This is a genomic window from Sphingobacterium pedocola, from assembly GCF_015209965.1.
GTDB lineage: Bacteria > Bacteroidota > Bacteroidia > Sphingobacteriales > Sphingobacteriaceae > Sphingobacterium > Sphingobacterium pedocola.
The window spans coordinates 17,140-74,810 of the sequence record NZ_MU158691.1 but is presented as its reverse complement, the minus strand read 5'-3'; the positions used below and the strand labels follow the sequence as shown (position 1 = coordinate 74,810).

Genomic DNA, 57,671 nt, shown 5'->3' with positions numbered 1-57,671 from the left:
CACAACAGGTTTTCGGCGCCAAATTTATCCCTGGGCAAAGCGAATCTGTACCTATCCCGCAAACGCAGATAGATGCCAATTCGAATTTTAGATAACATTGGATGGGAAGCACGGTTAAACCTTGCCTCCTATTCATTTTTTTTATGCAAAAAACGATTTGAAATGAATCTACCAAAAATCCTGGTCCTAATTATTCTGAATACCCTGCTCCTTGTCCATCCTAACTTCGCGTATGCGCAAGGTCCTATCCCAGTCGAAATCGTAAAAACGGCAACAGGATATGAACTGCTGCGTGGGGGCAAACCCTATTTTATCAAAGGTGCTGGTGGATCCAATTACATGGATAAGCTGAAAAACTATGGAGGAAACTCCATACGTACCTGGAGTACAAACGATGCCCAGCGCATCTTGGACGAGGCCCACCGATTGGGACTTACGGTGACCATGGGCTTAGCCGTAGCCACCGAACGGCACGGTTTTGATTACAACGACAAAGCAGCAATCGCCAAACAGCTAGACCGTTTACGTAAAGAGATCCAACAGTTTAAAGACCATCCCGCGTTACTAGCTTGGGGCATTGGCAATGAGCTGAACCTCCACTATAGCAACCCAAAGGTGTGGGACGCTGTGGAAGAGATCGCCAGTATGATCCAAGAACTCGATCCCAATCATTTGGTGACGACGATGCTAGCGGGTATCAATCAAAAAGAAGTTGATCTCATCAAAGCAAAGTGTCCATCGCTGGACTTAATCGCCGTACAGGTTTACGGCGGCTTGGCCAGCGTACCCGAACAGATACGATCTACGGGATGGGATAAGGCTTATATCGTAACCGAATGGGGCCCTACGGGACATTGGGAAGGCCCACAAACACCTTGGCATGCATCTATCGAGGAAACGAGTAAGGAGAAAGCAGCAGTGTACAAAAGCCGATATGAGGCTTCGATAGGTCTAGACAAAAGCTGCCTAGGTTCTTACGTCTTCCTATGGGGGCAAAAACAGGAACGAACCCCTACCTGGTATGGTCTTTTTACGGAAGCGGGCGAAGAGAACGAAGTGGTCGATGTAATGCACTACCTCTGGAAAGGTAAATGGCCAAAAAATAGAGCTCCACGTTTGGATTCCTTATTGCTGAACGGGAAAAAAGCCCTTGATTTTGTCTACCTGAAGCCTGCTCAGCGTTATGATGTGGCTGTATTTGTTACAGATCCCGACAAGGATAAATTAAGCGTCCGTTGGGAGATCCTTCACGAAAGCACCGACCTGAAGGAAGGAGGTGACCGGGAAAGCCGACCGAGGGCAATCGACGGACTTTTAACCGCTGAATCTCTTGAGAAAGCGTTACTGGTCGCTCCGGAACAAGAAGGCGCTTACCGACTTTTTGTGTACGTTACCGACGGATACAACCACGTGGCTACCGCCAACATTCCGTTTTTCGTTTCCGTAACGGAAAAACCTTCTCATAAAGCACTGCAGCCTGCGCACGCGCACAAATCATATCAGTTTTCAGAAAAAGTTTCCTGGTCGGATGAATTCGATTACAATGGTTTGCCCGATAGTACCAAATGGTCCTATGATGTCGGTTCCAAACACAATGGCTGGGGCAATAATGAGTTGCAATACTATACCGAGGCAGATCTTAAAAATGTCTCGGTTAACAATAGCACCCTGAAGATTACAGCTCTTAAGGAGAAAAAGCAAGGTATGGATTACACCTCAGCCCGCCTAATCAGTAAGCATAAGGGCGATTTTCTATACGGCAGATTTGAAGCGCGGGCGAAGGTTCCGCGCGGAAGAGGTACCTGGCCTGCTATATGGATGTTACCCACCGAATGGAAATACGGTGGGTGGCCGAATTCGGGCGAAATAGATATCTTAGAGCACGTCGGTTATGACCAGGATGTCGTACACATTTCGGTACACACCAAAGCCTATCACCACTCTATTCATACCCAGAAAACGGCAACAAAAAAAATCGATGCTGCCTCGGACGATTTTCATCTCTACCGAATTGACTGGACTCCGGATTATATCAAAGGATTTGTAGACGATATCGAAATATTTCATTTTTCAAATGAAAATAAAACCTACGAAGAATGGCCTTTTGACCAAAAGTTCCATTGGCTCCTGAATCTTGCCGTTGGTGGTTTCTGGGGAGGACAAAAAGGTATTGACGACAGCGCCTTCCCTGCCGTAATGGAAATAGATTACGTGAGGGTATACGATTTGGCAGATTTGGATTAATCTTCCGGGACGACATTTTGACCGCTTTATACAACTTGAACAAATTAAGTTTAGATTTGTGTAAAAGCATCTATAAAATGAAGATCCGTATATCAGCTATTTATTGCTTATTCTTTTGTCTTCTTTTCCCCTTGACTGTTGTCCACGCGCAAATACCATTTAGAGTAAAGGAATACACTTACTTTGATGGCCTTCCCTCGGATAAAGTATTGGGAACAGCCTTCAACGCTAAAAAATTTCTCTATTTGTTTACAGGAAAGGGCATCTCAGTTTTTGACGGTTATCGATTTATATCGTTTCCGAATTTTAACAATGATATAAACGCCTATTTCTTCGCCGAAGACACCTTATACTTTGAAGATCAAGAAGGACTCAAATACCTGGATACCCGAACCTTTACCAACACCCCCAAAACAATAAAATCTAAAAACTACTCGGATACAGACCCAAACAATGATCATTTTAATTCAATATATGTAGACCGTAAAAACAGGATTTGGTGTAACGATTTCAACCACATTAAATACATCAATGCAGAAAAAAACGCTATTTCTTTTTTAGTTTTTCCGACACAGACAGAACTGTTTGATAACATCCGCTTTTTTGAAATAAATGCGAACGAAATTTGGATCGCAACCCCAAGGGGTTGGTTTATATGGGAGGAAAAGACAAATAAGGTTAAAAAACATTTTGATCCAAAGTTAGCCAATGCGGACGTCGCATCAGCCTTTCAAATAGATGCTCATACGCTTGCGTATTCCTCTGTATCGAATGAAATTATTTTATGGGATCTAGAGACCGCGACTACATTAACTACCCTAAAAACACCTAGAGATCAAGCTATTGTGGGATTCTCTAAGAGTGCGCGTACCGTTTTTATGCACTCGAATAAAACCATATGGACGATTGATGTTAAAGATTTTACGACTGAACTCATTTTTTCAACAGATAAAAGAATCAGAAATGTAAACCATGATCAGGAGACAAATATCAGTTGGGTTTCTACAGACCATGGTGTACAACAGCTTATATCGCCTCATCAAGGCTTAAAATCCTATTTTACCAACCAGAAAACTGAAAAGCCAAATCCTTTTATTTCCCTCATTGAACATAATGGTGCGGTAGTTGCACTCAATGAAAGCGGTGAAATATGGGTGCTAGAACGAGAAAAATTTAAAAAGGTCTATGCGAATAACGAGAACCGCAAGATATACAGTCTCGGGTTGATTGAAAATACAGTCGTTATTAATGCAAGTGATGGTATTTTCTGGTTCAAGAGTAACAAATTAATCCGTATCCCCGTTGATCTTCCGGAAGGTACCGCAGCTAAAAAAATTGTAAAAACGCTCATTACACCGCAAGGCGAATTGTGGATTTTATTCTCCAAAGGTAAAATAAGCCGTTACGACTGGAAATCCCTAAAGCCGATAAACTCGTCTTTTGCGAATGATGCGGAATTTTGGGACGGTAATATTTGGAATGACATAGCCGTGGACAAAGACGGCGTGGTTTGGTTGGCCGGATGGATGCCCAGTGCATTCGGGATTTCTTATTTTGATAAAAAACAACAAAAATTTATTGAAATTTCGGAAAACCACATCAATCCGGTACACGAAAAGTTTGTAGGCGATTATTATAATCGTATCGGGATTGGTGAAAAAGGGAATCTTTATTTTTCGGCATTTGGTGGATGGAACCAAGTGGATTATACGGGTAAAATCACCAAACAGGTAGACCCATTTCAGTATAAAATTATCGGCAACCATATTGTAGGCATATCTGAAGATAAGGATAATAATGTATTTTTTGCGACAGAAGAGGGTTTGCATATCTATTTAAGGGAAAAGGATCAAGTCGTCAGAATTACAACCATAGATGGATTACCTATCAACGATTTAACGTACGGCTACCTTCAATTGCAAAGTGGAAAACTGGCATTGGGAATACAAGGAGCATTGATTTTAGTATCCCCGGAAGAGCTACTAAAGTCCTCGCTGATCAACCGCATGGAGCTATCCCAGATCATGGTCAACGGCGAATTGAGATTTATAGACAACAACAAAATTACACTCGGCAAAACGGAAAATAATATAACGTTGTATTTTAGTAGCCTGGCGTATCTTGATATGGGACAGGTGAACTACAAATATAGATTGGATGCTGCCCACGAATGGACGGAAATCGGACATAATCCCGAAATTTCTTTTAACACGCTTTCTCCTGGTGACTATAAACTGACGGTAGCGTGCTATGATAATTTTGGTAATATTCAGCAAAAAACAGTAGATATCGATCTAATTGCACAGCCACCTTTTACCAAATCATTCCCGTTCTATATTATACTTTCAATTCTAGTATTTGCGATAGCATTCGGTGTTCATCGGTATATTTTAAATAAGCAACGTAGCGAGGATCATTACAAAAGAAAGATTAAAGATGGCGAGATGCAAACATTGAGGGCACAGATGAATCCGCATTTCATGTTTAACACACTTAACTCCATTAACAGCTATATCGTTAACAATCAAACAACTGACGCAAGCAAATACTTAATTTCCTTCTCTAAGCTGATGCGGAATATCCTAGAGAACTCAAGGCAACAACTCATACCCCTGACAAAAGAAATCCAAACTTTAACGTTATATCTTGAATTAGAGTCTGCCCGTCTCGACCATATTTTTGACTATACCATCACTATCGCAGAAGGAATCGATCAGGATAACCTCTATGTTCCACCCACACTCGTACAGCCCTTTGCAGAGAATGCGCTGTGGCACGGCCTTCTGTGTAAAAACGGAAATGGAAAAATTGAAATTTATTTCAGTCTTATAGATGGGAATACATTAGAAATAATAATACAGGATAATGGGATAGGACGTCGAAAAAGCACCGAACTAAATAAGCAGCGGAGTCCAAAGCACAAATCATACGGCACGCAGATTACATGCGATAGATTAAACTTAGCCAATCCGCGGAATAAAGTTATCATAGAAGATTTATACGATAGCCACCAAGAAGCCAAAGGAACAAAAGTTACCCTAATTATAATATTATGAGAAACACGATGAATGACCTAATTTCTATTCGGATTAGAGAGGCTTTTAAATAAAAAAACGGGCTACCGATATTACATATTGAAAATTGGAGTTGGCAGCCCGCTATGCTATTAATAGTAGGTATATCGTCTCACTCCGGCCATATGCCGTGCCAAGCGCATAACCTGATGCATATAACCATATTCATTGTCGTACCAGATATACAGAACAATACTTTTACCATCGTTGGAAACAATTGTAGCCGGCGCATCTACTATCGAAGAAAAAGTAGTACCTATACAATCCGACGACACGAGTTCGCAGTTATTCGAATAGTTGATCTGCTCTACGAGATTCCCATGTAAGGAGGCTTTCTGCAATAAACCGTTAAGCTGCTCTACAGAAGTCGCGTTTTCAATTTCCAGATTAAGGATGGCGAGCGATCCATTAGGTACGGGTACGCGGATTGCATTTGAGGTTAGCTTTCCCGTCAAAGAAGGAATCGATTTTGCAACGGCTGTGCCGGCACCGGTTTCTGTTATTACCATATTCACGGCCGCCGCACGACCACGCCTTGATTTCTTATGCATGTTATCCACCAGATTCTGGTCATTGGTATATGCGTGAATGGTTTCTATATGACCTTTGATCACATCTAATTCCTTTTCTATCAACTGAAGTACCGGTGCTATTGCATTTGTCGTACAGGACGCTGCCGAAACAATGTGCTGTGATCGTACATCGATGCATTGTTCATTGACACCAAATACAATGTTCGGGATACCCTTTCCCGGCGCGGTCAGTAACACCTGCGCTACTCCCCTGGCAATCAAATGCCTTGATAGCTGCTTTTCATCCCTAAATGCTCCCGTATTATCGATCAACAAAGCATCTTGAATTCCATATGCACAATAGTCAATATGCTCCGGTTCCTGTGCAGAGATAACGTGTACTGTAATTCCGTTAATGATCAAAGCGTTACGTGATGGGTCTGCTTGTACCTCTCCATCAAACCGACCATGTATGGAGTCGTTGCGCAGCAATGCTGCCCTCTTTTCCAATGTCTCGGCATCCAAATTATCCCGCGTTACAATCGCCCGCAATCTTAACTGCTTGCCCGCTCCGGCTTTGGCTATAAGTTCACGGGCAAGCAAGCGCCCGATCCGACCGAAACCGTATAAAACCACATCGCGGGGCACGATAGGGTTATGCACGTCAGCAAGTTTTAACTCCCCTATTAGAAAATGCTGTATCGCGGTATCTTCCACCGATTTCTCGCGCAACTGCAACGCCAGCTTGCCAATATCTATCCGAGCAGGACAAAGATGCAATTGCGTCAAGGCTTCTGTGATCTTCATGGTTTCAAATACGGAGATCGGTTTCTCGGTCAATTCCTGTGAGGCGCTATGTACATTCAGAATATGGCTGACCCTGCGATCAACAAGCTGGTTCCGAAATAAAACCAATTCGACGGCATGGTTATACCATAGATTGCTGACCATCTCCATTAGTTTGGTCGCGGCATTTTGTTTCGTGGTGTATGTTTTGATTTCTTGCTCAAAAACGGCGTTGTTCGACATCTTAGATTACAATTGATAATTCGGATGCAAACATATATATTTATTTCAACAAACAGCTTAAAAATTATCAAAATAATAATTTATTCAACACATAAAGGTATTAAATTATTATTTTTAAAATAAAACAAACTATTATTGAAAAATATGTAAAAACAAATATACCTACCCTTCTTTGGTGGATATTTTTTCTTTTTTCTCTTTGGTAGGTACTTCTTCTTTTTTCGGCTTTTCGTTTTTGGCGCCTGGTCTACTATTGCCATACGTACCCATTACAATTTTACCTTTCCGTGTCTTTTTATCGCCTTTTCCCATTATGTTATGTATTTGTAAATTAAAGATTAATTGTTATCATCTCTTTAACAAAAAAAGAAGAACAATGTTTGATATTATATTTACCATCGCACCGACCACCGTCCTCCTGCCCCACCTCTGCCCGAAGAACCGTTGCCATCTCAAAACAGCATTAAGTAACAGCAGGAAAACGGACTGGCGTTTTTTGACCACGCATTTAGATCGGATAATTTCAAAAAAAGATTTCTGTGCTTGTGAACGAACAGCAAGTTAACTAAGTTTGTAGAAAAACAGCGCCTTTCAGAAAAAATAGATGTGGAATTTTAAAGCTCTTTCTCGGCGTATTTTCCATTTTATTTCAGGAGAAAATAGTGGAGATGCCTTACGTAACGTTTTAACCAGTATTGTACCGAGTATTGTAATCTTTTATTGGGGCCATCTCGATATCGCAATAACTGTAGGTGTAGGCGCATTGTTATCGTCATTGACAGATCTACCAGGTAATCGCAAAGACAAATGGAAGTCTGCCCTATGGTGTATTCCGTTGTTTTTTATATCGTCGGTTGCTGCTGCTTACGCACTATCCTCTCCCTGGCTCCTTCTACCCTTGCTTGTCGTAGCAGCTTTTACCTGCACGATGTTGTCGATATTTGGCGCCCGGATCGGAATCATAGGCACGTTAATGCTGATTTTGATCAGTTTTGTTATCGGATTGTGGCCCTCCGATCCCGTATCGTTTAGTCTAGAAATCACAGCAGGATCCATATGGTACTACTTAGTGAGCATCGTTCAGGTCTACATTTCTCCTTATCGTTCTTTACGTCATGCTTTGCTTGATGGTTTTCGGAGTATGTCGGCATTACTTCGGGCGAAAGCGCTCTGCTACGACGAACAGATTCCGATAGAAACAGCATACAGAGAGCTGGGCAGGCTGCACATTCTGGTTAGCGAGCAACAGGAGGCTATTCGGTTTCTACTCTTACGGGAAAAGAAACTTATGCATGCTGAAGACAGAAAGTTTTGGCTCAATCAGACCTATGGATTAATCGACTTATACGAGCTGTTAACAGCACTAGACCACGACTACGAATCCATCCGAAAAACCTTAGGCCCCATTAACGGATTGGAAGATATCCAAAAAATAATTGGACTCATCGCCGATGCAATAGAAACGCTTGCTAAAAATCACAGAAACTACAGGTCTAATAGCAGCTCAACCGATCCAGCTGTTAACGCGGCACTAAATCGACTGATTACCCTTCGAAATCAACATGTTGGAGAAACGGCTTCTATTCTAAGTGCGATAATCGGTAATATTCAGTCCATTCTTGATTTCATCCTTCAGATCCGCAATGGCTTTCATATTGATATAAAGTTTCACAATGTGGTCAAACAGCACGAATATAAACACTTCATATCTTTACCTCCCAAAGGTTGGACGGCAGTAAAAGACCAACTTACCCTCCGTTCGACTCTTTTTCCTTTTGCATTACGGTTGGCTATTTTATTTGGCCTGGGTGGACTTGTTGGCTTAGCGTTGCCCGAATACAGATACACTTACTGGATCCTTTTAACGATTGCTATTGTAGCTAGGCCGGGGTTTGCAACTACTCAAAAACGAAATTATCAACGTATCATAGGCACGCTGACTGGCCTTTTATTGGGTTTGCTCTTATCACATATCATATCTGACGTATCTGTATTACTTATTGTTGCGGCGATTTGTCTTTATGGTTTTTTCTTATTTAATAAACCCAACTACCTTATTAGCGTATTATTTATTACTGTAGCTGTTGTAACAGCGTTGAATATTTACGACGGAAACATAGACGATATTTTGGGGAGTCGGATCGTGTTTACGCTTATCGGATCTTTATTAGCGGCGATTGGCTATTTTTTTATCCCAACCCAGCAAACTAAGGACATGCTGAAATTGGCCGAATCAGTGGTACATAACAACGGTATATACTTTCAACTTGTAACAGCGCAATTAAAAGCGTATAACATTGACATATATGCAGTTCGCCTTGCGCGAAAAGAGGCACAACTGGTTTTAGCTGCGTTTTCCGATGCGATTAACCAGTTACAAAAGGAACCTGGAAACAAAAAGAAGGATTGGTCGAATATAAACAAATTTCATGCGCTGGCATATCGGATTAATTCGTTAATAGTAGGTCTTGCTATGCATATTACACCCCAGAATCAATCCGTTCCGGCATCAATACAACTTGAAGATCGTTCGATAGTGCTCGATAAACTGCTAACACAACTGGATCAGCTGTCCGATTCTATACAGAAGTCATCCTAAAAACATTCCATATCTTTGTTGAACAGCAAATACGAAAGTCCAAAAATAACCATGAAAGATCTAACATTCAAGGATGCTACATTTAGCGATTTAAAAAGAATCGTTGAGATATATAATACGACCATTACTTCTCGAATGGTCACGGCGGATACAGAACAGGTGACTGTAGACAGTCGCCAAAAATGGTTTGATGAACACAATCCTTCGAAAAGACCCTTATGGATTGTACAAGGTAGCCATGACCAAACCATTGGTTGGGTGAGTTTTCAGTCTTTTTACGGGCGTCCGGCTTACGATGCTACCGTCGAAATAAGTATATATCTGGATACCAACGTTAGGGGCAAAGGTTTGGGAAAGCAAATACTACAATATAGTATAGACCATGCACCAAACTTCGGAATAAAAACACTGCTTGCATTCATTTTTGCACATAACGAGCCGAGTTTGAAACTGTTCGAATATTTCGGTTTTGAAGACTGGGCCACGTTACCCCATATAGCAGAACTGGATGGTCAAGAACGAAGTTTAAAGATTTTAGGAAAAAGGATTGCTTGAAGTTTTTAAAGGGCTATTGATGTTTAGAACAAATGCTTTTTTATTATTAAATTTTAACGAAGGTTTATTTTAGACAATTCGAAATGTCCCCTTCACCACCTTTTCGCCACTGGTTGTGGTATGGCTTCTTCATTTTTTCTTGATAAAAAACGAAGCAAAAAATCAAGACTTGGTCAATATTACGCTAAAAGCTGTTGGATTTACTAAACAGCTCCGAGCCGTTGCACTTCGGGGATCTGTTCTTAACGCAAATCCAAAAGCTTTCTTAACGCTACATCGACCTAGGTCGTCCTTTTAAATTCAGCTGAAATACAAAAATAGAAGTATAATAATGCACTATCCTTACAACTTCGACAAATGTCGCCTCAGCCATTTGCCAATAGCAGGAGGAAGCACGAACCATGGTGGCAAATGGGTACAGCGACGAGTTTTGCCTACTTTTGCGGTCAAACCCTCGAAGAGGTCTCTTGAATGCAATTGAATACTAATGTTAATGAAAAAAGTAGGATGGCTCTCGCCGGCATAGAGGCGAAAAGAATATGAATGAAAAATAGGTTCATTAAAACTGACCGTAAAAAACATCTATTGTGGTACATTTCTTCTTGATATTGCAATTAAACAAAAAAATAGCTAGTTTTGTTCCTCCAAAACCCTTTTTGTATGTAAGAGCAGATTTCTTTCAAATTATATCAGACACAAACGATACCTCGGTATAGTTGCATGTATTTTTATTACCGCTGAAAGAAACAATATGCTTATTTTACAAAACATTTCCTACACACATCCGAATAAAGATCTATTGTTTGAACACATCGATCTCACCGTCAATAATCACGAAAAAGCTGCGCTAATTGGAAACAATGGCGTCGGAAAGTCTACTTTATTGCGCCTAATCGCAGGCGAACTGGAAGCTTCTGCTGGTACAGTAATCAAATCCGATTCCGCTTACCACATTCCGCAAGTCTTCGGACAATTTAACCACCTGTCGGTTGGTGAAGCGCTACAAGTAGCGGATAAGCTACGGGCTTTTTATGCTATTTTAGAAGGCGACGCAACAGACGAGAATTTATCCATACTGGATGATGACTGGACAATTGAAGACCGTTGTCAAGATGCACTACGGGTTTGGCAACTCGATGATATTAACTTATCAGATTCGTTGGCCGATCTGAGTGGCGGCCAAAAAACCAAGGTTTTCTTGGCCGGGATAACTATACACCGGCCCAAATTCGTTGTAATGGATGAACCAAGCAACCATCTAGATGAAAATAGCCGGCAGCTGCTCTATGATTTTATAACGCAGCAGACCGCTACGATGATTATAGTAAGTCACGACAGAAGGCTTCTGAATTTATTGGACAAAATTCATGAACTAAACCCCAAAAACCTCGCCACCTATGGTGGCAACTATGAATTCTATACTGCACAGAAGAAGTCCGAACAGGAAGCGCTCCAACATGACATCAAAAGTCATGAAAAATCGTTAAAGAAAGCGAAGGAGAAAGAACGCGAAACGCTGGAGAGACAACAAAAGCTCGATGCAAGGGGTAAAAAGAAACAAGAAAAAGCGGGTCTTCCGACGATTGTAATGAATACCCTTAAAAACAATGCCGAACGGAGTACATCGAAGATAAAAGGTATTCATACTGGAAAAATAAACAGCATATCGCTAGAACTGTCCAATCTTAGGGCGGAACAAGCCGATATAGATAAAATGAAATTCAATTTCAGCTCCTCTAATTTACATAACGGAAAAATTTTGTTTGAAGCCTCGAAAATTAATTTTGATTACGGCAAGGGGTCTATTTGGCATTCCCCGCTCTCTTTCCGAATTGTAAGTGGCGAACGTATTAGCTTATACGGTGCGAATGGTTCAGGTAAGACAACGCTGATAAACATCCTATTGAATAAACTTAGTCCAACAATAGGCGTATTATCTCGCACAGCTAAAAAATCGGTTTATATCGATCAAGACTATTCTTTAATACATCCCAAACGATCTGTTTACGAGCAAGCCCAGGAATATAACAGTTCTGCCCTACTCGAACATGAAGTAAAAATCCGATTAAGTCGCTTTTTATTTGACGAAGATACCTGGAACAAAAGCTGTTCAATGCTGAGTGGCGGAGAGAAAATGAGGTTAATATTATGCTGTTTGACACTCGACGATGAATCTCCAGATATTCTTATCCTCGATGAACCGACTAATAACTTAGATATTCAAAATATAGAGATACTTACGACTGCTATCAATGCCTATCACGGAACATTATTGGTAGTCTCGCATGACGCGACCTTTAGACAGCAAATTAACATAGAACGGGATCTGGGGTTGGCTTGAGCTAAGGCATATAGATCATAAAGAGGGCGTCCACAAGCAAGGCATCGTCATCGCGAACTTAAGGAACGATGGTGAAGCAATCTAACGATCTTAAAAACGCAGATTGCTTCGTCATTCGTTCTCGCAATGACGCATTTTTTGTAAGCGATGACCTTATTAAGACAACTCCTTATATTTCTAGCCTCTGCTGTTGTAGTTTGGAGCTTCTTTGGTAATCTGTATATTATGTGGATGTGACTCCCGTAAGCCCGCCCCCGTAATCCGTACGAATTGTGCTTCCTGAAGTTTTGCTATAGAAGCAGCTCCGCAGTATCCCATAGATGCGCGCAGTCCGCCAATATATTGATACACAACTTCAGCTAAAGTACCCTTATAGGGCACTCGACCCACGATACCCTCCGGCACTAATTTCTTGATATCTTCTTCTACATCCTGAAAATAACGATCTTTAGAGCCTTTTTCCATTGCTTCGACCGAACCCATACCACGATAGGATTTAAATTTACGTCCTTCCAATAAAATGGTTTCGCCCGGTGCCTCTTCTACCCCAGCGAAAAGAGAACCTGCCATTATGGTATCTGCTCCTGCAGCGATTGCTTTTGCAATATCCCCGGTTTGTTTGATACCACCGTCTGCAATAAGAGGAACCCCCGTACCTTTTAAGGCCTTCGCAACCTCGTATACCGCATACAACTGTGGCACACCGACACCTGCAATAATACGGGTCGTACAAATAGATCCTGGGCCAATACCAACTTTAACGCCATCCGCCCCTGCTTCAGCCAATGCTTTTGCAGCTGCCCCTGTAGCGATATTACCAACAATAACCTGTAGATCTGGATAGATTGATTTTACCTCTTTCAGTTTATTGATAACCCCTAATGAATGGCCATGCGCCGTATCGATAGTAACGACATCGACTCCAGCCTTTACCAATGCGTCCACCCGTTCTACCGTATCTGCTGTAACCCCTACTGCAGCGCCAACCAACAGTCGGCCATGACTATCTTTGGCCGCATTCGGATAGTGTTTATATTTTTGGATATCTTTAAACGTAATTAATCCTTTAAGGACATAATTGGCGTCTACTACAGGAAGCTTTTCAATTTTATAATTTTGAAGTATTTCTTCCGCTTGCACCAGATCCGTACCCTCGGGAGCAACGACCAAGTTATCCTTCGTCATCAACTCACTAATAGGTCTGGCCATGTCCTTTTGAAAGCGAAGATCCCTATTCGTTACGATCCCGACCAATCTTCCATCAAGATCAATAACAGGAATACCGCCGATTTTATGTTCTTTCATTATAGCAAAAGCATCACCCACAGTAGCATTTTTCAATAAAGTAACCGGATCCTGGATCATTCCGCTCTCCGAACGCTTTACCTTACGTACTTCTGCCGCTTGTTGATCAATAGTCATGTTTTTGTGCAACATCCCTATTCCACCCGCTTGCGCTATAGCTATAGCCAAATCAGACTCCGTCACAGTGTCCATTGCAGCCGATATAAATGGTATATTAAGCTTAATTTTTTTAGTGAGGTATGTACTGGTATCTACATCTCGAGGTAGAATCTCTGAATACGCTGGGATCAATAAGACATCGTCATATGTAAGTCCTTCAGCTACGAATTTTTGTGGATCTAATTGCATGGCAAATACGTTCTGGGTTTTCTATTTGCCAGGCAAAATTACAAAAAAATACGTCTCTATCAAATAAAAACTAAAATTTAATGATAAATGACAATCCGATTATAATCATAAAAAGAGCGCCAAATGATATCGCCTTGCTCACTTTGGCAAGCTCTTTGCGAAGTATCGGAAAGAATACGTTTAATTAACAATAAATTTATACAGATGAAAAAAATAATACTATCCATGTTTGCAGCCTCGGCGCTGACCATAGCCACACACGAGGCAAATGCACAGTCGTACAAAACAGCGTTAGGATTAGCTATTGATCTTGGCGACGGTGCTACTTTATTTGGCCCACAGATCAAGCATTCATTTGATGGGACAAATGCCGGTAATGCACAGGTGTTGTTTGGAGACCATGTAACTATCATCGGAGCAGATTACTCCTATAATCAGCCCTTCCGCGGAACGAATGGATTGGGATGGTACGTAGGGATCGGTCCGCAGATCGCTTTTGTTGACCATTGGGGAGACGATGATCATGCCCATTTTGCAATCCGCCCGGCGGCAGGTCTAGAATATAAAATTCCGACGGCTCCCTTAGCTTTTCATTTTGACTGGAAACCGTGGTGGAACCTTTCGCATGAGTCGGATTTCGAACCTGCTCGATTTACATTAGGCTTCAAATTTACCCTAAGATAATTTTATGAATTCGCGAATTCGCAAATAGGCGAATCCGCGAATTCATCCATCTATCCCACAACGAATTTGCCTCCTGGCAAATCAACCTCTGCCTATCTGCGATTTTTTAAACAGATATCTTCGATTTTAGTTTTGGTTATACAAAATTTTTATACCTTTGCGGTTCTTGGTAAATTATTTTTTATCAGCTAAAACAGTAGAAAACATAAACTATATCAAACTAATACACGAATACAAAAATGCAGAGTAAAGGGCTGATTAAATTTTTGGTAATAGTGGTATCATTAGCATGCCTCTATTCCCTATCATTCACATTTGTGACACGCAAAGTAGAGCGTGATGCTGCATCATATGCAGGCGGCGATATGGCTAAGGAAAAAGCCTATTTGGATTCTATAGCTAGCGAGACCGTATTTAATTTAGGAATTGCTAAGTATACGTACAGGGAGTGTAAAGCATACGAACTAGCACTTGGCCTCGATCTTAAAGGGGGTATGAACGTTACGATGGAAATCTCTTTAGACGAGTTGATCAGTAACCTGGCCAATAAGACGAAAGACGAAAAATTCAACACGGCCTTACAGCAAGCAATTCAAAAAAGTAAAACTGCAAACAGATCTATTGTAGATTTATTTATTGAGGAGTACAAAGCAACAGGAGCATCTACTTCATTGGCTACTTTTTTCGCGACCAAAGACAATGCGACTTTAATAAAAGCGACGAGTTCCGACAATGATGTTAGAAATTTCCTACAAAAGGAATCTGACAATGCCATTCAAAATTCTTACAAAGTATTACGTACACGTATTGACAAGTTTGGTGTTGCTTCTCCAAACATACAAATTCAACAAGGTACCAACCGTATTCTTATTGAATTACCAGGGGTAAACGACGAGGCACGGGTACGGAAATTATTGCAGGGTTCGGCAAAACTAGAATTTTACGAAACACATGACAATTTACAGGTATACCCTTTACTCGAAAATGTAAACCGTACACTGGCGGGAACATTAAAAGCAACAGAGACGACGCCTAGCACTGCATCTACAGGAGATTCTACCGCTGTCGACTCGACAGACAATGAAGATAATTTACTGGCAAACCTAGGGGCAAATAAGTCTGAAAGCACCGATTCTTCGGCTATATCAGCAAACCTTGCGGCAGAAAACCCATTATTTAGCGTTTTAAATCCGGCTGTTTATACCGCAGAAAACGGCCAACCTCAATTGGCCACCGGCCCGATGGTAGGTATGGCGAACCTAAAGGATACAGCTAAAGTAAATGCTTACTTGGCTAGACCGGAAGTAAAATCTATCATTCCATCAAACATCAAATTGCTTTGGGCCGTAAAACCGGAACAACGTACGCCTAATGCACTTTCGCTTTATGCCATAAAGCCAGCTCCGGGAGACAACCCAGCTGTATTAACAGGTGATGTAATTACTGATGCGACAGATAATTTTGATCAAAACAACACACCTGTGGTGTCCATGAGTATGAACTCTGTTGGAGCTCGTGAATGGCGAAAAATCACAGCGAAAGCTGCTCAGAACAGAGAAGCTGTTGCGATCGTGTTAGATGGTGTTGTATATTCCGCACCGTCGGTAAACGAAGAAATCCCTAACGGAAGTTCTCAAATTTCGGGTAGCTTTACCATTGAAGATACAAAAGATTTAGCCAACGTATTGAAAGCGGGTCGTTTACCGACTACAGCTAAAATCGTTGAAGAGGCTATTGTTGGACCTTCACTAGGTCAGGCTGCCATTGACGCAGGTGTTAATTCCGCGGTCATCGGTATAATCGTTGTAATGATCTTCATGATTGCCTATTACAATCGTGCGGGTGTTGCAGCAAATATTGCCGTTCTTTTCAATGTATTCTTTTTGATGGGTGTATTGGCATCCCTTAACGCCGTTTTAACGTTACCGGGTATTGCAGGTATCGTATTAACGATGGGTACAGCAGTGGATGCCAACGTACTTATTTATGAACGTATACGGGAAGAGTTACGCTTGGGTAAAAGTATTCGTCAAGCGATCGCTGACGGTTACAAACATGCATTACCTTCTATCCTCGATTCACAGATTACGACGTTTTTAGTAGGTATGGTTTTATTCTTTTTCGGTAGCGGACCTATCTTGGGATTTGCAACGACATTGATGATCGGTATTATCACTTCCCTATTTACTTCGATCTTTATCTCACGCTTGATTTTCGAATACATGCTGGATAAGGATATGAAAATTTCGGTTTCTTTGCCATGGTCGGCTAATACATTGCAAAATGCAAATTTTCAATTTATCAAAAAACGTAAAACTTTATATGGTGTATCGTTAGTTGTTGTTGGCCTTTGTATCGTTTCGATCTTGACAAAAGGGTTTTCGTTAGGCGTGGATTTCCAAGGTGGACGTACGTATACTGTAAACTATGCGAATTCGGTGAATCTAGAGGAGATTCGTCAAAATCTAGACAATACATTTAATTTAACGACGGAGGTCAAAACATTTGGTAGTGCGAATCAGGTTCGGGTTACGACGACATATCATATCAATGAAACTTCGGATGAAGCGGATGAAGAGGTATTAGCAAAATTAAACGAAGGTTTATCGAAGGTTGAAGGTAATAAATACGAAATTTTATCGTCACAAAAGGTCGGACCATCCATCGCTACCGACATCAAAGATAGAGCATGGTGGTCAGGTATTATTTCGATATTGATCATTGCCGCTTATATATTGGTCCGTTTTCGCAAATGGCAATATTCAATTGGTGCAGCGATTGCGACAATACATGATGGTATAATAATATTGGGATTATTCTCTATTTTGGACGGAATCGTACCTTTTTCATTGGATATCGACCAACATTTTGTCGCGGCTCTTCTTACCGTACTCGCTTATTCTGTGAATGACACGGTAGTTGTGTTTGACCGCGTGCGGGAAGATTTGACGAAACCTGGTGCGTACAGCAAAAACTTCGGAGATATCATTAATCATGCAATCAATACTACACTTAGCCGTACGGTGATTACCTCATTAACGATTATATTTGTATTGGTAATCTTATTTATATTTGGCGGAGAGGTGATTAGAGGTTTCTCTTTCGCAATCTTGGTTGGTATTGTGGTTGCAACCTACTCTTCTATCTTCTTGGCGGCACCTTCCGTGTATGATTTAAGTGGAAAGAAACATTTTACCACGTCTACGGACACGAAAGCTAAAGTAGTCACTCCTTAATCGGATTAAAATATTAGTTCAAAAGGCTACCTAAACAGGTAGCCTTTTGTTTTGAGATACAATTAGTTCTTATTGTTGTTAGGATAGTAGCTATTGACATTAAAGGAAGGATTAAATTAGACATTTTTATGCGCCTCTATCGCCGGCGCAAGGCGACTTCTTTTTCCTAAAAAGAAGCAAAAATCGTCGCTGTGCCGGCTCGACAAGATGGTTCACCATTCCTGCTATTGTCGACCCACCAAGGCGACATTTTTCGTGTATGAACGGATAGTGCTTTAATCTTAAATATTACTTTATGCTTCAGCTAAGACTTAAAAGGGCGACCTAGGTCGATGTAGCGTTAAGAAAGCTTTTGGATTTGCGTTAAGAACAGGTCCCCGAAGTGAAATGGCTTGGAGCTGTTTAGTAAATCCAAAAGCTTTTAGCGTAACATTGACCAAGTCTTGACTTTTTTTGCTTCGTTTTTTTGGTCAAACAAAAAAATGAAGGTCCTGTCGTGGCAACGACGGAAAGCCGGTGCGATGGACAAACTAAAAATTGGATAATTTAATCCTTCCTTTTATTATACCTTCCTTTTAAAGGACTCGTCTACATAAAATCCAAACCAACTATTTTATCAGATGGATATCAAAAAAGCAATCTTTACATATTAGAAAGCGGATTTTTTTTAGCTTTGCTTAAATTTCAATATCATATTCTCATGATGAACACAAAAATCGTAGTATATCTTGCACTTGGAAGCGCGTTGGCATTTGGAGCTTGTACAAACAACGCAAATACGAAAGCATCCGCCCCAGTAAATGATCATGAAGATCACAATCATAACCATGATGGTCACGAAGGTCATGAACACCACACAGATCATAATCATCCGGTAGAACCGACGGCTGGTTCACAAAAACAATCTACCGTTGCTCCAAAAACAGTAGATCCAATCTCAAACATACCTCCATTTACCTTTTACAAAGTAAAATCGGGAGTTTCGTTTACAAATGCAGACCTCGCAAAAGGTAAGAAAACCATCTTCGTGCTTTTCGATCCGGGGTGTCATCACTGCCGCGATGAAGCCGCTGCGCTCGCGAAAAATTACACTAAACTTAAGGACATCAACCTCTATTTTGTATCTATGAATGACCCCGCTTTGATGGCTACATTCTTAGCGTCATTTGCGAAGGAATTGGTAGACAAGCCGAATGTTCAGGTATTGTACGATAGAAATCAGGACTTTATTCAGAAATTCCATGTACCAAGTCAATTCCCCGCAAATTATGTTTATGATGTCAATGGTAAACTTCAATCCTATTGGGAAGGTGAGAAGAATATAAATGAGATCATTACTTTATATACGAAGTAAATGAGAATTGCCATAAATGGTTTCGGGCGTATAGGAAGACATACATTACGGAATTTAATAACAAGAGGAACCGAACATGTTGAAGTTGTGGCCATTAATGATCTCACTGATGCAAAAACGCTGTCCCATTTGTTTAAATACGATTCTGTTCACGGCCCTTTTCCCGGTACGGTAAATTATACACAGGATACGATCGTCGTTGATGAAAAGAACATCACCACGCTCAGTATTAAAAATCCAGCGGATTTACCGTGGAAGGAGTTAAATATAGATGTGGTAATAGAATCTACCGGTTTGTTTACCTCAAAGGAAAAGGCGAGTCTCCATCTAGCAGCGGGAGCGAAACAGGTCGTTATTTCCGCTCCTTCTCCAGACAGAGAGATCCCTACTGTCGTGTTGGGAATAAACGACTTTGATTTTGATTGGAATACGCCTATATTTTCGAATGCCAGCTGTACAACTAATAATGTGGCCCCTCTGGTAAAAATATTAGATGAAAATTGGCAGATCCAGGATGGATATATTACGACTGTACATTCCATGACAGGCGATCAAAATCTGCATGACTCCCCACATCGCGACCTCCGTAGAGCGCGGGCAGCCTCTTCTTCCATTATCCCTACAACTACTGGGGCAGCCAAAGCCATTACAAATGTATTTCCGCATTTAGAAGGTAAATTAGGAGGAGCAGGAATCCGGGTACCGGTGCTCAACGGATCGCTTACAGATTTTACATGTACACTTTCAAAAAAGACCACCGTAGACGAGATCAACGCTAAATTCAAAGCAGCTGCAATGTACGAACTCAAAGAGGTCTTGTATTATACCGAAGACCCTATTGTCTCTGTGGATATCATCAACAATCCGTATTCTTGTGTATTTGACGCACAACTTACGTCTATCGTAGGCGGACTGGTGAAAGTTGTGGGCTGGTATGATAATGAATTTGGCTATTCCAACCGGCTGGTTGATATTTTGGATAAATTGAGCAAGAGATGATCCGCTTTATAAAACCTGAACAAACCTTGCCCTTACGTTCGCTCGTGCTACGTAATGGACTTCCTGAAGATCAATGTATCTTTGATCATGATCTACTACCCACAACCTTCCATATGGGGTATTTCGATGACAGCGACAGGTTAGTTTGTGTACTGACCTGTATGAAAGAAAACCATGGCAAATTACCCAAAGCTGGCTACCGATTAAGGGGGATGGCTACACATCCTGATCATCTCCGTAAAGCTTATGCCGGAAACCTATTGAGGGCCGCAGAATTGCATTTAAAAACCCAATTACAAGTAGATTACTTTTGGTTTAATGCGCGCGCTATCGCCTTTCCATTCTATGAAAAATTGGGGTTCGAATTCATGTCAGACGAATTTGATATTCCCGGGATCGGACCTCACAAAGAGATGTTCAAACTCCTCTGACAACTTCAATTTAACCCGGACTCCATATTAGCAATTCCTTCGCCCATACTTATTAGAATAGGTATAGGTAAATCTTACAAATCAATTCCGTAATTCCACAACAGTTATTCCCAATATTGTTATCAACTTTGTATTGTAAATAAAGCAATCAAATTATGGCTACAAATAACAACAAAGAAACAGTTTACATTCCTTTAGAAGATGTGGAAAGTGAACACTGTGCATTGATCGTCGAAAAAGGATTGGCAAAGGTTGATGGTGTTGTATCTCAAAAAGTAGAGCTGAATAACCGCAGGGCGGCCATTACCGTTGCAGACAATGAAACGGTAAGCAAGGCAGTGAAAGCTATTAAAGACTTGGGATATGGTGTCCCAACCGTTAAAAACACCTTTCCGGTTTTGGGTATGACTTGCGCATCGTGTGCGGGTAGTGCTGAAAATATCGTAAAGTATGAGTCGGGTGTGATTGAGGCTTCTGTGAACTATGCAACAGGAAATCTGATGGTTGAGTACCTTCCAAATATGACGAATGCTTCCAATCTGCAAAAAGCGGTACAATCCATTGGTTACGATTTATTTATAGAAGACGACAACGAGCATCAGGAAACCCTCGAATCCCTACACGAAAATAAATTCCGTGCCCTAAAAATCAAAACCATTTGGGCCGTCATCCTTTCCATACCTGTGGTAACGATTGGCATGTTCTTTATGGATATGCCTTACGGCAACGAAATTATGTGGGTATTTTCCACTCCTGTGGTACTTTGGTTGGGTAAAGATTTTTTTATCAACGCGTGGAAACAGGCCAAGCACCGTTCTGCCAATATGGACACTTTGGTAGCGCTGAGTACTGGTATTGCCTATCTTTTTAGTGTGTTTAATATGCTGTTTATGGATTTCTGGCACCAACGCGGATTACATGCACACGTTTATTTTGAAGCAGCAGCAGTAATTATCGCATTCATTCTTTTAGGTAAATTATTAGAAGAAAAAGCCAAAGGAAACACCTCTACTGCCATAAAAAAACTGATGGGTCTGCAACCAAAAACGGTGATGGTGATAGCCCCAGACGGAACCGAAAAACAAACAGCTATTGAGGATGTAAATGTCAATGACATAATCTTGGTAAAACCCGGCGAAAAAATTGCGGTGGATGGCATGGTAACTACCGGTAATTCGTATGTGGATGAAAGTATGCTGAGCGGCGAACCTGTTCCGGTATTGAAACAAGATGGCGAAAAAGTATTTGCCGGAACCATTAACCAAAAAGGCAGCTTTCAATTCAAAACGGTGAAAGTAGGTAAAGAGACGATGCTTGCCCAAATCATTAAAATGGTGCAGGATGCACAAGGCAGTAAAGCACCCGTCCAAAAATTAGTTGATAAAATTGCGGGTATTTTCGTCCCGGTGGTTATCGGTATTGCCATTCTCACATTTATTTTATGGCTTATTCTGGGAGGTGATAACGGTCTAGTACAGGGATTGTTAGCAGCCGTTACGGTATTGGTTATTGCTTGCCCTTGTGCATTGGGATTAGCTACACCAACTGCGATTATGGTGGGTGTGGGTAAAGGTGCGGAAAACGGTATTTTGATTAAAGATGCGGAAAGCCTTGAATTAGCTAAGAAAGTTAATGCGATTGTCTTAGATAAGACAGGAACAATAACAGAAGGAAGACCCGAGGTAACGAGTATTCAATGGTTGAACAATGATGATACAACCAAAACTATTTTGCTGAGTATTGAAAAACAATCAGAACACCCTTTGGCGGAAGCCGTCGTGAAAAAATTGGAAGGAGCTGCGACCACTCCCTTATCACACTTTGACAGCATTACGGGAAAAGGAGCAAAAGCCAATCATAATAATGAAACCTATTTTGTAGGAAATAAAAAACTTTTGGCCGAAAATAATATTGCGATTGCTGACCAACTGCAAAACCAAGCCGATGAATGGGGTGAACAATCCAAAACGGTAATCTGGTTTGCAAATAGCAAACGGGCGCTTTCTGTGATTGCCATTTCGGATAAAATTAAAGAAACATCAGTTCAGGCAATTAAAGAAATGCAGGATATGGGTATCGAATTGTATATGCTTACCGGCGACAATGAAGCGACAGCTAAAGCGATCGCTGAGCAAACTGGTATCTTGCATTACAAAGCCGAAGTACTGCCACAGCACAAAGCCAACTTTGTAAAGGAGCTGCAACAGCAAGGCAAAATAGTAGCAATGGTAGGCGACGGAATTAATGACAGTACCGCCCTGGCGACAGCCGACGTAAGTATTGCAATGGGTAAAGGAAGTGATATCGCAATGGATGTTGCCAAGATGACCATTATCTCCTCAGATCTTACCAAGATACCACAAGCCATACGTTTATCTAAACAAACCGTGGCCACCATTAAGCAAAACCTCTTTTGGGCATTTATCTACAACCTGATCGGTATTCCTCTCGCTGCCGGAATATTATATCCGATCAACGGATTTTTACTAAATCCGTTGATTGCAGGGGCTGCAATGGCTTTAAGCAGCGTAAGTGTGGTGAGTAATAGTTTGAGACTGAAATGGAAAAAGTAAAGCGCAAAGGGGAAGGGAAATTGTAATACAAATTAGTTACATTTCTCTTTCCACACCTAATCCAAAAAGGGCGAAATCGTATTTGACAGGATCTTTCGGATCCAACAACCTTAGGTTTTCTGTCAATTCGATTGCCGTTTTCCAATTCACCTTTTCTAGGGTGATCAAACGAAATTTGCGTGCCACTCGTTCGACATGAACATCACAGGGCGCAATCAATTGACTGGGTAAAATACGATCCCAAATTCCAAAGTCGACACCATGTTCATCTTTACGCACCATCCAACGAAGAAACATATTCAGACGCTTACATGTAGATTTTTGAAGAGGTGAACTGACGTGTTTACGTGTTCTTAAAGGGTAATCGGGCAAGGAAAAAAAATAGTTTTTGAACTCGTTCAATGCCTTCTCTACCGAAATGGTTTGAATCCCCTCCTGCCCCATGAGAAATGCATCTTCCAATGAATCGAAGCGATGGTAATGGTACCGAAAAAATGAGATAAAGTACAGTAAATCCGTATCATTAAATGTACGGTGCTTGAAACCTAAAAGATTTTTGAGGTCTTCGTCCTGATGATTGCGTATAAAATGATACGGATCTCCGTTCATTCGATCGATAAGCTCATTGCATTTGTTGATAATAGTCTTCCGCTGCCCCCAAGCTAGTATAGACGCAAAAAAGCCCATTATTTCGATATTCTGTTTCTGCGTAAACAAATGAGGAATACAGATGGGATCATGGGTGATGAAAGCAGGTCGATTGTACTGCAGAACTTTCGCTTCTAAAAAATTTTTAATATTAAAATCTGACATGCTAGGACTTAGGAGCTAGGAGTTAGAGACTAGGAGTTAGGGATTAGATATACGTATTTAAGCACTAAGACAATACCTGTTTCAAATCGTCGATCAAGTCTTCAGCATCTTCTATTCCCACTGACAAACGCAATAAATTATCCACTACACCGACTTTTTCACGTGTTTCTTTCGGTATAGAACCGTGGGTCATGGTAGCGGGGTGGTTGACTAAAGACTCCACACCACCCAGTGATTCAGCAAGGGTAAACACCTTAAACAGTGAAGCGATTCGAAAGGTTTCCTGCAGGTCAGCTTCTCTCAATACGATGGAAATCATCCCGCCAAAATCTTTCATTTGCTTCTTCGCTATATCATGCCCCGGATGGTCTTCAAATCCGGGCCAGTAGATTTTCGCTATCTTTGGATGATTTTTCAAGAATTCAGCAACTTTTCGTCCATTTTCGCAATGCGCTTGCATCCGTAAATGTAGTGTTTTGATCCCACGCAGCGCTAAAAATGAATCTTGAGGTCCGGGAGTACCTCCTATGGCATTATAAAAGAAAAATAATTGCTTATATAAATCTTCAGAATTCATAATCAGGGCTCCCATTACTACATCGGAATGTCCATTTATATATTTTGTAGCCGAATGCATGACAATATCTGCGCCTAAATCCAACGGATTTTGTAAATATGGAGAAGCGAATGTATTGTCGACAACATATAATATATCCCTTTCTTTGGCAATCTTCCCAATTTCTGCGATATCTGCCAATTTCAATGTGGGATTAGTTGGTGTTTCAACCCAGATTAATTTAGTCTTTTCGGTAATCCCGCGACGAACTTCTTCGCTGTCCGATGTATTTACGAAAACAAATTTGATACCATACTGCTCATATACTTTTGTGAATATCCGATACGACCCACCATATAGGTCATCGCCTGTTACAACTTCATCTCCAGGTTTTAACAAACGTAACACACAATCTGTAGCGGCCATACCGCTAGAGAATGCTAATCCAAATTGACCGTTTTCGAGTGCGGCTAAACAATCTTCCAACGCTTTTCGGGTCGGATTAGTACCTCTGGAGTATTCAAAACCTTTATGATCTCCTGGAGAGGCCTGCTTGTAAGTAGAGGTCTGATATATAGGTGTCATTACGGCCCCTGTGCTGGGGTCTGCATGTTGACCGGCATGAATAGCCTTTGTTGCAAATTTATATGCCATAGCTTTAAGTTTGAATGCTTAAAAGTATTAAAAATTTAAAGGAGAAGGGTACAAAAATGTATATTCTAACGTTTGAATGACGCGATCAGAAGATACTATTTTTTGTGTCATCTGCTCAGGTTCAAAAGATCTGGGTAGCTCGTATCCATACTTGGTAGCAGATGCGACTATAATTTCTTTTTTTAAGGGGTGCTCAGGACAAACAATGTTAAACAATCGATGTGCGAAATGCGTAGCAAAAGCCAGAAAAATAAGCTGTATTACATCTTGGATATGGACAAAATTTGCGGGTTGATTACCTGTTGTACAGATTTTGCCAGCAAAATACTTGGCAAATATCCGATTCTTCCCGAAAAGTCCGCCTAACCGGAATACGATCGTCTGTGGCAGTGATGTCATCTTTTCTTCCGCTAAAAGAAGTAACGGATTTAACGCTTCTTTATCACCGAAATACTCATCAATCACTCCGTCTATGTTTGGATATATCCCAATCGAACTCAGGAAAATATGTTTACTGTACTGTAACAGGCGAATAAAACTCAAAACGTTGTTAAATCGCTGCGATATCGCTTCTACGGTATTTTTAGAACTGGCAGGGACACTTGTTAAGATATAATCAAATGTATCGGGCAAGATATCCGGCACTTGCTTAACATGATCAAAATCCAACAAGAACGAAAAAATACCATCGCTTTTCAAACGATGGTATTTCTCTATATTGGTCGTACTTGCCCATACTTCTATTCCCTGATTTCGACATTGAATGGCGAATTCCTCCCCTACCCAACCGCAACCTAAAATAAGCACCCTCGTGGTCTTCACATTTTTCTTTTTTGGACTAAACACCAATCACTAGTCACCAGTCACCAATCTAATACGCTTTCGCAAAAAGTACACGCTGTGTAGATGGTTTGCCCGTAAAAACACAGATCCCTTCCTCCACTTTGTTATCCAACGGAATACATCGAATGGTCGCTTTAGTTTCCTCTTTTACACGTTTTTCTGTTTCTACGGTACCATCCCAATGACAAGAAATAAATCCTCCTTTCGATTCGAGGATTTCTTTAAACTCATCATAGGAATTCACTTCCGTAATATGACTATCTCTAAAGTTCAGTGCCTTCTGATAGATATTAGTCTGGATTTCATCCAATAAGCTTTCGATCTTTGCTGAAAGACCTTCCTGCGAAACCGTTTCTTTGGTTTGGATATCACGTCTGGCCAATTCCACCGTACCATTTTGCATATCACGTGCACCCACAGCCACACGTAGAGGCACACCTTTCAACTCCCATTCTGCAAATTTAAAGCCTGGGCGTTGCGTATCCCGATCGTCAAATTTGACTGATACACCGATCTCTTTAAGCTCTGCCATCAATGTACCAACGAAAACATCTATTGTCGCTTTCTCTTCTTCTGTTCTAAAAATCGGCACGATTACCACCTGAATTGGCGCTAATTTTGGGGGTAAGATCAACCCTTGATCATCCGAGTGAGCCATAACAAGTGCGCCCATCAAACGGGTAGAAACACCCCATGAAGTAGCCCATACATGCTCTAGTTTTCCTTCCTTAGACGTAAACTTGACATCGAAAGCTTTCGCGAAATTCTGTCCTAAAAAATGAGAAGTTCCTGCCTGCAATGCTTTTCCATCTTGCATTAGTGCTTCAATACAGTAGGTATCCAAGGCTCCGGCGAACCGTTCATTTTCGGTCTTACGGCCACGAATTACAGGTACCGCTAATATATTTTCGGCAAATTCAGCGTAGACATCCAGCATCCGCTCTGCTTCTTCAATCGCCTCTTGCTCTGTGGCATGTGCTGTATGGCCTTCTTGCCATAAAAATTCGGTCGTGCGCAAAAACAAACGCGTACGCATTTCCCATCTGACAACATTAGCCCATTGATTTACTAAAATAGGAAGATCTCTGTACGATTCTATCCAACCTCGATAGGTATTCCAAATAATCGTTTCTGAAGTTGGTCTGACAATTAGTTCTTCCTCTAATTTTGCATCTTCATCCACGATGATATTGCCATTGCCATCATTTTTTAAACGGTAATGTGTCACCACAGCACATTCGGTTGCAAATCCTTCTACGTGCGATGCTTCTTTCGAGAAAAACGACTTTGGAATAAATAATGGAAAATAGGCATTGCTGTGTCCCGTTTCTTTGAACCTTTTATCTAAGATGGCCTGCATTCTTTCCCATATTCCGTATCCATATGGTTTAATGACCATACACCCTCTCACAGCAGCATATTCTGCTAAATCTGCTTTGATTACCAAATCATTATACCATTGCGAATAATCCTCACTACGGCTTGTTATTCCTTTACTCATTTAAATTTTTAACTATTTTTATTGTAACAATATATTATAGATTCTCGTTTTCTTAACGCGTCCTTGACAAGGCAAAAATTAAATTCCAGATTTTATTTATATTTTTGTTAAGTGGCGTTAAACCCTAATTTAAAAACTGCGTCTAAGTTAATAAATAAGACTGGATTATCTAAAGACTCTGGAAGGAAAGATTATCATGAAATTAAAAACAAATAGATTATTAATAGGCGGATGGGCATTAGCAATTGTTGCGGCACTTAGCTCATGTTCCACTAGTAAACAAATAACTTACAAGGATGATGTATACAATAATCAATCCCGCGCCATTGCCCAACAAGTTTATCAAAGCCCTGATTATTATTATACAGATGAAAACTATGTAGAAGAAGAATCAGTTGAAAATGAAAATGGATATTATGCAGACGAGTATTCTGATCAAGAGTATGTGGATGGTGAATATGAAGATTTAGAATACGCGAACCGTATTAATCGCTTTTATTACGCCACACCAGGTATGGGTTATTACGATCCATTTTTTGATCCGTGGTATGGCTATGGTGGATTCGGAATGGGATTCTCAAATTGGGGATGGGGATCTGGTTGGTCTATGGGCATGGGATGGGGCAATCCATACTTCGGAATGGGATGGGGAAACCCTTATTATGGAATGGGATGGGGCTATGGCGGTTTCGGTTATGGCGGATTTTGGGGACATAATTCCTTTTACAACAGGTGGGGACATCCATACTACGGTCACGGATTTGGTGGCTATCCAAGTTACGGCTATGTCGGTAGATCTTCGCGTGTATCGGATAGATCAGTTTCAAGAGATCGATTCAATACACGGGCAAGAAGTTCTAACGTAAGATCCAATAATGCAGTGAGCCGTGATGCAAATGGCCGTATTGTCACTGGCACGAGAAGTGCTTCAAGACGTAATACCGAAGGTGTAAGATCTTCTACAGGAAGCCGAGTAGGCACAGGTACTTCACGTACAAACAGTAGAAATACAATTGGAACTGGAAGAACAACTGATGGCAGACGCCCTGTGGCTGGTTCAAGAAATACAACGGACGGCAGGAGATCCACTGTTGGTTCATCAGGCCGGACGAGAACGTCTACTGCACCGACAGGGACCAGAACCTCTACGACCAGACCGGGCAACACAAGAACGTCGACTGCTCCTCCTTCGACAAGACGTACGGAGGCTGCACCGCAAAGAAATTCGCCTCCTCCTAGATCGAACAGTGGAGTATCACAAAGCTCGCCGAGTAGAAGTAGCGGATCCTCAATGTCCAGCGGAGGTTCTTCACGAGGAAGTTCCGGCGGCGGCGGCGGATCGAGATCATCGGGATCATCAAGACGATAATAATAAACATATCCCAATAGCCAATATTTGTTAAATTATATTGGCTATTATTTTAACAACATACTATTATAAATAATGACATTAAAAAACTTCATATTATCCGCATTCGTTGCGAGTACATTTTGGGGAACCGTTCAAGCTCAATCCCTAGGTGATGCCATTCTATTTTCCCAAGAAAACAATGGTGGATCCGCGCGCTTCAAAGGATTAGGAAATGCACAGACAGCATTAGGCGGTGACGTCAGTACCATTACGGGAAATCCAGCTGGATTGGGATTCTTTGGACGGTCGGACGTGTCGATAACATTTAATTACTTGCAAAATAAAAATAAAACGGCATTCGAAGGTCTCAATACAACCAGTAATAAAGGCAACTTCGGCGTGGATCAAGCAGGTATAGTTTTCCATTTTCCTACACAAAAATCCGGAAATTTGAGTAGTGGTATCTTAAATTTCAACGTGGGCCTAAGCTATGACAAAACCCAAAATTACAACAACCACCTAAAATACGAGGGAAACAACATGAATTCTTCTATCGTAAATGGGCTGACGGATATCATGGATGGCAACGCTGATTTCAGTAGCGATTTCAGTGGATCTGGTATTGTTGAACAATTCGGCGATGCAACCAAGGGATACTTTCCGCTTGCCGTAGAAAACGGTTCGAAAAACCAATACAACGACATTCTTCAAAAAGGAAGCCGTTCCAAAACAGCCATTGCATTCGGTGCGAACCACAGCAATAAATTCTATTTTGGAGCTACCCTAGGGATTACCTCTTTCCGTTATGAAAGATCTTCCCAATTTATTGAAAACGGCTGGACAAAGGATAGAGCTGCGATCTTGGCAGATAATCCTAATTCTGATTTTGCAGATCCTACCAACGATAAATATGATTATGTAGAAGCGAGTTACGAATTGTTTGACAATTTTTCGCAGGTAACGGAAGGTTCGGGGGTTGATTTAAAATTAGGTGCGATATACAAACCTGCTGCCGACTGGAATATTGGATTGACCATCAGCACGCCGACTTGGACTACCGTAAAAGAAGATACAGAAGCCTGGACGGACATCGACTTTTACGACGATGAAACAACGGCAAATTCCTTCGCATCTTACGAATCCAAGCTTTACCCTAGTGGCACGGATTACCAGCTCAATACACCCTGGAAATTTGCTTTGGGACTTACAAAATTCTTCAGTAGAGGGTTGATTAGCGCCGATGTGGAATATCTGGATTACAGCACGATGAAATATAGTACCAGCAGTGGAAGTTATTCGGGAGGCCGTGATTTTCTGGATCTGTTGAATTCCACCAATGACGCTATTAAAGACGAATACCAAGGTGTAGCGAATGTACGTGTCGGAGGAGAATATCTTTTCAACAATATAATCAGTGGACGCGCTGGGTTTAATTACTTCGGCAATCCCTACAAGTACGCGGACGACACCAATTATAGCGGTAGCTTAGGATTGGGTTTTAAGATAACGAATTCTACTTATCTAGATGTTGCCGTCGTACATCAGATAAATTCATACAAACAAAACCCGTATACTGTTAACGAATCATTTTGGGGCGTAGCAAGTCCGGTAGCGAGTATCGACCACAACCGCACCAGTGTACTATTAACATTGGGTGCTAAGTTTTAAAGAAAACATAAAATAACAACGCCAACCCCTAATGGGTTGGCGTTGTTATTTTTATCAATACCTACAAATAATTAACCCGCTCAGTTTTCAAATCCGTTTCTACTGGTATATGTTGATATTTTGACATGCAATAGCTCGTAGAAGGTAATAGCATAAAAATAAAAATCCCCCACCAAAACCCAAATAAATTCCCCACAAGTATACTGAGTACGAACACCAAAATGGGATACGAAAAGAGCAGAGCTCCAAAAAGTAATGAGTCAAAGAAGATGGTTCCTTGTGTTTTCTTAGCAATATAATTCTTCCATAATTTATAGAACCAATATTGGGTATAATAACCGATTTTAGCAGGAACAAATAATAACTTTCTCTTGTTTTCTGCCAGTACATTTGGCTTCAAAGGCACTCCCGGTATGTTCTTTTTCAGTGCTTCCTGGGTGAGCGCAATAATGGATTCAATTTGTAAAGAACCGTTTTCAATATATTCTGTCGAATCTATCGTATGCAACGCTTCAATAGACACACTCTTGGGCACGCTTAAAAACGAATTATAATTCAGGGCGTAGGACTGTATCTGTACAGGAATGTTCCGCTTATAGGATCGTTCCAAAAGCACAGAGAGGCCATTTCTCATAAATGGCTGGAGATACCAGAGATTATGCGATTTACCTTCGGGAAAAATGAGGACATGCTTGCCATCCCTTAAAACCTGCATACATTCATCGTAGGTAAATTCATTTTTCACGGCATACTCTGGGTCGTCCGTCTTCTTGTAAATCGGTCGCATATATAGCGCCCTTAATACGACATTAACAAAAGGATTTCGGAAAACATCCCCTCTTACAAGATAATGAATTTCTACGGGGGCATAAGCTGCAATCAGCAATGCATCAAAAAAAGAATTGGGATGATTGGAAAGAACAAGTGTGGGCCCTTGAAACTTAGCTTTCCCCAAATGCATTGGCCGTAGATCTGCAATATACCATTGCAGTCCGATTTTGATAAAATTTCGCAATAAAGAATAAAGCATATTTAATACATATGTTATAAATGTAAATAAATTTACGCAAACAAACTTCAACTTAATCCTCGCGCATAGATTCCGTAATTTTTTGAATATTTAAACTATTTGCCATAGCGCTGAAAATACGGTGGTACGTATCCTTGTTATCATACAGTTCCTCATGTGTACCATCTTCAACAACACGTCCTTTTTCCATTACAATAATATGTTCGGAATCAATTATCTGAGAAATGCTGTGTGATACAACAATCACCGTGCGTCCTACCTTGATCGCATCGAGACTATTTTTAATTTGCTCTGTTGCAATAGCATCTAAATTAGCCGTAGGTTCATCTAGAAAGATAATTGAAGGATTCTTTAAGAACATGCGTGCGATAGCGATTCGTTGCTGCTGTCCACCAGATAGCAGATGTGCTTCTGAATTGTATCCGTTTGGCAATTCCAATACCTGCTCGTGGATATATGCCTGCTTTGATGCTTCAATAACTTCTTCCATCGTCGCATCGATTTTTCCATAACGGATGTTATCGGCTATACTCCCTTTGAAAATATGATTGCGCTGTAAAACGAGTCCTACATTTTCACGCAGATACTCCGTATCGTATTCCTTTAAATCAACGCCGTCAAGCAAGATTTTACCAGTAGTAGGTTCGTAAAATTTGTCCAATAGATTTATTATGGTACTCTTTCCTGCACCCGACAGTCCGACCAAAGCTGTATTCTGATTGGGTCTGATAATCATATTTACACCGCTCAGTGCTTTATGGCCATTAGGATATTCGAAATCAACATCTTGAATTTCGATTAAACCTTTAATGTTAGCGGGGCGATAACGTCCACTTTGTTCTTTTTGATCATCTGCTTCCAATATACCAAAAAAGCTTTCCGAATAAATTAACGCATCGTTGACCTCATCATATATACGATGCAATTGTCTTATCGGAGCTGAAACATTGTTGAACAACATGATATGAAACATAATCGCGCCTAGCGTCATTTGCTCATTAAGCACAAAGTATGCCGTCAAAATAATGACAATTACAATTCCGATCTGCTCAATAAATCCTTTGATGCTATCAAATAGAAAACTCGTTTTACGCGTGGCCATTTGATTCTCTGTCATATCATATTGAATCTTTTTGTGCCGGTCGGCCTCTATCTTTTCAGTGACAAAGGACTTAATAACGGTGATCGAATCTATTAAGTTTATAATTTGATTACTCTTATTTTCACGATAACTACGCATGCTGCGACGGAACCCCGATAATCGCCGTGCCTGCATCTGCGAAACGAAGAAGTAGATAGGAATAATAATCAAGCCTACGAGACCGACGTAAAAATTAGCCAGAAACATACAAATCAATGCTACAATAGCGTTAGCGAACAGCGGCAAAATATCAATAAAAAAATTCTGTACTAATCTGGTAAGGGAACTGATACCGGCATCTATCCGGGTCTGCAGCTTACCTGATTCATTGACAGTGGAGGTGTAGAACGCCAATTTATAAGTCAAAATTTTATCTACGATTGCTTGGGAAAAATCCCGCGCGATCATAATACGTAGCTTTTCGCCGTAAAATTTCTGACCGAATTGGACACATGAGTAGATAATTTCTTTAGCCAAAAGAATGATGGAAATAATCCCCAAAAGGTGGACCCCCTGCCCTAGCGGAGTTCGGGCGACCAACAAATCGCTGATACTGTCTACGGTATATTTTAATATAAAAGCATTTACCTGCGCCGCAAAAGAACCAATAACAGTTAATATTAATGTATAAAAAATTAAGTTTTTGTAAGATTTCGTAAATGGAACGATCTTTTTAAACAACTGCGATATGGTCATACTGCTTATACTTGTTAATTGATTACTAGTTTAATCCGTGATACATTATAAAAAAAACCGACTTAATAATGTCATACTGAGGCTTGCCGAAGTATCTGGACAGTTATCAAAGTAGTTTTTTGTTCCTTATTCATTCGTGCTTGTATTAAACGGCATGAATGATTGCTTCGCCATTCCTTTCGTCAGGATGACAAATTAATACATATGCACACGGATCAATAAACTATCTAAAATTATATATTAAGTTATCTCCCGAACAATCCAGTCGCTTATTAAACTTCTGCAAGAATCGGGAACGCATTCCTAATCAGACTTACATATTATGGTTTCTATACCTAACGAATCAAATAATTCTTTGAATTTTGGCGGTATGTCGTCACTGATGATCATGTCTATTTTGGAAAAATCAACAATTTTCCCAAAACTTTTACGGCCGAATTTACTTGCGTCTGCAAGAACGATGACCTGTTGTGCGACGTCGATCATCTTCATATTCAATATAGCTTCCTGCGCATTAGTCGTAGAAATACCAAAATCCAGGTCTATACCGTCTACACCCAAAAACAGCTTTGAACAGAAAAAGTTGTCGAGCGTAGTGTGTGCATACTGACCTGTTACGGAGGTCGAAGTCTTTCGTACAGCTCCTCCTAGTTGAATAATCTCCACATTCTCGTGTTTAATTAGCTCCAGGGTTACATTCAAGGCTGATGTCACTACGGTAAGATTGCCTTGAGGGGCCAATTGACGTGCAAAAAACTGAGTAGTCGTTCCCGATCCGATAATAATCGAATCGTTATTGATTACCAGGTTAGAAGCCGCTTTTGCAATCCTTATTTTTTCCGATTCATGGATTTTTTCTTTCTCAAAAACGGTTCTATCAGTTTGATATGGATTCTGCGATGTCGCACCACCATGTGTACGATACACCAAGCCACTATCTTCCAAAAACTGCAAATCCTTTCTAATTGTTACAGAAGATACTTTTAAATTATCACATAAATCCAATACAGAGACATGTCCGTCTTGCTTTATCTTCCGTATAATATATTGGTGGCGCTCAACATTATTCATATAATATGTATCTGTTTAAAAGGTTATGGGGAATACCCGTGAATGTACATTGTGTTGACACACGGATTCATGGGTATTTCATATTTCTAATGTAAGGAACTTCTTTAACAAAAAAGATAAAATTATTTTTTGTTTCACAAAGTTTCGTTTATTTACGATTTTTGATATATTTACATCATAAATAAAACAAAATCATCATTAAACAAAATGAAGTTCACAAGAAACGAAGCTTATAATTCCATCAATACGACAGAGGAGTGGGATGTAACCATAATTGGTGGAGGGGCCACCGGACTTGGAATTGCTGTTGATGCTGCATCAAGGGGTTACAAAACATTGTTGGTTGAAATGTATGATTTTGCAAAAGGAACCTCTAGTAAAAGCACGAAGTTAGTTCACGGCGGCGTACGCTATTTAGCAAACGGGGATATAAAACTGGTAAAGTCTGCATTAAAAGAAAGAGGGCTGATATTTCAAAATGCGCCACACGTTTCATTTGTTCAGAGCTTTGTAATACCTTCTTACAGTACATTCAATAAATTAAAATTTCTTATCGGATTAAAATTTTACGATTGGATGGCCGGAAATTTAAGAATCGGAAAGTCAACACTGCTCAACAAAAACGAAGTAATTAATAAGATACCGAAAGTAAAAGAGAAGGGTTTAAAGGGAGGTATTCAATATTATGACGGTCAATTTGACGATGCCCGGTTGGCCATAAATCTCGCACAAACCGCTGCAGAACACGGAGCAACGGTCCTTAACTATGCGCAGGTAACGCAAATAACCAAAAGCAATACCGGCAAAGTGAATGGTCTGTCTTTTATGGATAAAACTACAGATAAAGTTTATACCGTTAGGACCAAAGCGCTCATCAACGCGACCGGTATCTTTGTAGATGAGATACTAAAACTAGACACAGCAACCCATCAAAACCTCGTAAGACCGAGCCAGGGAGCGCACATTGTAATTGACAAAAAATTCTTGGGAAATGAAGACGCCCTTATGATTCCCGAAACTAGTGACGGTAGGGTCTTGTTCGGTGTCCCCTGGCATGGTAAAGTACTACTGGGTACTACAGATACGCCATTACATGAAAATCAGATCGAACCACGCCCGTTGGAAGAGGAGATTCAATTTATCTTGGACACGGCAAATGACTACCTGGAAAATGCACCTACCCGTCAAGATGTATTGAGCATATTTGCAGGATTACGTCCTTTGGCTGCTCCAAAACATGGAGACGGAAATAGTACAAAAGAGATCTCCCGCGATCATAAATTATTGAAAAGTGAATCCAATCTCATTACAATTACCGGTGGAAAATGGACCACCTACCGCAAGATGGGTGAAGAGACGGTCGATATGGCCATACGGACTGTCGGACTGGAAAACCGGAAATGCCAGACACATCACCTTGCTATTCATGGATCCACATCGGAGAAAAGAAAAGGGCATTGGCAAGTATACGGCAGCGACTTTCGGGCGATACAGGCGTTGTCGCAAATGGATCCTACTTTATATGAAAAACTTCATGAAAGCTACGACTATACCGCAGCTGAAGTGATATGGGCATGCCGAAACGAGATGATCGTCAAAGTGGAAGACTTCCTAGCAAGACGAACGCGATTGTTGCTACTCGATGCGAAAGCTTCGTTGGAGGCGGCTCCGGTAGTCGCTCGAATCATGGCAAAAGAAATGGGTAAAGACGAAGAATGGGTAATGAAAGAGATAAAAGAATATGACCAATTGGTAAAAAAGTACACCATATAAATTACATGATAACCACATAAACCATAAACACATGAAGAAGGAGTATATACTTTCTTTGGATCAGGGAACGACAAGTTCTAGAGCTATTCTATTCGACAAACGGGGGAAAATAATCAATATAGCCCAAAAGGAATTTACGCAGATTTTCCCGAAATCAGGCTGGGTAGAACACGATGCCCAAGAAATTTGGTCTACGCAAGTCGCCGTAATGACAGAAGTTATTGCTAAATCCAAACTAAGAACGGAATCCATAAAAGCGATAGGTATTACCAACCAACGGGAAACTACGATTGTATGGAATAAAAAAACGGGCAAGCCTATTTACCATGCGATTGTATGGCAGGATCGACGCACCGCGGATTACTGCAAAACAATAGCCGAAAAAGGTTTAGATAAAATTATTCAGGAAAAGACCGGATTGTTAATTGACTCTTATTTCTCGGCTTCCAAAATAAACTGGATTCTAAACCATGTAAGCGGTGCACGGGCTATGGCTGAGAAGGGGGAACTCGCTTTTGGAACAGTGGACTCTTGGTTAGTTTATAATTTAACAAACGGAGAGAAACACATCACGGACGTAACAAACGCATCACGGACACTTCTCTTTAATATCAATACACTAACATGGGATGATGAACTGTTAGACATTTTTGAAATTCCCAAATCCATGCTGCCAGAGGTATGCAGTAGCTCAGAAGTATATGGCGAAACAAGTACAGAACTGGGAACCAATCGCATTCCTATTGCCGGTATAGCAGGCGACCAACAAGCCGCGTTATTCGGTCAGCTTTGCACACAGAAGGGTATGGTAAAAAACACATACGGTACAGGGTGTTTTTTACTCATGAATATTGGCGACAAACCGGTTATTTCGAAAAATAACCTGGTGACGACCGTTGCGTGGAAAATCGGCAATGAAGTGAACTATGCACTGGAAGGAAGCATCTTCATTGGCGGTGCGGTGGTACAGTGGCTACGCGATGAGTTGGGAATAATAAGAAAATCCAATGAAATTGAAAAATTAGCGACAAGTGTGCCCAATACAGACGGGGTTTATCTCGTTCCCGCTTTTTCCGGCCTTGGTGCCCCGCATTGGAATTCGCAGGCAAGGGGAACTTTATTGGGCCTTTCAAGGGGATCTAACGATGCACATGTCGCGCGGGCTGCTCTGGAGAGCATTGCTTACCAAACCTACGACATTTTAAAAGCCATGGAAATAGACTCGAAAGCGAAAATCAAAGAATTGCGCGTTGATGGCGGAGCAACCAATAATAATTTCCTGATGCAATTCCAGGCAGATATCCTAAAGACCAACGTGGTAAGACCAGCTATTACGGAGACCACAGCGATGGGAGCTGCTTTTTTAGCTGGTTTAGCTGTTGGATACTGGAAAGATATCGAGGAACTAAAGACGCTGTGGAAAGAAGACAAAACTTTCCATTTTGCCACGGAGAAAGATTTCGGAATACAGCTTCATGAATGGAAGAGGGCTACAGATACCGCAAAATTCTGGGCTGATTATAATTAGTTATCCAACATTATAAAACCTTATTGTTATGACACCATTTGTAGCAGAATTAATAGGCACCGGTGCGATGATCCTCTTAGGTGGAGGGGTGGTTGCCAATGTAGTTTTAAAAAACACCAAAGGCAATAATTCGGGTTGGATTGTAATTTGCACAGGCTGGGCGCTAGCCGTATTTGTAGGCGTAAATATCGCCGGTCCGCATAGCGGTGCCCACTTAAATTGGGCGGTTAGTATAGCCAATTTTGCCTTAGGAAAATTGGACATGTCTACTACCCTATCGTACATGCTCGCCCAACTTTTCGGTGCAATGATCGGCGCATTATTGGTATGGATTATGTACAAAGATCATTTTGACCAGACGGATGATGCCGGCGCAAAACAAGCTGTCTTTTGTACGTCTCCGGCAATCCGAAATTTACCGATCAATCTTTTTAGCGAGGTGCTTGGCACCTTTGTACTTATTTTCACAATTTTGCATTTTAAAGATGCGTCGCTATCCGACTCTACGCCTATTGGATTGGGATCGATCGGTGCTATACCCGTCGCCTTTTTGGTATGGGCCATCGGTCTATCATTGGGCGGCACAACTGGATATGCCATTAACCCTGCCAGAGACTTAGGTCCCCGCATTATACACGCTATTTTACCTATTAAAAACAAAGCAAATTTTAACGTTTCTTACGCATGGATACCCATACTCGGTCCAATGGTCGGAGGTATTACAGCTGCGTTATTATACGGCATATTGAATTAAAAACGCATAAATTAACATTGCGTTAATATTAGAAAGCACATTTTTGTAACCAATATTAAAATAAAGAAAACCTTATGTTAACAAGAAAGCTTGAAAAAGTAAAACCCAAAAAAAACCTTTCGAAGGTTTTATGGCTTGCTTTGGCTACAGCTTGCTATTCGGGAAGTAATGTGTATGCCAACGTTGTTCATCCCATGGAGCAGACAAGCAGCCAGGAAAAGGTCCGGATCAAAGGAAGAACAGTAGATGGCAGTACAAGCCAACCTTTGGGATCAGTTTCGATACGTGTGAATGGACAATCGTTGCTATCTACCAAGGCAGATGGAACATTTGAACTTGATGTACCTATTGGCGCTCAGGTTAGCTTCCAATTGATCGGTTATGAGACTTTTACAAAGGCATATACAGAAAACGCTGAAAATATAGTGGTTTCTCTTACCGAATCTTCGCAAGAAATAACGGAGGTTGTTGTCACGGCGTTGGGAATAGAACGACAAAAGAAGGCGCTAGGCTATGCAGCTACAGAGTTGAAAGGCGAACAGCTGACCGATGCCTTACCTAATAACTGGTCTGAGGCGCTATCAGGTCGTGTCGCTGGTGTGAACTTAGTCCGTTCTGGAGCTGGACCAGCTGGTTCAAATAAAATTATCCTTCGAGGAGAGAATAACATTACGGGAAGCAATGATGCGCTAATCGTAATTGATGGAGTTGTTGTGAGTAACAGCAGCGGGAATCAGGTGGGAACTGGATCAGGAGCTTATTTAGGGGGGGATTCGCCGACCGACTTTGGAACGGGGATCAACGATATCAATCCCGAGGACATTGAGACATTAACAGTGCTCAAAGGAGCAAATGCAACAGCACTCTATGGTCAACGTGGCGCAAATGGCGCGATCGTTATCACGACAAAATCCGGCAAGGCGAGAAAAGGTATTGGTGTTACACTGACTTCAAATGCTACGATGGAATCTATTTCCAGATGGCCCGATTATCAATACGAGTATGGACAAGGTACGGAAGGTGTACGTTATTATTCCTTTTTAGCAGGCCCAGATGGTGCTAGTACCCGTAGCACGAGTTCGGCTTGGGGACCAAAATTTGACGGTCAGTACTTTTTCCAGTACGACCCGGTAACACAAACCCGTGCTACCGAACGCACACTTTGGCAGGCCTATCCCAATGAACGCAAAAACTTTTTCCAAACAGGGACAACATTTACCAATTCGGTGAGTTTAGATGGTGGTGATGAGAAAACGCAGGTCCGCTTTTCCTTTACCGATCTACGTAACAATTGGATCCTTCCAAACACGGGTTATGAACGAAACAATGCTTCCTTGACAGCGGGTCACAATGTAACGGACAAATTAAGAATACAAGTACGGTTAAACTATCGCCAAAATCGAAGTGATAATTTGCCCTCTTCTGGTTACAATAATCAATCGCTTATGTATTGGAACATGTTCTGGCAACCTAATGCGTCGTTGGATTGGTTGAAAGATTATTGGCAACATGGTCAAGAGAATATTTTTCAAAATTATCCGTATAGCAGTTTGGTCGACAATCCTTATCTTATTAGCAACGAGATGTTGAATAAAAATAAACGACATGGATTAACGGGTAATGTGGAAGCTTCTTATAAATTCTCCGACGAATGGCAATTAATGGTTCGAACTACCTTAGATTTAAATGCAGAAAACAGAAGTCAGCAACGCCCTTGGGATACCGAAAAATTTCGTAAGGGGATGTATCGCACCCAAACCATCAATAACACGGAATCCTCGTCCGACATCATGTTGACCTATAATAAAGAAATTAATTCAGATTTTAAAATACGTTTGACAGCGGGGGGAAGTACACTGCGCAATGAAAGTTCATTGGAACGCAATGCAGCTGATTCCTTAGCTTATCCTGGCATTTTTAATCTTGGCAATGCGGCGGGTGTCTTAATTAGCACACCATATCGCAGTGAATTAGTAATTAATAGTATATACGCACTGGGTACGATTTCCTACAAAGACTTTTTATTTGCCGATCTTTCTTTCCGGAACGATTGGAACAGTGCATTAGCTTCCCCTATAAACAAAGGGGATCCATTCCGCTATCCTTCATTCAATTTAAGTTTTGTGTTATCCGATGTAATCAATTTACCAAAGCAATTTTCGCTTCTCAAATTTCGCGGATCTGCTGCTGAGGTTGGAAGTGGCACAATGACGGCGTATCAAACCTCATACAATTACAATGTTGACCCCACCTTTCCAGGTGGACGCTCTAACCCAACGGGAATGCCGAATTTGTTACTCGAACCCTTGAGCACTTGGAGTTATGAGGCAGGCGCAGATATCGCTATGTTTTCGGGACGATTCTCACTCAACATGACTTATTATACGGCCAAGACATCAAATCAACATCTAAGGGCTATAGTAGATAGATCTTCCGGAGCAACAAACATACTGGTAAATGCCGGATTACTTCGAAATAGCGGCTTTGAACTAGAGTCTAGGATTATTCCTATTCGAAAAGAAAACTTCCAATGGACAATGAGTCCTACCTTCAGTACAAATAAAAATAAAGTACTGGAATTGACTGAAGATATGGAAGAGATGATCCTGCAGAATGGACCGGGAAGCCGTGGTGCTATTATTGCAAAAGTAGGTTCACGGATGGACGATCTTTATGGCCGCGGTTACCTACGCGCCCCAGATGGACAGATTATTTACGAAAACGGCCTTCCGATGTTAACCGATACCATGCAATATATTGGCCAGACAAATCCAGCTTGGAGAGTAGGCTTACATAACGAATTTCGTTATAAACAATTCCGTTTAGGATTTATGTTTGACGCCCAATTCGGAGCCGTTGGATATTCATTAACCTCAGCAGTACATGGTGAGCAAGGGAAAACAAAAAACACATTGCCTGGACGATACAATGGAATTATCGGAAATGGAGTGATTGATAATGGTGACGGTACCTACCGACCTAACGATGTGATTGCAACAAATGTATGGGACTACTACAATGCACATTTAGGTCGCGACAATGTAGAAGGTACATCCTATTCCACTGACTTCCTAAAGCTTCGTGAGGTACGTTTCGACTACAGTTTAAGTCCGACATTGCTTTCCCACATCGGTTTACAACGTGCAACCGTTGGAGTGTTCGGGAGGGATTTATTTATTTGGTCGACCTGGCCAGCATTTGATCCCGAATTTGGCACACTAGGTAATGGAGATATTACCCGTGGTTTTGAGCTTGGACAATTTCCCGCTACCAGAACCTTTGGATTAAATCTAGTTATAGGGTTATAAAAAACATGATGAAGATGAAATTTATTAATAAAACGATATATTTTCTTGGACTAGGAATTGCTTCAATGGTTATAACGACTTCCTGCAATAAAAATTTTCAGGAAATCAACACCAATCCGAATACCAGTCCGAAAGTACAGCCAGAAAATCTACTGGCTCCCGCAATTACAAAGGTGGTAGGCTATAATATGAACCGGAGTCAGCGTATAACAAATGAGTTAATGCAGGTGACGGTAAACATGGGTGATGGCGATGGCCGGATCTTTAGATATGACATTCGTACCAGCGAAGGCGATTACATGTGGAACAATCTCTATCTGCAGCTTAGAAACTTTCGGGATATCTATGAATTTGGAGAAGAACTTAACCAACCCGAATACATGGCAGTTGCGCAGATCTGCGAGGCATGGATCTTTTCTATACTGACCGACATATACGGCGACATCCCCTATTCAGAAGCATTGCGAGCGAAGGATCTTAATCTTGTTCGCCCCGTATTTGACAGGCAACAGGACATCTATCCCTCATTGTTTGAAAAATTGGAAGAAGCAAATACGCTGTTACGGGGACTAGGTCAAAATGTGGCTATTTCAAGTGGATCTGATCCTATTTTTGGAGGCGATATGCGAAAATGGCGTCAATTTGGAAATTCGCTATACTTACGTTTGGCATTACGTCTTTCCCATAAGTTAGAACTCAACACTCCTGCCATCATCAAAAAGATAGTCGACGAATCGCCTCTTATCTATCCGATCATGATAAGTAACGATCATTCCGCAATTTTACGTTGGACAGGTACAGCTCCTTATGTTTCTCCTTTTGCTACCTGGCGACCGGCAGATTGGTATGCGCCAAAATCAGCAAGCTTCTTTATTGATAATTTGAATGAACGTAGTGATCCTAGAATTGTAACATGGGCAGCCCTATCAAATGGTGATTATTTTGGTATACCCAGTGGATATCCTATTGGGCAGCCTCCCGTGGCCGGCTCAACCTTAAATACGGGCTTAATGTCAAACCCTTTGCTCGGCAATATCCTAAATTACAGCGAAGTACAGTTTATTCTGGCCGAAGCTGCTGTTAAAGGTTGGATCTCCACGGAATCTGCACAGACTTATTACGAAAGAGGCACTGTAGCTGGTATACAGCTGTGGGGGCATGAAGTTCCATCATTTTATCTAAGTACGGATCTCGTTGCCTGGGACGACACGTATAATGAGTATCAAAAAATGGAGCTGATTCACCTACAGAAATATTATGCTTTATTTTTCACGGATATGCAGTCTTGGTTTGAATACAGACGGACTGGTCATCCAACTTTACCCATTGGATCAGGTCATCTAAACGGAGGAAGAATGCCTGCTCGGCTTAATTACCCAGTTTATATACAATCTGCAAACCGAGAAAACTACCTAAAGGCTGTGGAACAACAGGGACCAGATAATATCAATACGTTGGTTTGGTGGCAACGTCCGTAATATTACAATGTAAAATATAAAGTGATGAAAAAAATTTTAACATATATCTTTTTAATGCTAGCGTGCATTTTAGTAATGCAGGCCTGCGAGAAGAGGGACTTCCTTAATGGCACCCCGAGTCCCTACATCGCCATTGAAGACTTAAGACAAATACATAAAGGCAGCGATGTGCAGATGACGGCAGAACGCCTCGCACAAGCGCAACAAATTACGGGGGTCGTTGTTTCTAACTTACAAAGTGGTAACACTCCTGACGGTATGATTAATATACAGCAAGCCAGACCTGGGAAATTACACGGTATTGCACTTAAGGTTGGGAATCTCGCCAGCAATTATCAGGTAGGTGATTCAATATTTGTAAATGTAAGCAACAAAGAATTGAAACGTAACGGCTTTCTTTACGTCGACGGTATTGCGTCTACGGATATTAAAGTGATTACTAAAGTATCTAGAATATATAGGCGTAACATCACCGCATCTGCAATTTACCAGCGACCGAATGACTATGAAAGCACGATTGTGCGGATAGTGGGTGGCGAAATGTTTCCTCGTCCGGAAGCGGGACAAACATTTTCTGGCGTAAGACGAATGGTAAACGGTGCGGACACATTAACTATTCGTACACTACCGACAGCTCCATTCGCGGACCTGCAGGTACCTCGTAATATTAACGTTCAGGGTTTACTATTGGGTGATTCAGAACATCAGGGTGTTATGTCCATTTGGCCAAGCTCATCGGCAGACATTGAAGACGTTTCGGATCCTGAGATACCCGGTGACTTAGGTGATATGCCACTTATTTTTACCGGCTATTGTCCTGATCCCGAAGGAGGTGACGGGAACTATGAGTACATCCAACTCCTTGCGAATACAGACATCAATTTTGCTGAAATACCGTTTTCTGTAGTTACAACAAATAATGCAACAGCAAATCAACCGAATGCCGGAGCTGCTCCCGGAGCGGGTTGGGCTACCGGTGGAGCGCGCACACTTAAATTCAATCTGACTGAAGGTTCGGTAAAAAAAGGCGAATTTTTCTATGTGGGTGGACATCAAAAACGGATTAATGGCGCCAATTCAACCTCTTTGTCCGAATTAAATTGGGTAAGAGCAATTCCATACGCGAGCAGCGGTGGTGATGGTCTTGGTGATATAAATTCCAATATCTTAGCCAACAGCGGTCATGCTGGTGGAATGGCATTATTTGTTGGCACAAACATTAATGAAGCAACAGTTCCCATTGATCTAGTGTTTTTTGGAGGCCTAGGTACAGCGACCGTAGTAGACTCTGTAAATAATCGGGGTTACCGCGTCGCCAACAATGACCATTATCGGCCATTCCATCTAGAGACCGGAGAGCCTCAGGCATTCTTCTCTATGGGGACCAATCAATATCGTATTCCACATTTTATCCCAGCGAATGTTGGTATGTTTATCCAACTGGGTGGTATATTTAATATGACAACAAGGAAATGGGATACAGTACGCGGCTACAATGCATATTTATTGACTAAGCAAACCCCAGCAAGCGCACTCGAGGAGGGAGAACTTGTGACACAACAGACAGAATAAACTATTGACTCTCAATAAGCAGGTTCCTACTATCGTTTTGGTAAAAGGTTCCTGCTTATTATTATAATCCTCCTAATTGAACTGATAATTATGTTAAGAAAACAAAAAATTACCGTTATGATGCCTAAGATTACCAACCTTTTCTCCCTGTTTGTAATTCTTACCTTTATAACGATATCCTGCGCAAAATCTACATCTGAACCCGATCACGAGGAGAATCCAACAGAACAGACCAACAGACTTCAAATTGAAGAGGTAACAATTCCGACAGTATGGGACGTTCAAACGGAAAGTGAGTTAAAAATTAGTGGCAAAGGATATAAAATTGGTGATGTGATTACCTTTCAACCTTTAAACGGAATGCCAGATGCGTTTACATTTACATTGAACGAGGTGTATGAAGACCACACTATTTTACCCGTACCAGTAGCTCTAAAAGATGGAAGATATACCTTAATCTTGTCTCGAGGAAAACTTTCGCAAACGCTGGGCTCCGCGAGTTTTAACTTCGTCTTGCGTGCTGACATTCCAAATAAAGATGGAAAAACCGTAAAGGGTGTTGTCCATGTAGCAGGTAAGGGATTGGCTAACGTGGTAGTTTCAGATGGTTACGAAATAACCCAGACCGACGAAGACGGTGTATATTACTTGAGTTCCAACAAGAGAACAGGATATGTGTTTATTTCTATTCCTAGCAATTACGAAGTGAGCAACAGCAATCACAACCTTCCTTTATTCTATCGTTACTTGAACACGAATCCCACGACCATCGACACGCGGGATTTTGAATTGACTCCTGTCAATAACGAGAACCACATTCTGCTTGTTCTGGGAGATATGCATCTAGCGAATCGAAACAACGATCTAACACAGTTTCAAAACGGATTTATTTCCGATTTAAACAACGTAATTGCAACTCATAAGGCATCTGGAAAAAAAGTGTATGGGCTCACGTTAGGTGATCTCACCTGGGAAACCTATTGGTATAGCAACAATTTTGCCTTGCCTGAATATCTACAGCAGATAAAAAATGTTAATGCTCAAGTGTTTAATATCATAGGAAACCACGATAACGATCCGTACTTTGCCAACGATTGGATGGCTGAAAATGCCTATCGACGCACGATTGGACCTACATATTATTCGTTCAACTTAGGTAAAGTACACTATATTGTACTCGACAATACGGAATACATTAACACTGGGGGGTCTTCCGGAGTCGTAGGAAATAGAAATTACAACGCGAAATTTACCGAACCGCAAATGGACTGGCTGACGAAAGATTTAGAAACAGTCGATCCATCCACACCAATTATTGTCGCTACGCATATACAATTACACAATGCACCAAATGCTACTGGAAGTATCCCATCGTATCGCACCAGTAATGCTGGACAGTTGATAACTGCATTAAATCGGTTCGAGAATGCACACATAATAACCGGCCACACCCATATTAACTACCGCGTACCTCGCGACAACAAAATTATGGAACACAACACCGCGGCTGTCTGTGCTACTTGGTGGTGGACAGGACGAGACGGCTATTCCAATAACCATATCGCCCCTGATGGAAGTCCTGGTGGTTACGGAATTTGGGAGATGACGGGTAAGGATATCAAATGGCATTATAAATCCATTGGCTACGAAAAAGAATATCAGTTCAGATCCTATGACTTGAATAATGTGCACATTACAGCAGCTAACTATGCGCCAAATGCAAACAGTCAACACCAGAATTTAGTCAGTCAGTATGCATTTGATTTTTCCGCTAAAAACGAAAACAATGAGGTTCTAATTAATGTCTGGGGATACGATCCAAAATGGACAGTTTCCGTCTCAGAAAATGGCATCCCTTTAAACGTGCAGCGCGTGTCATCCAGAGACCCCCTGCATATTATATCTTATGGTATGAAACGCTTAAATGTGAATGCCGTTCCGACCTTTGATGCAGCCAACACTTCGCACATGTTCAAGGTAAAAGCATCATCTCCTACTACAAACTTGCAAATCACCGTAAAAGATCGTTTTGGGAATAATTACACCGAAACCATGGAAAGACCTAAAGCTTTCACGTATACTATGCGTTAATAATTAAGATGAACAGAAGAGAATTTTTAAAATCCACGAGTCTTCTAGTCGGCGGACTATGTCTATCAGGCCGTGCTTTTGGATCTATACAAGCGCAAGATAAGGGGAAGCGTATTAAAGGACGTGTAAAAGCTGCGGGAAAAGGAGTCCAAAACGTCGTCGTTTCCGATGGATACCATGTGGTAAAGACGGATAGAAAAGGAAGATATACGCTTGCGTTAAATAAAAATGCGGAACATATCTTCATCGCTACACCCTCGGGGTATCAAATAAAAAAAGTAGGTGGTTTTGCTGCAATCTATCTATCCGTATCAGATAGAAACTACAATTTTGATCTCAAAAAAAATGCTTTTGATGATAGCCATCATTTCTTTCTTGCTCTGGGTGATCCTCAGATCCGTGTTAAAGAAGATGCCAAGCAATTTCAGGAGGAATCGATTGCAGACATCAACAGCTTACTCCACAGAAGCGACCAAAAAAGGTTCCATGGCATTAGCTTGGGCGATTCCATATGGGACAAATCCACCATGTGGGTGCCCTATCAAGAAGCCATAGCGAAAATTGGCATCCCCTTCTTTCAGGTTGTGGGAAACCATGACAAAAATGAGATCACGAAAGAGGAGTCTGATGCCAACAACTTATTTAAGAATTATTTTGGCCCAGCTTATTACTCCTTTAACCGGGGAAGAGTACACTATATCATGTTAGATAATGTACGTTACGCGAACATAAAAGACTATGATGGACATATCAGCGAAGAGCAACTTAGTTGGTTGCGAAAAGACCTAAGTTTTGTCCCTAAAGATCAGATACTCATTATTAGCGCGCACATTCCTATCTATAACGGTGTAAAAAATCGGGAAGAGCTATATGCGTTGTTAACCGATTTTGAACAGGTCCATATTCTTTCCGGACACACCCATACCAATGCCAACCAAGTTGATCAACACATATATGAACATACTCATGCTTCTCTTTGTGGTGCCTGGTGGACGGGGCCAATTTGCGCGGATGGTACGCCGCGTGGATATGGTGTATTTGAAGTTGATGGCACCAACGTGTCCTGGTATTATAAATCAATCGGGCGCGACCGTTCGTATCAGTTTAGGTGCTATATCCAGCATTTAGATCATGATATAAACCGTATTACGGTAAACGTTTGGAACTATGATCCACAGTGGAAAGTGACATGGTATGCCGACGGTGTATTTAAAGGCCCTCTAGAACAAATTAAAGGCTACGATGAACTAGCTTTGAAATTATACAAAGGCGACGATCTCCCTGCCGACCGCAGAGGATGGGTCGAACCCAAACGTACTGCTCATATATTTTTCACGCAGTGTAATGCGAAAACAGTTACGATTGTTGTCACCGATCGTTTTGGAAACATTTATGAAGAAACACTCGACTTAAAATCATAATTTTAAACATGCAAAAAAAATTTATCATCCTATTATCCGTTGCTATGGCTACCATTCTAACTAATTGTCAAGTACAGAAGCATCCGACATCTGAATTTCCGACCTTCTCCTACGAAGGCCATCGCGGAGCTCGCGGATTATATCCGGAAAATTCTATTGGTGCAATGAAAACAGCGATCGATTTCCCTAAGGTCACGACCCTAGAAATGGACTGTCATATTACGAAAGATAAAAAAGTAGTGGTATACCATGATCACTATCTAAATCCAAAATTCGTGCAATATGCGAACGGAAAGGAATTGAAGGGGCAAGACGATAAGGGCTTAATCTATGATTATACGTGGCCTGAATTGGAAACGTTTGATATCGGATCGAAATATTATGCAGACTTTCCTGATCAGAAAAAAATTAAAACACAAATTTCGTTGCTAAGCACGGCGATCGATGAAGCGGAGGCCTATGCAAAGCTGAAACGGAAAACCCCCATGTATTATAATATCGAAACCAAAAGTAAAGAAGATAAATATCATGTGTACCACCCCGCGCCACAAGAATTTTCTGATCTTATATTACAAGTCGTCATAGAAAAAGGTATTGCTCCGCGGACCGTAATTCAATCATTCGATAAACGTACAATACAATACATCAATAAAACCTATCCTCAGATTAAAACATCTTATTTAATCGATGCGAAGAATACAAAAACAATAGAGGAACTCGTTGAAGAATTGGGCTTTACACCTTTTATCATCAGCCCTAATTATCAGCTAGTGAATGTGGAATTTGTAAAACAAGCGCATAGCCGAGGTATTAAAGTGATCCCTTGGACAGTAAACACGAAAAAAGACATCCAAAATTTGGTGAATTTAGATGTGGACGGTATTATTAGTGATTATCCAAATTTATTTTAAAACTTAAATGCTCAATCTTTTTAAGCCAGCGGTACACAAGCCGCAACTGCCTGCAAACCGAATTGATCCCGAATATAAGAAAATGCGTCTGCAGGTTTTCATCGGTATCTTTATCGGATATGCCGCTTATTACTTTGTACGTAAGAACTTTTCTTTTTCCATTAAAGACCTGCAGGAAACGATGGGATACACAAAAGCGGAATTGGGTTTTGCCATGTCTGCGCTATCCATCGCCTATGGCTTAAGCAAATTTTTAATGGGGAATGTGTCTGATCGAAGTAATGCGCGCTATTTCTTGGCTACAGGATTGATTTTATCATCACTTACGATGATCTTTATGGGCTTCTCTTCGTTTGCAACATCGTCTATTACCATTATGTTTGCGCTTTTATTCATAAATGGCTGGGTTCAGGGCATGGGTTGGCCGGCTTGCGGACGGGTAGTCGTACATTGGTACTCTATTAGAGAAAGAGGTACGGCGATGTCCATCTGGAATCTAGCACATAATGTTGGTGGTTTCCTTGTCGGCCCTTTAACGATATTAGGTGTCGAGCTTTTTGTGGACTGGCAGGCTAGGCTTTATTTCCCGGGATTAGCTGCTATAGTTGTTGCTTTTATTGCTATTCTATTGGTGAGAGACACACCGCAATCGTGTGGCCTACCTCCTATAGAGGAATATCATAAGGACTATCCTAAAACATATGATTCTTCACAAGAGAAAGAGTTCAGCGCAAAAGAAATATTTCTCAAATATGTTTTAAACAATAAATTACTATGGTTTATTGCTGTTGCAAATGCTTTTGTATATTTAGTACGAAACGGAATAGTAAATTGGGCACCGACGTTTTTACAGGAAGCAAAGCATTTTACCTCTTCTGAAGCTGCTTGGTCCGCTTCATTTTATGAACTCGCCGCCATTCCTGGAACGATTCTATGTGGTGTATTGAGTGATAAGGTCTTTAGCGGACGAAGAGCCCCCGTTACGGTCATCTATATGACCCTCACATTCATTGCAGTTTTTATTTACTGGACGGCACCAGGCACAAACCAATGGATTGTAAACCTCTCTTTATGGGCAATAGGTTTTTTAATTTATGGCCCCGTGATGCTTATTGGCGTGCAGGCATTGGATCTTGTCCCCAAAAAGGCCGCCGGAACCGCTGCTGGATTAACTGGCTTATTCGGATATTTTATCGGCGATCTGTTGGCAAATGCCGCACTTGGTGCCCTTGTCGATAAAAGCGGATGGGATGCTTGTTTTGAAGCGATCCTATCTGCCTGTGCTTTGGCTATATTATTTACAGCATTGACATGGAATAAAGAAAAAGAATTCTTAAGACTAAAATAGATGTGGCATATGCCCCGAGTTAAATTATAAATCTACTTAAAACTTTTGCAGTACCTTGGGGTTTTAGGTATAATGAACGTTACGCAAAATGAAAAAAGTTCTATTTAAATTTTTAAACGACATCAATAAGGCTGTATTGCCAAAATACAGCAAACAAGATCCATCAACATTAAGTAAGCTGCAACAGGCTGTTTTAGCCTACCGCTATTACGTATTAATAAACGCATTGGATTAAAACTCAACATCTGATCCGGTGTAAAGGTTTGGGGGAATAATAAAAATGAAGGATTAACTTAGTCAGTTTTTTTGTCCATCGCATCACCTTTCCGTCGTTGCCACGACAGGGTCTTCATTTTTTTCTTGATAAAAAAACGAAGCAAAAAAATCAAGACTTGATCAATGTTACGCTAAAAGCTTTTGGATTTACTAAACAGCTCCAAGCCGCTTCGCTTCGGGGATCTGTTCTTAACGCAAATCCAAAAGCTTTCTTAACGCGACATCGATCTAGGTCGTCCTTTTWAMTTCTGCTGAAATTAAACATTACAATCTAGATGCMCACAATAATGCATTATCCTTACACTCCCGACAAATGTCGCCTTAGCGGGTCGACAATTGCAGGAATGGTGAACCGTCGTGTCGAGCCGGTACAGCGACGAGTTTTTGATTCCTTTTTGCGGAAAAAAGGAATGCCCCTCGCCGGCATAGAGGCGAAAAAGAAATTGTTTAAGAAAAACCTTCTTTTAAATTCATCTCCTCATCAGAAGTTAACCTACTCTATCAAATAGCTGGAAAAATTTAAATAACTTTAACCTATGATTTATTTGGACAACAATGCGACCACTTACATTGCGGATGAAGTTTTTGAGACCATCCTCCCCTATTTACAGGAAGAATATGGAAATGCTTCCAGTATTCAGCATAAAATAGGAAGAAACGCCAATCATGCAGTAGAATATGCGAGAACGGTAATCGCCAATCACCTTCATGCGAAACCGAAAGAGATACTATTTACGAGTGGTTCCACGGAGTCTGTTAATATGGTATTAAAAGGCATTTTTGAACGATATCATTTAAAAGGTAATCATATCATAACCTGCCAGACTGAACACAAGGCGGTACTCAGTACTTGCGCATATTTAGAAAAAAAGGGTGCAACGGTAACCTATCTCCCAGTTGACAGGAACGGGCAAATTGATCTCGAACTGTTACACAGCAGCATCACTGAACATACGATCTTGGTGTGTTTAATGGCCGCAAATAACGAGACGGGCATTATACATCCATTAAAAGCAATAGCCGAAATCTGTCAAGAAAAAGACACCTTATTCTTTTGTGATGCAACACAGTATATCGGCAAAGAAAAACTAGATTTACAGCGCATTCCAATCGATATCGTGTGTTTTAATGGGCACAAACTGCACGGACCGAAAGGAGTTGGCGCACTTTTCATCAGGAGAAAATCTAAGCCAATACAAATCGCTCCTCTGGTACATGGGGGGAACCAAGAAAATGGTCTCCGAGGTGGCACCTATAATGTCGCGGGAATTGCCGGTCTTGCCAAAGCCCTTGAACTTATAGACTACTCGACGCATGTGAAGGAACTTCGAGATTACTTTGAAAAATCCCTGATGGTACAAATCGATGAATGTACCATTCATGCCACTCAGTTTCGCCGAATCCATAATACGAGCAATGTGTTGTTCAAGTATGTAAAGGGGTCGGAATTAATGACCAATTTGCCGAATATCGCCCTATCATCTGGCTCGGCATGTGTCTCAGGAAGCCGGGATCCGTCGCATGTGCTAAAGGCAATGCACCTATCCGATGAAGAAGCCTATTGTAGCTTACGGTTTAGCTTTAGCCGCTACAATACGATGGCTCAAGTAGACATCGTCGTACAGGAAATAGCAAGCGCAGTGACCAAAATCAGAAATTCATCTCCCATCTGGCAATTGTACAAATCGGGGAAGCTTGAATAATTTTACAATCGACAAACGATTAGCTATTGAGAAAAGCAAAATTATTACCGAAGTTTGTAATACACTATTTTAGGAAGCACATATGGTAACCATCACTGATAAAGCAAAAGAACGTATCCTCACGATACTTAGTGCAGAAAATTACGATCAAAATTATTTTGTTCGTGTTGCAGTGGAGAGCGGAGGATGTTCTGGACTGTCGTACAAGTTAGACTTTGATAACGAAGAAAAAAAGGGTGACCAATTTTTTGAAGATAAGGGGATAAAAATTTGCTTAGATATTAAGTCTTACCTGTATTTGGCTGGGACAGAATTAGACTACTCAGACGGATTAAATGGCAAAGGATTTGAATTTCACAATCCCAACGCTTCTCGTTCCTGTGCCTGTGGCGAGAGTTTTTCCGTTTAATAAACATCTTGAATGCTATTCCTTATGACACATTATCCTTTGCCGGTTATACCGGCAATGTTCGTTACGATGGTGTTATTTAACGAAGTACAAATGTCCTAACGTACGATACAGCATCCCCTAATGCTGTATCAATTTGAGCGGAACAGCATACACATCAAGTTCCCCATCATTTGACAAAAATCTCTTTTAAGGAACTTTTCTCTGAACTAAAAGATTTCATAAAAAACAGCACATTCCATTATCAAATTCATTACTTTTGCATTTGAATTTTGTAATTATTGCATCGACACATCACGACATCACGATGAGAAGGTACACGTAGCAATCTTCCAACTTTATGTAGGATAGATCGTCGCGGCTTCATATTTCAGGTTCGCGATACAACAGATATATAGCGGACAACTATTGTGATGCACTAACAACTATTAAAATCAAAAAAAACAATTAGATGTCCGCCGAGGCATTATTTTGAGGGAACATATGGCACGTAATTTATTAAAAAGAGAACAAGCGATAACGTTTGTTAAAGAGATTTTTTCGACTAAGCTAAAGCAAGTTTTAAACTTAATTCCTGTATCTTCTCCGTTAGTAGTGTTGGACGGAACGGGAATTAACGACGATTTGAATGGCATTGAACGTCCTGTTGTTTTTCCGATAAAGTCACTAAACGAGCAACGGGCTGTTGTGGTTCATTCGCTTGCTAAATGGAAGCGGGTGCGTCTTAAGGATCTAGAGTTAGAAGCCGGCGAAGGTATCTTAACGGATATGCGTGCCTTGCGCCCGGACGAAGACTATACACCCATTCATTCCATTTATGTAGATCAATGGGATTGGGAAAAAGCAATAGCCCCTACCGATAGAACCCTGTCTTATTTGAAAGATACTGTCCGAAAAATTTATTCTGTGATGGTTGAAACAGAAAAAGCGGTAGAACACCAATACCCAGAGAAAAAAGCTATTCTTCCGACATCTATTCATTTTATATCTTCGGAAGAACTATTAGTTCGATATCCTGATGCTACGGCTAAAGAACGTGAAAACGCCGTTGTCAAAGAATACGGGGCTGTATTCATATATGGAATAGGCCATGCTTTGTCAAATGGTTTTCCCCATGACGGAAGAGCAGCAGACTATGATGATTGGAGTACGGATAACGAGGAGGGTTATAAAGGGTTGAACGGTGACATATTGGTTTGGAACCCTCTTTTAAACTGTGCATTCGAACTGTCATCAATGGGTATCCGAGTTGATAAAAAGGCGCTCCACACACAATTGGAAATCCGGCATAGCCTTGATCGTTCTCAGTTATCTTTTCACCAAATGCTGCTAAACGATCTGTTACCTGAATCTATTGGTGGTGGTATCGGGCAATCTAGGGTATGTATGTTCATGTTGAAACTGGCACATATTGGAGAGGTACAAGTTAGCATTTGGGACGAGGAGAAAAAGAAAACACTTGCTGAACAAGATATATACTTATTGTAAGGCAAGCTGTTATATATACAATGCTATTTTTGTACAAATAGCATTGTATAACAGATAAATCTATTTCAACAATTTAACCGAATAGAGATCCGATCTTCTATCTTTCAATATTTTTACCGTTCCATATTCGTGAAGATCTCTTAACGCATATAAATCAACATCAGCAATCAATACCATTTCTGTATTTGGAGTGGCTTCTGCTTTTATGGCGTTATTCGGGAATGCAAAATCGGACGGCGTAAAAACGGCCGACTGAGAATATTGGATATCCATGTTATTAACTCGGGGCAAATTACCGACTGAGCCAGCAATAGCCACATAACATTCATTCTCTATAGCCCTAGCCTGTGCGCAAGCTCTGACACGCATGTATCCATTCTGTGTATCCGTCATGAACGGGACGAAGAGGATTTGCATCCCCTGATCGGCTAGGATTCTTCCCAATTCGGGAAATTCAACATCATAACAAATAAGTAGACCTACTTTACCACAATCTGTATCAAAAACTTTCACTTCGTTTCCACCTACCATGCCATAATATTTAAATTCATTCGGCGTAATGTGTACTTTTTTAAAGGAATCTAACTGGCCATTTCGGTGGCATAGGTAAGACACGTTGTACAATTTATTTCGCTCAATCAACGGCATAGAACCGGCGATGATATTGATATTATAGGATACGGCAAACTGCTGAATTTTTTGGATGATGTCTTTCGTATGTTCCGCTAACTTTTCCATCGCCATACGTTCAGGCATCTCGTTGTATGGACGCATCAACGGCGTATTGAAAAACTCGGGAAAAACGACAAAATCTGATCCGTAATCGCTAACTGCATCTACAAAAAACTCGACCTGATCGTAAAACTCTTCAATATCTTTGAATAACCGCATCTGCCATTGCACAAGTCCTAAGCGTATAGCTTGTTTTGTTGCAGAAGGAGATTTTACATCCGGTTCGTAATAAATATTATTCCATTCCAACAGCGTAGCGAATTCCATTGATTCTTTATCTTCGGGCAAGTAATGTTTTAAGATTTTTTTTACATGAAAGTCGTTTGATAATTGAAACGTCAATGTAGGATCATAAATTTCTTTTCGTTTGACGCGGTCAATGTATACACGTGGACTTATTTCGTCCGAATAGTTATGGTAATTGGGAATCCGTCCACCAGCAACGATGCTTTTAAGATTCATCTGCTCACATAGTTCCTTCCTTGCGTCGTAAAGACGCCGTCCAAGGCGAAGCGAGCGATATTCGGGATGCACAAAAACTTCTATCCCGTATAATGTATCTCCTTCGTCATCATGTTTGAAAAATTTCCCGTCATCAATTATTTCGTAATAGCTATCGAAGATGTTGGATTTTTTAGAATTTAAGATAATCGATAGCGCACAGGCTACCACTTTTCCGTCTACTTCCACACACAACTGTCCTCCCGGAAATAAATCAATCAAATCCACTATATTCTCTCGACTCCAAATTTCACCAGCCCCTTGATAGGCCTCCGTCATTGATTTCTTTAAATCGGAATAATCCTTTTTTGTCAAAACGCGCACGTTAATATCCATAAATTTTAGCTGTTTTTTTGAGGGAAAAGATTTGTATTAATCCCAGTTAATGAAAGAAGAGATGCAAAAGTGATACCAATTTGCCCTAGGTGAGTAAATGTGAATTCGGAAATACTAATGGTCTTATATGTTATAAGACCATTTGTATTTCCGAAATTAAGCTTCTCCTTTTGGGCCACCAAAATTCAGTGGAAAAGGGACATCTCGAGAATCTATAGATCCATTTTGACTTTCATAGCGGTTGACATTATCTTGTAAGGCTCCTAACAACCGTTTCGCATGTTCTGGCGTGAGAATGATTCTTGACTTAACCTTAGCTTTCGGCACCCCTGGCATAATACGAATGAAATCTACTACAAACTCCGTATTAGAATGCGTTATAATAGCTAAATTAGAATAAATCCCTTCGGCAGTTTCTTCGCTTAATTCTATGCTGATCTCGTTATTATCCGGATTATTTTGATTGTTGTCGTTCATCGTTATTTCAATAAATATTAATTGCTAAAGGTACGGAAATCCTGATCCTTTTTTATAGTCAACACCGTTTCATAAATTAAACGGATTACATTGTCTACGTCTTCCTTGTGAATCATTTCTACGGTCGTATGCATATACCGTAATGGTAAAGAAATCAATGCTGAGGGAACACCACCATTCGAATAGGCAAACGCGTCGGTATCGGTTCCTGTAAAGCGCGAAGAAGCTTGACGCTGAAATGGAATATCATGTTGTTGGGCCACAGAAATTAGCAGCCTGTTGAGATTGATTTGCACAGCTGGTGCGTAAGATACTACTGGACCTCTGCCACAGGCAAGATCGCCTTGTGTAATCTTGTTGATCATCGGAGTTTGGGTATCATGGGTTACATCTGTTACAATCGCGACATTTGGCTTAATGTAATCAGCTATCATCTCGGCTCCTCGAAGTCCAATTTCTTCCTGCACCGAATTAACGACATACAAGCCAAAGGGAAGCTTCTTCTTATTTTCTTTCAGTAGACGGGCAACTTCAGCAATCATAAAACCGCCTGCACGATTATCTAAAGCTCTGCCTACATAATATCGATTATTCAATATCATAAACTCATCTTCATAGGTAACGACCGTACCCACATGAATCCCCAACGCCTCTACTTCCTCCTTGGAGGTACATCCACAGTCCAAAAAGATATTTTTAAGTGACGGGCCTTCCTCCTTCTCTCCTGATCGCGTGTGAATAGCAGGCCACCCAAAAACTGCCTTTACCACCCCGTTGTCTGTATGGATATTTACACGTTTGGAGGGTGCAATCTGATGATCGGAACCACCGTTTCGTATCACATAGATCAATCCATCCTTTGTAATATAGTTCACAAACCAAGAAATTTCATCGGCATGGGCTTCAATGACTACTTTATATTTAGCATCCGGATTAATAATACCAACTGCTGTTCCG

At 41.0% G+C, this 57,671-nt stretch carries 41 protein-coding genes (1 of these 41 running past the window's edge); 28 read left to right on the top strand and 13 right to left on the bottom strand.

Going from position 1 to position 57,671, the window contains the following annotated elements; all coding sequences use genetic code 11:
* From C4F40_RS16320 to C4F40_RS16310, 3 genes are all read left to right on the top strand, one after another.
* Positions 1 to 95: the 3' end of a RagB/SusD family nutrient uptake outer membrane protein gene (locus tag C4F40_RS16320; protein ID WP_196940494.1), read on the top strand. Its footprint begins 1,450 nt before the window's first position; 95 of the gene's 1,545 nt are visible here — the last part of the coding sequence; the start codon falls outside the window, past its left edge; it ends in the stop codon at positions 93 to 95.
* Positions 96 to 162: 67 nt separating this feature from the next.
* Complete coding sequence (locus C4F40_RS16315) at positions 163 to 2,244, top strand: glycoside hydrolase family 16 protein (protein WP_196940493.1); 2,082 nt, start codon at positions 163 to 165, stop codon at positions 2,242 to 2,244.
* A gap of 77 nt (positions 2,245 to 2,321) precedes the next feature.
* Positions 2,322 to 5,300: a sensor histidine kinase gene (locus tag C4F40_RS16310; RefSeq protein ID WP_196940492.1), complete on the top strand. Its 2,979-nt coding sequence runs from the start codon at positions 2,322 to 2,324 to the stop codon at positions 5,298 to 5,300.
* Between the two features lie 110 nt (positions 5,301 to 5,410).
* Here the strand turns inward: C4F40_RS16310 and C4F40_RS16305 are convergent, their stop codons facing one another.
* Complete coding sequence (locus C4F40_RS16305) at positions 5,411 to 6,859, bottom strand: glyceraldehyde-3-phosphate dehydrogenase (RefSeq protein ID WP_196940491.1); 1,449 nt, start codon at positions 6,857 to 6,859, stop codon at positions 5,411 to 5,413.
* A 162-nt stretch (positions 6,860 to 7,021) separates the two neighbouring features.
* Positions 7,022 to 7,171 carry a 30S ribosomal protein THX gene (locus C4F40_RS16300; RefSeq protein WP_196940490.1) on the bottom strand — a complete coding sequence of 50 codons (150 nt, stop codon included), beginning with the start codon at positions 7,169 to 7,171 and terminating at the stop codon, positions 7,022 to 7,024.
* Between the two features lie 292 nt (positions 7,172 to 7,463).
* Between C4F40_RS16300 and C4F40_RS16295 the strand changes: the two genes are divergently transcribed.
* From C4F40_RS16295 to C4F40_RS16285, 3 genes are all read left to right on the top strand, one after another.
* A complete protein-coding gene (locus tag C4F40_RS16295) occupies positions 7,464 to 9,458 on the top strand; it encodes an FUSC family protein (RefSeq protein WP_196940489.1) in 1,995 nt (664 codons plus the stop codon).
* A 51-nt stretch (positions 9,459 to 9,509) separates the two neighbouring features.
* Positions 9,510 to 10,013, top strand: a complete 504-nt coding sequence (locus tag C4F40_RS16290) for a GNAT family N-acetyltransferase (RefSeq protein WP_196940488.1) — start codon at positions 9,510 to 9,512, stop codon at positions 10,011 to 10,013.
* Between the two features lie 751 nt (positions 10,014 to 10,764).
* The gene (locus tag C4F40_RS16285) at positions 10,765 to 12,354 is read left to right on the top strand and encodes an ABC-F family ATP-binding cassette domain-containing protein (RefSeq protein ID WP_196940487.1); all 1,590 of its coding nucleotides are present in this window, start codon (positions 10,765 to 10,767) and stop codon (positions 12,352 to 12,354) included.
* Between the two features lie 177 nt (positions 12,355 to 12,531).
* Here the strand turns inward: C4F40_RS16285 and guaB are convergent, their stop codons facing one another.
* Complete coding sequence (guaB, locus tag C4F40_RS16280) at positions 12,532 to 14,007, bottom strand: IMP dehydrogenase (RefSeq protein WP_196940486.1); 1,476 nt, start codon at positions 14,005 to 14,007, stop codon at positions 12,532 to 12,534.
* A 204-nt stretch (positions 14,008 to 14,211) separates the two neighbouring features.
* Between guaB and C4F40_RS16275 the strand changes: the two genes are divergently transcribed.
* The 6 genes from C4F40_RS16275 to C4F40_RS16250 all read left to right on the top strand — a co-directional run bounded on the left by C4F40_RS16275 (position 14,212) and on the right by C4F40_RS16250 (position 23,284).
* Entirely contained in the window at positions 14,212 to 14,691 is a 480-nt protein-coding gene (locus tag C4F40_RS16275; protein WP_196940485.1) for a hypothetical protein, read from the top strand.
* A gap of 239 nt (positions 14,692 to 14,930) precedes the next feature.
* Positions 14,931 to 17,927 carry a protein translocase subunit SecDF gene (gene secDF, locus C4F40_RS16270; RefSeq protein WP_196940484.1) on the top strand — a complete coding sequence of 999 codons (2,997 nt, stop codon included), beginning with the start codon at positions 14,931 to 14,933 and terminating at the stop codon, positions 17,925 to 17,927.
* A 700-nt stretch (positions 17,928 to 18,627) separates the two neighbouring features.
* The gene (locus tag C4F40_RS16265; protein ID WP_231390098.1) at positions 18,628 to 19,281 is read left to right on the top strand and encodes a peroxiredoxin family protein; all 654 of its coding nucleotides are present in this window, start codon (positions 18,628 to 18,630) and stop codon (positions 19,279 to 19,281) included.
* Positions 19,282 to 20,280, top strand: a complete 999-nt coding sequence (gene gap, locus C4F40_RS16260) for a type I glyceraldehyde-3-phosphate dehydrogenase (protein ID WP_196940483.1) — start codon at positions 19,282 to 19,284, stop codon at positions 20,278 to 20,280. It abuts the gene before it with no gap.
* On the top strand, positions 20,277 to 20,711 hold the full coding sequence (locus C4F40_RS16255) for a GNAT family N-acetyltransferase (RefSeq protein WP_196940482.1): 435 nt from the start codon (positions 20,277 to 20,279) through the stop codon (positions 20,709 to 20,711). The genes gap and C4F40_RS16255 overlap by 4 nt, the downstream gene beginning before the upstream one ends.
* Before the next feature lie 155 nt (positions 20,712 to 20,866).
* Positions 20,867 to 23,284, top strand: coding sequence for a heavy metal translocating P-type ATPase (locus C4F40_RS16250; RefSeq protein WP_196940481.1), 2,418 nt, complete (start codon positions 20,867 to 20,869; stop codon positions 23,282 to 23,284).
* A gap of 36 nt (positions 23,285 to 23,320) precedes the next feature.
* Here C4F40_RS16250 and C4F40_RS16245 read toward each other — a convergent pair whose 3' ends face one another.
* From C4F40_RS16245 to proS, 4 genes are all read right to left on the bottom strand, one after another.
* Positions 23,321 to 24,097 (bottom strand): TIGR02757 family protein, encoded by a 777-nt coding sequence (locus C4F40_RS16245; protein WP_196940480.1) that lies wholly within the window; start codon positions 24,095 to 24,097, stop codon positions 23,321 to 23,323.
* Positions 24,098 to 24,161: 64 nt separating this feature from the next.
* A complete protein-coding gene (locus tag C4F40_RS16240; protein ID WP_196940479.1) occupies positions 24,162 to 25,307 on the bottom strand; it encodes a cystathionine gamma-synthase in 1,146 nt (381 codons plus the stop codon).
* Positions 25,308 to 25,334: 27 nt separating this feature from the next.
* Positions 25,335 to 26,129 (bottom strand): Rossmann-fold NAD(P)-binding domain-containing protein, encoded by a 795-nt coding sequence (locus tag C4F40_RS16235; RefSeq protein ID WP_196940478.1) that lies wholly within the window; start codon positions 26,127 to 26,129, stop codon positions 25,335 to 25,337.
* A gap of 49 nt (positions 26,130 to 26,178) precedes the next feature.
* Entirely contained in the window at positions 26,179 to 27,651 is a 1,473-nt protein-coding gene (proS, locus tag C4F40_RS16230) for a proline--tRNA ligase (protein ID WP_196940477.1), read from the bottom strand.
* Positions 27,652 to 27,847: 196 nt separating this feature from the next.
* Between proS and C4F40_RS16225 the strand changes: the two genes are divergently transcribed.
* Both C4F40_RS16225 and C4F40_RS16220 read left to right on the top strand, forming a co-directional pair.
* A complete protein-coding gene (locus C4F40_RS16225) occupies positions 27,848 to 29,020 on the top strand; it encodes a hypothetical protein (RefSeq protein WP_231390097.1) in 1,173 nt (390 codons plus the stop codon).
* Between the two features lie 75 nt (positions 29,021 to 29,095).
* Positions 29,096 to 30,670, top strand: a complete 1,575-nt coding sequence (locus C4F40_RS16220) for an OmpP1/FadL family transporter (RefSeq protein WP_196940476.1) — start codon at positions 29,096 to 29,098, stop codon at positions 30,668 to 30,670.
* Positions 30,671 to 30,731: 61 nt separating this feature from the next.
* Here the strand turns inward: C4F40_RS16220 and C4F40_RS16215 are convergent, their stop codons facing one another.
* The 3 genes from C4F40_RS16215 to C4F40_RS16205 all read right to left on the bottom strand — a co-directional run bounded on the left by C4F40_RS16215 (position 30,732) and on the right by C4F40_RS16205 (position 34,608).
* Complete coding sequence (locus C4F40_RS16215; RefSeq protein ID WP_196940475.1) at positions 30,732 to 31,700, bottom strand: 1-acyl-sn-glycerol-3-phosphate acyltransferase; 969 nt, start codon at positions 31,698 to 31,700, stop codon at positions 30,732 to 30,734.
* A 52-nt stretch (positions 31,701 to 31,752) separates the two neighbouring features.
* Entirely contained in the window at positions 31,753 to 33,537 is a 1,785-nt protein-coding gene (locus tag C4F40_RS16210; RefSeq protein WP_196940474.1) for an ABC transporter ATP-binding protein, read from the bottom strand.
* A 303-nt stretch (positions 33,538 to 33,840) separates the two neighbouring features.
* On the bottom strand, positions 33,841 to 34,608 hold the full coding sequence (locus C4F40_RS16205; RefSeq protein ID WP_196940473.1) for a DeoR/GlpR family DNA-binding transcription regulator: 768 nt from the start codon (positions 34,606 to 34,608) through the stop codon (positions 33,841 to 33,843).
* A gap of 207 nt (positions 34,609 to 34,815) precedes the next feature.
* Between C4F40_RS16205 and C4F40_RS16200 the strand changes: the two genes are divergently transcribed.
* From C4F40_RS16200 to asnA, 14 genes are all read left to right on the top strand, one after another.
* On the top strand, positions 34,816 to 36,381 hold the full coding sequence (locus C4F40_RS16200; protein WP_196940472.1) for a glycerol-3-phosphate dehydrogenase/oxidase: 1,566 nt from the start codon (positions 34,816 to 34,818) through the stop codon (positions 36,379 to 36,381).
* A 31-nt stretch (positions 36,382 to 36,412) separates the two neighbouring features.
* Complete coding sequence (gene glpK / locus C4F40_RS16195; RefSeq protein ID WP_196940471.1) at positions 36,413 to 37,909, top strand: glycerol kinase GlpK; 1,497 nt, start codon at positions 36,413 to 36,415, stop codon at positions 37,907 to 37,909.
* Between the two features lie 28 nt (positions 37,910 to 37,937).
* Positions 37,938 to 38,663, top strand: a complete 726-nt coding sequence (locus C4F40_RS16190) for an MIP/aquaporin family protein (RefSeq protein WP_196940470.1) — start codon at positions 37,938 to 37,940, stop codon at positions 38,661 to 38,663.
* A 74-nt stretch (positions 38,664 to 38,737) separates the two neighbouring features.
* Entirely contained in the window at positions 38,738 to 41,971 is a 3,234-nt protein-coding gene (locus C4F40_RS16185; RefSeq protein ID WP_196940469.1) for a SusC/RagA family TonB-linked outer membrane protein, read from the top strand.
* A 14-nt stretch (positions 41,972 to 41,985) separates the two neighbouring features.
* Positions 41,986 to 43,449 carry a SusD/RagB family nutrient-binding outer membrane lipoprotein gene (locus C4F40_RS16180; RefSeq protein ID WP_231390096.1) on the top strand — a complete coding sequence of 488 codons (1,464 nt, stop codon included), beginning with the start codon at positions 41,986 to 41,988 and terminating at the stop codon, positions 43,447 to 43,449.
* A gap of 24 nt (positions 43,450 to 43,473) precedes the next feature.
* Entirely contained in the window at positions 43,474 to 45,021 is a 1,548-nt protein-coding gene (locus C4F40_RS16175; RefSeq protein ID WP_196940468.1) for a DUF5689 domain-containing protein, read from the top strand.
* Positions 45,022 to 45,111: 90 nt separating this feature from the next.
* Positions 45,112 to 47,112 carry a calcineurin-like phosphoesterase C-terminal domain-containing protein gene (locus C4F40_RS16170; protein ID WP_196940467.1) on the top strand — a complete coding sequence of 667 codons (2,001 nt, stop codon included), beginning with the start codon at positions 45,112 to 45,114 and terminating at the stop codon, positions 47,110 to 47,112.
* A gap of 8 nt (positions 47,113 to 47,120) precedes the next feature.
* A complete protein-coding gene (locus C4F40_RS16165) occupies positions 47,121 to 48,533 on the top strand; it encodes a calcineurin-like phosphoesterase C-terminal domain-containing protein (RefSeq protein ID WP_196940466.1) in 1,413 nt (470 codons plus the stop codon).
* An 8-nt stretch (positions 48,534 to 48,541) separates the two neighbouring features.
* Complete coding sequence (locus tag C4F40_RS16160) at positions 48,542 to 49,444, top strand: glycerophosphodiester phosphodiesterase family protein (RefSeq protein ID WP_196940465.1); 903 nt, start codon at positions 48,542 to 48,544, stop codon at positions 49,442 to 49,444.
* A 7-nt stretch (positions 49,445 to 49,451) separates the two neighbouring features.
* Entirely contained in the window at positions 49,452 to 50,792 is a 1,341-nt protein-coding gene (gene glpT / locus C4F40_RS16155) for a glycerol-3-phosphate transporter (RefSeq protein ID WP_196940464.1), read from the top strand.
* Between the two features lie 88 nt (positions 50,793 to 50,880).
* Positions 50,881 to 51,027 carry a hypothetical protein gene (locus tag C4F40_RS16150; RefSeq protein WP_196940463.1) on the top strand — a complete coding sequence of 49 codons (147 nt, stop codon included), beginning with the start codon at positions 50,881 to 50,883 and terminating at the stop codon, positions 51,025 to 51,027.
* Between the two features lie 577 nt (positions 51,028 to 51,604).
* Positions 51,605 to 52,771: a cysteine desulfurase family protein gene (locus C4F40_RS16145; protein ID WP_196940462.1), complete on the top strand. Its 1,167-nt coding sequence runs from the start codon at positions 51,605 to 51,607 to the stop codon at positions 52,769 to 52,771.
* 82 nt (positions 52,772 to 52,853) lie between these two features.
* Positions 52,854 to 53,180: a HesB/IscA family protein gene (locus C4F40_RS16140; RefSeq protein WP_196940461.1), complete on the top strand. Its 327-nt coding sequence runs from the start codon at positions 52,854 to 52,856 to the stop codon at positions 53,178 to 53,180.
* Positions 53,181 to 53,663: 483 nt separating this feature from the next.
* Positions 53,664 to 54,668: an aspartate--ammonia ligase gene (gene asnA / locus C4F40_RS16135; RefSeq protein ID WP_196940460.1), complete on the top strand. Its 1,005-nt coding sequence runs from the start codon at positions 53,664 to 53,666 to the stop codon at positions 54,666 to 54,668.
* A 60-nt stretch (positions 54,669 to 54,728) separates the two neighbouring features.
* Here the strand turns inward: asnA and C4F40_RS16130 are convergent, their stop codons facing one another.
* The 3 genes from C4F40_RS16130 to C4F40_RS16120 form a co-directional block, all read right to left on the bottom strand.
* Entirely contained in the window at positions 54,729 to 56,237 is a 1,509-nt protein-coding gene (locus tag C4F40_RS16130) for a carbon-nitrogen hydrolase family protein (RefSeq protein ID WP_196940459.1), read from the bottom strand.
* Between the two features lie 156 nt (positions 56,238 to 56,393).
* Entirely contained in the window at positions 56,394 to 56,714 is a 321-nt protein-coding gene (locus C4F40_RS16125; RefSeq protein WP_196940458.1) for a DUF3467 domain-containing protein, read from the bottom strand.
* Between the two features lie 17 nt (positions 56,715 to 56,731).
* Positions 56,732 to 57,671: M20/M25/M40 family metallo-hydrolase (locus C4F40_RS16120; protein WP_196940457.1), on the bottom strand; the 940-nt coding region annotated here is incomplete at its 5' end.

What these genes read in the sequence shown, in the direction of transcription:
- gap (WP_196940483.1), top strand. Translation starts at nt 19,282, where the DNA reads ATGAGAATTGCCATAAATGGTTTCGGGCGTATAGGAAGACATACATTA.
- glpK (WP_196940471.1), top strand. Translation starts at nt 36,413, where the DNA reads ATGAAGAAGGAGTATATACTTTCTTTGGATCAGGGAACGACAAGTTCT.
- C4F40_RS16255 (WP_196940482.1), top strand. Translation starts at nt 20,277, where the DNA reads ATGATCCGCTTTATAAAACCTGAACAAACCTTGCCCTTACGTTCGCTC.
- proS (WP_196940477.1), bottom strand. Translation starts at nt 27,651, where the DNA reads ATGAGTAAAGGAATAACAAGCCGTAGTGAGGATTATTCGCAATGGTAT.
- C4F40_RS16185 (WP_196940469.1), top strand. Translation starts at nt 38,738, where the DNA reads ATGTTAACAAGAAAGCTTGAAAAAGTAAAACCCAAAAAAAACCTTTCG.
- C4F40_RS16250 (WP_196940481.1), top strand. Translation starts at nt 20,867, where the DNA reads ATGGCTACAAATAACAACAAAGAAACAGTTTACATTCCTTTAGAAGAT.
- C4F40_RS16305 (WP_196940491.1), bottom strand. Translation starts at nt 6,859, where the DNA reads ATGTCGAACAACGCCGTTTTTGAGCAAGAAATCAAAACATACACCACG.
- C4F40_RS16145 (WP_196940462.1), top strand. Translation starts at nt 51,605, where the DNA reads ATGATTTATTTGGACAACAATGCGACCACTTACATTGCGGATGAAGTT.
- C4F40_RS16130 (WP_196940459.1), bottom strand. Translation starts at nt 56,237, where the DNA reads ATGGATATTAACGTGCGCGTTTTGACAAAAAAGGATTATTCCGATTTA.
- C4F40_RS16215 (WP_196940475.1), bottom strand. Translation starts at nt 31,700, where the DNA reads ATGCTTTATTCTTTATTGCGAAATTTTATCAAAATCGGACTGCAATGG.
- C4F40_RS16310 (WP_196940492.1), top strand. Translation starts at nt 2,322, where the DNA reads ATGAAGATCCGTATATCAGCTATTTATTGCTTATTCTTTTGTCTTCTT.
- C4F40_RS16175 (WP_196940468.1), top strand. Translation starts at nt 43,474, where the DNA reads ATGAAAAAAATTTTAACATATATCTTTTTAATGCTAGCGTGCATTTTA.
- secDF (WP_196940484.1), top strand. Translation starts at nt 14,931, where the DNA reads ATGCAGAGTAAAGGGCTGATTAAATTTTTGGTAATAGTGGTATCATTA.
- guaB (WP_196940486.1), bottom strand. Translation starts at nt 14,007, where the DNA reads ATGCAATTAGATCCACAAAAATTCGTAGCTGAAGGACTTACATATGAC.
- C4F40_RS16160 (WP_196940465.1), top strand. Translation starts at nt 48,542, where the DNA reads ATGCAAAAAAAATTTATCATCCTATTATCCGTTGCTATGGCTACCATT.
- C4F40_RS16150 (WP_196940463.1), top strand. Translation starts at nt 50,881, where the DNA reads ATGAAAAAAGTTCTATTTAAATTTTTAAACGACATCAATAAGGCTGTA.
- C4F40_RS16300 (WP_196940490.1), bottom strand. Translation starts at nt 7,171, where the DNA reads ATGGGAAAAGGCGATAAAAAGACACGGAAAGGTAAAATTGTAATGGGT.
- C4F40_RS16170 (WP_196940467.1), top strand. Translation starts at nt 45,112, where the DNA reads ATGTTAAGAAAACAAAAAATTACCGTTATGATGCCTAAGATTACCAAC.
- C4F40_RS16205 (WP_196940473.1), bottom strand. Translation starts at nt 34,608, where the DNA reads ATGAATAATGTTGAGCGCCACCAATATATTATACGGAAGATAAAGCAA.
- asnA (WP_196940460.1), top strand. Translation starts at nt 53,664, where the DNA reads ATGGCACGTAATTTATTAAAAAGAGAACAAGCGATAACGTTTGTTAAA.
- C4F40_RS16295 (WP_196940489.1), top strand. Translation starts at nt 7,464, where the DNA reads ATGTGGAATTTTAAAGCTCTTTCTCGGCGTATTTTCCATTTTATTTCA.
- C4F40_RS16315 (WP_196940493.1), top strand. Translation starts at nt 163, where the DNA reads ATGAATCTACCAAAAATCCTGGTCCTAATTATTCTGAATACCCTGCTC.
- C4F40_RS16240 (WP_196940479.1), bottom strand. Translation starts at nt 25,307, where the DNA reads ATGGCATATAAATTTGCAACAAAGGCTATTCATGCCGGTCAACATGCA.
- C4F40_RS16165 (WP_196940466.1), top strand. Translation starts at nt 47,121, where the DNA reads ATGAACAGAAGAGAATTTTTAAAATCCACGAGTCTTCTAGTCGGCGGA.
- C4F40_RS16190 (WP_196940470.1), top strand. Translation starts at nt 37,938, where the DNA reads ATGACACCATTTGTAGCAGAATTAATAGGCACCGGTGCGATGATCCTC.
- glpT (WP_196940464.1), top strand. Translation starts at nt 49,452, where the DNA reads ATGCTCAATCTTTTTAAGCCAGCGGTACACAAGCCGCAACTGCCTGCA.
- C4F40_RS16125 (WP_196940458.1), bottom strand. Translation starts at nt 56,714, where the DNA reads ATGAACGACAACAATCAAAATAATCCGGATAATAACGAGATCAGCATA.
- C4F40_RS16140 (WP_196940461.1), top strand. Translation starts at nt 52,854, where the DNA reads ATGGTAACCATCACTGATAAAGCAAAAGAACGTATCCTCACGATACTT.
- C4F40_RS16275 (WP_196940485.1), top strand. Translation starts at nt 14,212, where the DNA reads ATGAAAAAAATAATACTATCCATGTTTGCAGCCTCGGCGCTGACCATA.
- C4F40_RS16245 (WP_196940480.1), bottom strand. Translation starts at nt 24,097, where the DNA reads ATGTCAGATTTTAATATTAAAAATTTTTTAGAAGCGAAAGTTCTGCAG.
- C4F40_RS16220 (WP_196940476.1), top strand. Translation starts at nt 29,096, where the DNA reads ATGACATTAAAAAACTTCATATTATCCGCATTCGTTGCGAGTACATTT.
- C4F40_RS16285 (WP_196940487.1), top strand. Translation starts at nt 10,765, where the DNA reads ATGCTTATTTTACAAAACATTTCCTACACACATCCGAATAAAGATCTA.
- C4F40_RS16265 (WP_231390098.1), top strand. Translation starts at nt 18,628, where the DNA reads ATGATGAACACAAAAATCGTAGTATATCTTGCACTTGGAAGCGCGTTG.
- C4F40_RS16210 (WP_196940474.1), bottom strand. Translation starts at nt 33,537, where the DNA reads ATGACCATATCGCAGTTGTTTAAAAAGATCGTTCCATTTACGAAATCT.
- C4F40_RS16200 (WP_196940472.1), top strand. Translation starts at nt 34,816, where the DNA reads ATGAAGTTCACAAGAAACGAAGCTTATAATTCCATCAATACGACAGAG.
- C4F40_RS16180 (WP_231390096.1), top strand. Translation starts at nt 41,986, where the DNA reads ATGAAATTTATTAATAAAACGATATATTTTCTTGGACTAGGAATTGCT.
- C4F40_RS16225 (WP_231390097.1), top strand. Translation starts at nt 27,848, where the DNA reads ATGAAATTAAAAACAAATAGATTATTAATAGGCGGATGGGCATTAGCA.
- C4F40_RS16290 (WP_196940488.1), top strand. Translation starts at nt 9,510, where the DNA reads ATGAAAGATCTAACATTCAAGGATGCTACATTTAGCGATTTAAAAAGA.